Source organism: Bradyrhizobium sp. 44 (assembly GCF_023073095.1).
GTDB lineage: Bacteria > Pseudomonadota > Alphaproteobacteria > Rhizobiales > Xanthobacteraceae > Bradyrhizobium.
In genome coordinates this window covers 788,328-845,998 of sequence record NZ_JADPIY010000014.1, presented here as the reverse complement: position 1 = coordinate 845,998, position 57,671 = coordinate 788,328, and the positions used below count along the sequence as shown (strand labels likewise).

The window sequence follows — 57,671 nt, the reverse complement described above, 5'->3', positions numbered from 1 at the left end:
GGCCTCAGCGGCTTCTCCGACGACATGGTGATGTCGCTCGACGAGTTCCGCGCGCTCGGGCGCAACCACATGGCCGGCCGTGACGCGCTATGGCAGGAAATGGTCGACAGTCGCAGTGCGAGCGATCTCGCGGTCCTCGTCTATACATCCGGCACCACGGGCCCTCCCAAGGGCGCCATGCATGCCAACCGCAGCGTCACGCACCAGATGCGGCACGCTAACGATTTCATTCCGGCGCGCGAGAACGAGGACCGGCTGATCTTCCTGCCGCTCTGCCACGTCGCCGAACGGATTGGCGGCTATTACATCTCGGTCGCGCTCGGCTCGGTGATGAATTTTGCCGAGAGTCCGGAGACCGTGCCGGACAATCTGCGCGAGGTGCAGCCGACCATCTTCCTCGCGGTGCCGCGGATCTGGGAGAAATTCTATTCCGCGATCACTATCGCCCTAAAGGACGCGACGCCGCTGCAGCAATGGGTCTACCGCCGCGCCATCGATATCGGCTATCGCATGGTCGATTGCAGGATCGAAGGGAAACCGCCGCCGCTGTCGTTGCGTATCGCGAACGGCATCGCTTATCGGCTCGCATTCCGCAACATTCGCCGCATGATCGGGCTCGACCGTTGCCGCATCGCCTTCACCGGCGCGGCGCCGATCGCGCCGGAGCTGATCCGCTGGTATCTCGCGCTCGGCATCGACATTCATGAGGTCTACGGCCAGACCGAGAATTGCGGGGTCGCCACCATGATGCCGGCGGAGCGGATCAAGCTCGGCTCGGTCGGCAAGGCGGTGTCGTGGGGTGAAGTGGCGCTGTCGCCCGACGGGGAGATCCTGATCAGGGGCGACTTCCTGTTCATGGGCTATCTGAACCAGCCGGAGAGGACAGCAGAGACCATCGACCATCGCGGCTGGTTGCATACCGGTGACGTCGGCACCATCGACAATGAGGGCTTCGTCCGCATCACCGACCGGATGAAGGACATCATCATCACCTCGGGCGGCAAGAACATCACGCCGTCCGAGATCGAGAATCAGCTGAAATTCTCGCCCTACATCTCGGATTCCGTGGTGATTGGCGACAAGCGGCCATACCTCACCTGCCTCGTGATGATCGACCAGGAGAATGTCGAGAAGTTCGCGCAGGACCACGACATCCCCTTCACCAATTATGCCAGCCTGTGCCGCGCGGCGGAGATCCAGGACCTGATCTGGCGCGAGATCGAAGCGGTCAATGCCAATTTCGCCCGCGTCGAGACCATCAAGAGATTCTATCTGATCGAACGGCAACTCACTCCGGAGGACGAGGAGCTGACGCCGACCATGAAGCTGAAGCGCGGCTTCGTGAACAAGCGCTATGCCGCCGAGATCGACGCAATGTATCCGACGCGGGCGGTGGCTTGAACAATCCTGTTTGAATAACAGCGAAGGAGTGATGGCCCCACCCTTCGCATCATAAGGGCCCCAAGGAGAGGAGACGTCAATGTCGAGATCGTTGAGAACGTTCGGCTTTGCGGCAGGCGCGGTGGTGCTCACCTGTTTGCCTGCCGCGGCGCAGACCAAGGTCACCAATGAAGGCATCTCGGCCTCCGAGATCGTCATCGGCACCCATCAGGATCTGTCGGGGCCGATCAAGGTCTGGGGCGTGCCGGTCTCCAACGGCATGAAGATGGCGGTCGAGGAAATCAACGCGGCCGGCGGCATCAATGGCCGCAAGATCAGGATGATCCTCGAGGACAACGGCTACGATCCGAAGAAGGGCGTGCTGGCGTCCCAGAAGATGGTCGAGCGCGACAAGATATTTGCAATGATCGGCTCGATGGGATCGGCGCCGACGCTCGCCGCGCAGGACATCCTGTTCGATGCCGGCGTGCTCCAGCTCTTCCCGCTGACCGCCGCCGAGTTCACCTTCAAATTCGACCCGGCCAAGCCGCAGGAGCGGCTGAAGTTCAACAACCTCTTGCCCTATGTCGAGAGCACACGCGCCGCGCTGAAATACATGGTGGAGTGGAAGAACTTCCAGAAGCCCTGCATCATGCATCAGGATGACGAGTATGGAAAGAACGTGCTCGACGGCTTCACCCAGCAATTGACGGCCATGAAGCTGCAGCCGGCGTCGGTGACGAGCTACAAGCGCGGCGCCTCCGATTTCAGCGCGCAGATCGCCAAGATGAAGTCCGACGGCTGCGACCTCGTCGTGCTCGGCACCGTGATCCGCGAGACCATCGGCGCGATGACGGAGGCGAAGAAGCTCGGCTGGGACGTCACCTTCCTGGGGGCGACGCCGACCAACGTGCTGGAAGTGCCGGCACTCGGCAAGGACGCCGTCGAGGGCCTCTATGCGGCGAGCGGCTTCGAGATCCCCTACGAGGACACCGCCAAGGGCAAGGTCCACGACTGGCTCATCAACTACAAGAAGATGTTCAACACCGATGCCAACACCCAGGCGATCATCGGCTACAATGCGGTGACGACGTTTGCGTTCTACGCCAACAAGGCGGGCAAGGATCTGACCGGCCAGAAGATGCTGGACGCGCTGGAATCGGGCGACAAATTCCTCGACATCTTCAACTCGCCGCCGACCAAATTCTCCAAGACCGACCACCTCGCCAACACCATCACCCAGGTGCAGCAGGTCAAGGGCGGCCGCTGGGTTCTGGTGAAGGACAATCTGATGTTTTGATTTCTTCGCCTCTCCCCGCATGCGGGGAGAGGCCGGAATTTACGCAGCAAATTCCAGGTGAGGGGGCTCTCCGCGCGTCCAACTGTCACCGGATTCGCTGAAGCAGCCCCTCACCCCAACCCTCTCAGCGCGAGCGAAGCTCGTCGCGACCCCGTAAGAACCGGGAGAGGGAGAGCACACAGCCCCTACGATCCCCCACCCGCGGTGCCTGAATTCACCGGGGCCAGTTCGTCTTCCCGGCAGCGCCAGCCGTCGGCGGCTTTGACAAACGCAAAAGTGCGCTGGATCCGCAGGCGGCGTGTGACGTTGAAGGCGTCTGCGGAGCGCTCCTTGTTGCCGACGCCAGGCTGCGGACGACCCGTTGTGGCGTTCCAGCAGGTGCCAGTGCACGTCGTGGCGATCTTGCTGCAGGTGGCGAAGGGGGCCAGCACGGCCATCTCGATTTCGCCCGTGACCTGCGCCTCCTGCTCGCCCACCTGGCTGTCGAGCGCGTAGACGCGGTTGATGCGGAGGAAGTTGCCGCAGGAATTGGCCGCGTGGATTCGCGCGGCGCAGAAATCGATGGCATCGGTGTCGGGCGCGCGGGCTGCGACCTGCTGGCCAAACACCTTCTTCGGATCGCCTTTCGCCGCGCCAATCTCGTCGGCCTTGTGCTTCAGATAGCCGGCGAGACAGTCCTCCGCGGACTCGAGCTCCCCGAGCGGCACGTTCTCCTTGCCGACCAGATTGCATTTGCGATCGCGCTCCCGCGTCCACCGGCCATATTCGGCGAAGGCAAAGCGGGCCGCGGTCGGATCGAGCTTGCCGATCAGGCCGAGAACCTGGCTGTTCAGCTCGGTCTCGGCAAGCGCCAGCGAAGGGTCCGCGCAGATCAGCGCGCCCGCGGCGGTGTTGGCGGCGAGACAGTCGAAATCCGGATCGCGTACGATCGCGGCGCGCTCATCGGTCACCTTGAGAAGACATGCCTTCACCCGGTCGAAATCGTCGGTGCGGATCGCGGTCTGGCCGACGATGCCGCAACCGAGGTTGCGCTGGCGAACCCAGATCGCGTTCTCCTCGATCCCAGGCAGGCGATCGGGCAGGCGGGCAAGCCGCGCCTCGATTCCGGTACTCAGCTTCTCGGCGGCGGCGGCAAGCTCGGCATCACCGCAGAACAATTGATTGCCGGGATCTCGGATCTGCTGGCAGTTGTTCCTGGCGAACAGCGGCAGCCTGTCGGCGACGGAGCGGGCGGACGGGCTGGATTGCGCGAAGCCTGGAGCCGCCGGCAAGGCCAGCAGCGCAAGCACAGTCAGCACGATGAACCGCATTCCAGTCGCCCCCGCATAGCCGCGGCCATGCTAGCGTCCTGGATCGCGCTGTGGAATGGGTTTGTGGGTAAGCGTACTTTGTGCTGGTAGCCCGGATGGAGCGCAGCGCAATCCGGGATTCGTGCGACAGGCGGCAGCGGCCCCGGATTTCGCGGAGCCCGTCGTCGGGCGGCGCTGTGCGCCGACCCGGCGGCTCCACCCCGGCCTATAAGAAAATCAACGCGCCTCGGCGGCGACCATCGAGAACCGCACGGGTTCGTCGACATATTTCAGCACGGCCGACTGGTAGAGGACGAACAACGGCTGATAGCTCCGCGCAGCGTCGTCCTCGACCATTGCCATGCGGCGGTTGTCGAGCATCAGCCAGTGGCCGTCGAGCCGTGCAGCGGCAACCGCATGCTCTTCGCCGGCGCGGATGTCGCGCACGACGACGATGCGGAGATCTTCGGCGGCGACGCCCGCGAGCTTAAGGGCGGCGAGCTTGGCAATGGCATAGTCCTCGCAGTCCCCAGCGCCACGCGCGAAAGTCGCGAGCGGCGAGCTCCAGACGTCCTCAGAACCGTCATCGGCGGCACGGATGGCGAGGTTGATGGCGCGATTAGTTTCGCCCAGCAGAGCGCGGCCGTCACGGCTGCGGGCCTGGTCGACGATGGCGAGCAGTTTCAGCGCAGCGGGCGACGCGCAATTGTCCCGGTCGCCGTCGCACAGCGCGAGCTGCACCATGTCATCGTCGAGCCTGGAGCTCAGCGCGAGCCATTTCTGTTGCAGACTGCCGGCCGAGATGGCGAAGGCGAACACGCCGAACGGCTCGGCGGATTTGCGCACGAGGACACCGGCTCCCGGCGACAGTAGCGTTCCAGCGCGAAGCTCGGCGGCCGATCCGAGCAGGATCAATCCGCACAACACAACGATTGCGCGCCAAGCGCGCGAGCGAGCAGCGGTCTCCATTTGACATCCCCTTCCGGCTTCGCCAGGTCCCCCTCGACCTGCACGTGCCGGGCTTTGTTGCTTTCGCGGAGATAGTGCGAGGCGGCCGGTTTTGTTCTGCTTAACGCGCCCGGCTGGGGTCCCAAAACCGGGCAACAGGCTGAAACGGGCCTGCTCAAATTGCGTAAAATTTTACGATTCGCCGGCTAGGAGGGCGGCAGTTGCCGCGAAGAAGGACCAATTGCAGGCACAAGTTGTCGTGGAACTAATTCTGCGCCTTATGGCTAACGGCTCGCTATTTCACGGCTTCTGTTAATTGGATCACAGATTTGGCCCCGTATTTGCCGCAGGGTGCTGCGGGGATCCACGAACAAAAGATGACAGAAGTATCTATTGTAGGATTTCTACAATAGAATACATGGGGTTACTGGAAATGAGCGAAAATAAGCGCTACTTTACTTATGAGTATTTCAAAAATTACTTTGGCTTCTCTGCGGGCGCCCAGCCGCCTGAGAGCATCGACCGCTTGGTGATGCCAAATCACACAAGCAATAGGTGGTTTCACTAAGGACTTGGTAATGATATGCAAGTTTAGGCGAGCGATACTTACTTAGATTTTAACTCCTTTTTTGGTGCCCGGATTGAATTACGCTGGCAAATTTGACGCCGCGATTTCCTTGGACGGCTTGGGTTCCCGATCGCCCGCCGATGGCCACGTCGATTCCTTTACCGCCAAGGCGCACGGTCACGTGCCTGATGGCGCGTTCGTCGTTCCCGACCCGAACCTGATCTTCAACGGCGATTTCAAGCGCGCCGGCCTCGACCTCGTGCTGTCCCATGATGGGCACGATTTCGTCGTTCACGATTATTTCAGGGGCGACAAGCGCGCGGCGATCGCCTCGCCCGACGGCGCGCACCTCACTGGCGACGTCGTCAACGCACTCACCGGCCATGTGCAATATGCGCAGGCCGCCTCCGGAATTGCCGCCGCGCAGGTTATCGGCCACGTCACCAAGCTCTCCGGCAGCGCGACCGCGGTCCGTAACGGCGTCTCCGTCATCTTGAACAACGGCGACAACGTCGAGAAGGGCGACGTGGTCTCGACCGGTGGCGACTCGACGCTCGGCATCACGTTCATCGACGGCACGGTGTTCGGCCTGTCCTCCAATGCGCGGATGGTGCTGAACGAGATGGTCTACGACCCCAACGGGTCGAACAATTCCTCGCTGCTCAGTCTGGTCGCGGGCACCATCACCTTCGTTGCCGGCGAGACCGCCAAGCACGGCGACATGAAGGTCGACACGCCGGTCGCCACCATGGGCATCCGTGGCACGGCGGTGCTGAGCCAGATCAACTTCGTCGTTCCCGCCGGCGGCGGCGATCCGCAGCCGCAGGCGAGCTTCCAGGTGCTGGTCGAGCCGAACGGCACGACGGGCTCCTACATCCTGTTCGACAAGGTCACGCTGCTGCCGATCGCGACGGTCAACCAGGCCGGCCAGATGATCCAGATCAGCGGCGGCAACGTCTCGATCTCCAATGCGCTGATGTCGCCGGACATCCAGAAGCTGATCACGGACGTGTTCACGCTGAAGTTCACGGACAACAACAGCAACACCAAGCTGACCCAGAACTTCACCGACTCGATCACGCAGACCGGCAACGTTGTCTTCATCAAGACGGATACCGGTGCCACCGCGACCGCGACCTTCACGCATCTCCCTGAGCCGACATCGCAGGGGCCCGGCCATGATCCGGCGACCAGCACCCGCATTCCCGGCCCGCCCCTTGCGCGCAGCCTCGATCTCAATGGCAATGTGCAGAAGGCGTTCCCGCTGACCGAGCGCGCGGACACGACCGGCGACACAACCCATTACGATACCATCTCCGGCCTGATCACCTTCGACGACCAGAACCTGGGCGACCGGCCGACTGTGAGCATGAGCGTCGCCGACGCGCCCAACTACGTCTACAAGGACGCCGGGCTGCACGATGTCACCGGATCGCTCACCGCGCTCCAGAAGCAGGACATTGCTGCGACGCTGATCAACATCGACGTGGTCGCCAATGGCGGCAACACCAACCACGGCTCGGCGGTCTGGACCTACACGATTCCCGACCACGTCTTCGACTTTCTCGCGGCGGGTGAGACGCTGACGCTGACCTACAAGGTCCGCGTCAACAATAATTTCTCGGTCAATCCCGAAGCGTCGACCATCGACATCACCATCACGATCACCGGCACCAACGACAAGCCGGTGATCACCACCAGCGTTCCGGTCATCATCTTCGAAGGCGGCACCAGCGTGCCGGGTGGCCCGCTCACCAGCGAGGTGCCGACTTCGGGCACGCTGACCTTCAAGGATGTCGACCTCACCGACACCCACACGGTAGCGGTCAAGCTGACCAGCGCGACCCTGCCTGACGGTAGCGTTCCGCCGGGCCCGCTCGCGGCGTTCCAGAGCGCGATGTCGGTCGCGATCGCGGCGGGCGCCGACAGCAAGGGCAGCGGCACCGGCACCATCAATTGGTCGCTGGCTGACCTGCCGGTCTATCTCGCCGACTTCATCCCCAAGGGTGAAGTGCTGACGCTGGTCTACACCGTGACGCTCAAGGACGCGCAAGGCGCCACTTCGCAGCAGACCATCACCGTCACGATCACCGGCACCGACGCTCCCGCCGTGGTGTGGATCGCCACCGACCATGCCGGCGCTCCCTCCGGCGGCTTCTGGAAGGACGCGGCCAACTGGGAAACCGGCACGGTCCCCACCATCAATGACGACGTCATCGTCATCACGGATCAATTGCACGGGCTGACGCCGTCCTATCCGGTGACGATCGACGCGGCTGCCTATGCCAAGTCGATCACGATGAACGACTACGACACCACGGTCGGCCACACGGCACCGGAAGTCATCAACAAGAGTGCGTTGACGATTGCGGGCGAGGTCAGCCTCAAGGCCGATTCGAAGCTCACCAATTTCACGGCAAGCACGATCTCGGTTGGTGGCAAGGCCGAGTTCCTGGACAGAAGCGTGCTCACCAACGCCGGCGATCTGACGCTCAAGGGCGGCGGCGATTTCGCCGAGGGCACCACGATCACCAATTCCGGCACGATCGAGCTGTTCGGCGGCACGCTGAAGACGCTCGCCGGAATTAACAATGCCGGCGGCACGCTGAAGGCGGATGCCGGCACGACGCTGATCGTCGACACCGCCACCATCAGCGGCGGCACGGTCACCATCGCCGGCACGCTGGAACTCGACGGCAGCAGCGTCCTCAAGGACGGCACGCTGAACAATTCAGGAGCCGTCAACGTCAAGGGCACCGCGGATTTCGCCCATGAGACCGTCTCCAACACCTCCGGCGGCACGATCAAGGTGCTGGCGAATGGCTGGCTGACGATCGACCAGGGCTCGACGGTTGCGAATGCCGGCAACGTCACGGTCGATGCCAACGGCAAGCTGACGGTGAACGGGGCCACGATCAGCGGCACCGGTACGGCTACAGGCAACGGTGAGATCGATCTGACCGGCGCTGCGGTGCTAAGCGGCGGCATCCTGAACAACAACGCGGCCTTCAAGGTCAGCGGCTCCGGCAATGCGCTGGACCACGAGACGATCACGAATGTGACAACCGGCACGATCGAAGTGCTGGCGAACGGCGCGCTGACGATCGACCAGGGTTCGACGGTTGCGAATGCCGGCAACGTCACGGTCGATGCCAACGGCAAGCTGACGGTGAACGGGGCCACGATCAGCGGCCCCGGCACGGTGACGGTCACGGGCAACGGCGAGATTGATCTGACCGGCGCTGCGGTGCTGAGCGGCGGCATCCTGAACAACAATGCGGCCTTTAAGGTCAGCGGCACCGGCAACGCGCTGGACCATGAGACGATCACGAATGCGGCCACTGGCACGATCGAAGTGCTGGCGAACGGCGCGCTGACGATCGACCAGGGTTCAACGGTTGCGAATGCCGGCAACGTCACGGTCGATGCCAACGGCAAGCTGACGGTGAACGGGGCCACGATCAGCGGCCCCGGCACGGTGACGGTCACGGGCAACGGCGAGATTGATCTGACCGGCGCTGCGGTGCTGAGCGGCGGCATCCTGAACAACAATGCGGCCTTTAAGGTCAGCGGCACCGGCAACGCGCTGGACCATGAGACGATCACGAATGCGGCCACTGCCACGATCGAAGTGCTGGCGAACGGCGCGCTGACGATCGACCAGAGTTCAACTGTCGCCAACACCGGCAACATCACGGTCGATGCCAACGGCAAGCTGACGGTCAACGGCGCGACGATCAACGGCACCGGCACGGTCACGGGTAACGGCGAGATCGATCTGACCGGCGCTGCGGTGCTGAGTGGCGGCATCCTGAACAACAATGCAGTGTTCAAGGTCAGCGGTGCCGGCAATGCGCTCGACCACGAGACGATCACGAATTCGACCACCGGCACGATCGAAGTGCTGGCGAACGGCGCGCTGACGATCGACCAGAGTTCAACTGTCGCCAACACCGGCAACATCACGGTCGATGCCAACGGCAAGCTGACGGTCAACGGCGCGACGATCAACGGCACCGGCACGGTCACGGGTAACGGCGAGATCGATCTGACCGGCGCTGCGGTGCTGAGTGGCGGCATCCTGAACAACAATGCGGCCTTCAAGGTCAGCGGCACCGGCAACGCGCTCGACCACGAGACGGCCACGAATGCGACCACCGGCACGATCGAAGTGCTGGCGAACGGTGCGCTGGCCGTTGACCAGAGTTCAACTGTCGCCAACACCGGCAACATCACGGTCGATGCCAACGGCAAGCTGACGGTGAACGGCGCCACGATCAGCGGCACCGGCACGGTCACCGGCAACGGCGAGATCGATCTGACCGGCGCTGCGGTGCTGAGCGGCGGCATCCTGAACAACAATGCGGCCTTCAAGGTCAGCGGCACCGGCAACGCGCTGGACCATGAGACAATCACGAATGCGACGACGGGCACCATCGAGGTGCTGGCGAATGGCGCGCTGACTGTCGATCAGGGCTCGACGGTTGCGAATGCCGGCAACGTCACGGTCGATGCCAACGGCAAGCTGACGGTCAACGGCGCGACGATCAGCGGCGGTACGATCGACGGTCTCGGCACGATCGACGTCACTGGTGCCAGCAAGATCGACGGCGGCGCGACGCTGAGCACGGCCACAGTTAGCGCCAATGCCCAGTTGACGCTGGACGGCATCACGGTGTCGGGCTCGGCGATCACGGACAATGGCGGCATCGAGCTCGACAACACCGTCAAGCTCAAGGACGGCGCCAGCATCCAGGGTGGCGCGGTCGCCAATACCGGCCTGCTGGAGATCGCCGGCGCTGCGACGCTGCTCAACGACGTCGTGACCAATACCGGCACGGTGACGGTTGACGGCGGCCAGACGCTGACACTGTCCGGCACGGAGATTTCGGGCGGGGCCGTCAACGGCACCGGCACGATCGATGTCATTGGCAGCAGCAAGATCGATAAATCAGCGACGCTGAGCACCACTGCCGTGACGGTTGAGAGCGGCGTCATCCTGACGCTGGATGACGTGACAGTTGCGGGCACCGCAATCGCCAATCACGGCACGGTCAAGGTCGATGCAAGCAGCAAGCTGACATTGAACGGTGCGAGCCTGACAGGTGGCGCGCTCACCGTTTCGGGCACGCTGAATTCGACCGGCACAACTGCGATTACCGACGCCAATATCTCGAACAACTATCTGATCGAGGCAACCCTGGGCGCCTTGACGCTGCTGGCGACGACCTCCGCAAGCTCGATCGCGAATGACGGCATCCTCCGGGCCAATGGCGCCGAGCTCGACATCAACGGCGAAGCCGTCGCAAACACCGGCACGTTGGCGGCGATCAATCACGGGACACTGAAGCTGATCGGGGTGACGGTGACCGACACCGGCAGCGGTCATGTCTCGGTCGAGTCCGGCTCGATACTCGATCTCCAGGGCGCGACCATTGACGGCGGTACGGTGACGATTGCCGGTACGCTGGAATCGACCGGCACGAGCGCGATCAACAACGCCGACATCACCAACACCGGCACGATCACGGTGACCAGCGGCACGCTGACGATTGATCCCGCCATCCTCCACACCATCACCAACCACGGTCTGATCCAGGCGAATGGTGGTGAACTCGATATTTCCGGTGAGCTGATCGTCAACTCCGCCGATATCATGGCGGTCCATGGCGGCACGCTGAAGCTTGCGAGCGTCATCGTCACCAATTCCGCCGGGACGATCACGGTCGACGGTACCTCGAAGCTCTATCTGACCGACGTCTCGATCAATGGCGGCAGCCTGAGCAATGCCGGGAATCTCTACGGCGTATCCGGCTCCAATACCGTTTCGGCGATGGTCACGAACACCGGCACCATCGAGGTGCAGGCCGGCACGCTCAACCTCGCCGGCGGCCTCAGCGGTGTCGGCTCGGTGACCATCGATAACGGCGCGACACTCGAGCTCGCGGGGGCGACGGCGCAGACCATTGCCTTCGCCGGTGGCGTCGACACGCTGCAACTCGACAAGGTGGCGGGCCAGAGCTTCACCGGCACCATTACCGGTCAGTCGACAAATGCCGGCAGGTTCACGATCAAGGGCGCGGCCGATATCACGACATCGAGCGGCGATGCACTCGACTTCACCGCATCGGGCGGCACATCTGCAGCGCCCGCCGACATCGTGCTCGCGCTCACCGGTGCACTGACGGGCGCGGCCAATGGCGTCGCAATCACCCAGAACGGTACCGGCGATATCTCGTTCACGGCGACCGGCGACATCAAGGGCCTCGCCGGCCACGGCATCTGGCTGCGCGACAGCGCGACCGGCGCTGGCGATATCACTGTCAACAATCTCACCGGCAAGGCGACGGGCACCGGCGCGAATTCGGTCGGCGTTCTCGTCGAGAATTTGAACAGCGCCAGCGCCGGCGGCATTTCGATCACCCAGCTCGGCGGCGCTGTCGGCGGCGCATACGGCGTCGACGCGACCACGCAGGGCAACGGCGACATCGCCATTGACGCCGGCGGTACCATCACCGGCAGCTCCGTCTACGGTATCCGCGCGCGGAGCTATGGCAGTGGCAGCGAGACCGTCACGACCGAGGCCGGCAGCGCCGTCACGTCGGGCAGTTCTGCCATCATCGCGGTCAATCGGGCAAACTCGATCGACGCGTCGGACGGCAGCACCATCACCGTCACGACCTACGGCACGATCAATTCCGGCAGCAGCCTGAACCAGAGCGGCAACACGCCGGCGGGCATCCAGGCCGGCTACACCGGTGGCACGACCGGATCCAGCGCCAATACCAACGTCAACGGCACCGTCACCATCAGCAATCACGCCAACATCACCGCCGCGGCGGGCTATGGCATCGACGCCTACAATTACGGCAATGGCGACGTCAGGGTGACCAGCTTCGCAGGGACCACGATTTCGGTCAGCGGTACCCAAAGCGTCGGCATCAACGCCTCGGCATTGAGCGGCGGCACTGGCGACGTGACGGTCACGCTTGGCGAAAATGTTACGATCTCGGGTGCGACGAGCTACGGCATCAGGGCTTACAGCATCGCTGCGGGCGACGTCAGCGTTACCATGGCGAACGGCGACAGCATCACGTCCGGCAGCACCGGCATCGTGGCGGTCAACTACGCCACTGCGATCGCTGGCGGCCTCGGCAGCACGATCTCCGTCGAGGCCCATGGCACGATCCACTCCGGCTCGACCTCGAATAACGACGGCACCACTCCCGGCGGGATCATCGCCGGCTACAAGCCCGGCGGGACCGGCACGTTCTCGAATGCGGTCAAGGGCGACGTCACCGTCACGAGCGATGCAACGATTATCGCCGATGCGGGCTACGGCATTGAGGCGTTTACCTGGGGTGCCGGCAACCTCACGGTCACGACCGGCGCGGCCTCCTCGATTACGGCCGCCGGTACCGCGATCGGCGCCTTCGATCACGGTGGCGGCGCCGTCAGCGTCACCAATAATGGCTCCGCCATCGGTGCGGTCGGCGTGTCTGCCATCGCCAATGGCAGCGGCGACGTCACCATCGTCAATCACGGCGGTATCACCAGCACGAGCCTCGCCGGCATCAGCGTGACGCAGAACGAAGTGGGCGCGACCGGCTCGACCCATATCACCAATACCGGATCGATCGTGGCCCCGAGCGCCCATGCGGCGATCTTCATCCAGGAGAACGCGACCGGCACCGCGCAGATCGACAATTCCGCCACCGGAACGATCGGACCAGCCGTTGCCTCGACCGTGACCGCCGCGACTTACGCCATCGTCGAGACCGGCGGCCACATCACGATCAACAATGCCGGCCACATCAACGGCAATATCTCGGTCGCCAGCGCGACCTTCAACAACGAGCTGGGCGGCACCTGGACGGTCGCCGGCAGCGGCATCTTCGGCAACGCGTCGTCGATCGTGAACCACGGCGCCATCGATCTGCATGGCGCGTCGATCTCCGGGACCGGGCTGAGCGTCGAGAATTACGCGACCATCGACAGCTGGGGCACGGCGTCGATCACGGGCACCGTCGCCAATACCGGCAGCATCGAGGTCCACGCTGGGACCCTGACGCTGTTCGGCTCGCTGTCGGGCGCAGGCTCGGTCACCGTCGATGTCGGCGCGTGGCTGAAGCTCGAGGGCACGGTCACGGCCACGCAAACGATCACGCTCGACGGCGACGGCGCCCATCTTCAGATCGATGCGTCGACCTTCGGCGGCTCTATCGCGGCGCTGTCCACGAACGACACGATTGACCTGTCGACCATCAAGTACGGGCTCGGTACCAGCGCAGTCTATGTCGCCAACAGCAATCCCTCCACCGGCGGCGTGCTGACGGTGACCGATGCGGACGGCAATCACATCAGCCTGGACCTGGCCGGCGCCGACTACAGCAATGCCCATTTCGCCGGTAGTGACGACGGCACCGGCCACACGCTGATCACGATGACCGATGACCACGCGCCGGCCTTCACCGCCGGCGGCGTGCTGGCGGGGAGCGTCTCCGAGCAGGCGGACACCACCGGCGACTTCGCCACGTCCGTTACGTCGACGCCCGTGACCGGCGCGATCGACTTCACCGACATCGACTTGACCGACCTGCCGACGGCACAGATCACCGGCCAGGTCGCGACCTCGCTTGGCGCCGATCACAGCACTAATCTCACTTCGTCGCTCACGCTTGACGAGATCGCGGCGCTCAAGAGCGGACTGACGCTTCTGCCGCAGGCCGGGCTGAACAATGGCACCGTCACCTGGAGCTATTCGATCGCCGACGGCGCGCTGGATTTCCTCGGCGAGAACCAGAGCGCCAAGGTAGTCTCCACCGTCACCCTTGATGACCACCAGGGCAAGACCGGCACAACCGACGTCACGATCACGATCACCGGCAAGAACGATGCGCCCGCGATCACGGCGGAAACGAACGACCATTCCGGCTCGGATCTGCTCGAGACGAATACGGAACTGGTGAAGCACGGTACGCTGACGGTTTCGGATGCCGATGCCACCGATCACGTGACGGTCGCGGTCGATCATCTCGATATCTATCTGGACGGCGCGCTCCAGACCGACTATGTCGGCGAGCCCTCGAGTGCGACGCTGCTCAACTATCCGGCCGTGCAGCCCGGGGACATTCTCAATGGCTCCCCCACCCACGCCACGTTCACGTGGGACTTCAATTCAGGCAGCGAGACCTTCGACTTTCTTGCCGCCGGCCACACGCTGTCGCTGCAGTACACGATCACGCCCGACGACAGCCACACGCCAACCGGCATCGGCAACGGCGTCCTCACTTTCAACATCGCCGGCAGCAACGATGCACCGACTCTGGGTGACGCGACGCTGGCCCCGGTCAGTGGAGATAACAGAGATCCGGCTGGCTCCGCAGTCGGCGATCTCTTTGCGGGCAAGTTCCACGACGCTGACGACGGCGCGAGCTTCCAGGCCGTCGCGGTCAGCGCAGACAACGCCAATTCGGATCAGGGAGTCTGGCAGTACGAAATCGCCGGCTCCGACCAGTGGGTCGACATTGCCGGCGTCAGCGACGCGCATGCGCTCGTGCTGAGCACCGATACGCTGGTCCGCTTTGTCCCGGCCGACGGCTTCACCGGGACGCCAGCCTCGTTGGGCGTACATGCGATCGACAACACCTACACCGGCGATGTCACGACTGACGTGTTGACGCCTGCGACGATCGATCTCACGGCGACGGGCACCGGCGGCGCCACGCCGATCTCGCACGAGCTCACCGCCATCGACACGGAAGTGACGGCGCCTCCCGCCAATGGCCCGCTGATCGACACCGAGCACTTCCAGGTCGAGCATCTCCGCGAGAACAGCAACGAGATCATCACCGATCTTCAGGTCATCGATACCGATTCAGGTGCGGCGACGGATACATTCACCGTTACGCTGTCGACCGCGCATCCCGATGTCAGCAGCACCGATCTTTCCCCGACAGCCGGCTCGCTCGACAATATCAACGCGGGCCTCGCGAACGGCGCCGGCATCACCTACGATCCGACCGGCGCCAGCACCGATGAATCCCCGCAGCCGCCCGCGACCGACCAGATCACGCTGACGGTTGCGGATTCCGCCGGCCGCTACGACAGCGTCAACTTCATCTTCAACGAGGCTGGCGACACCAGCCAGGGCATCTCGCTGCAGGGCACCAGCGGCAAGGACGTCATCTTCGCGACTGATACCAACGACACGCTGACCGGCGGCGACGCCAAGGATCAGTTCGTGTTCGCGCCGGGTGCGATCGGGTATGACGATAACGGCCATCCCGTCACTGATTTCTCGCACAGCATCACCGATTTTACCGAGGGCCTCGACAAGATCGACCTGCGGCAGTTCTCGGATATCAGCTCCATCGGCAGTCTCACGATTGCCCAGCAGCAGGGCACCGACGACACGCTGGTCACCTGGCAGCAGCAGGTAAACGCTCTGGAGGGGGCGCCGATCACCGAGCACGAGTCGCTGCTGCTGAAGAACGTGATTGCCGCCAACCTCAAGGGCAGCGATTTCATCTTCCATATCACCTGATCTCGGCCGGGCCTTGCCTGCGGCCCGCGCCCGGCTTGACCGCGGCAAAAAATCCATAATCCTCCGGCCTGAGGAATGGCCAATCGCGTTCCGGCGCTGCATGATCGGCGCGCATGGCGTGATGCAAGGCAGGAAGCCCTACTGACATGAAACGTCTCAAGATCCTGCGGCGGTGGTTTGCGCGGAAGTTGGGATTTGCGCGGCTGATGTGCCTTGCGCTGCTCGTCGTGTTTGCCGGCGCTCGCCTCTGGGATCCGCCGCCGATCCAGGAACTGCGGCTGCGCACCTTCGACATGTTTCAGTTGATCGATCCGCGTCACAAGACGGTGCGGCCGGTCACCATCGTCGACATCGACGACAAGAGCCTCGCCAAGCTCGGCCAGTGGCCGTGGCCGCGGACGCGGATCGCCGACCTGATCCAGAACCTCACCAATAACGGTGCGGTGGCAATCGGCTTCGACGTGGTGTTCTCGGAGGCTGATCGGCTCAATCCGGATCTGGTCGCGAGCCAGATGCGGTACCTGGACGACGCCACCCGCGCCAAGCTGCGCGAGCTGCCGAGCAACGACCAGATCCTCGCCGACGCGATCAAGCGCTCGCGCGTGATCCTGGGCGAGACTGGGCAGCGGGCGATTTCGTCCGAGGTCGACAAGACGCTGCCCTTTACCGGCGTCGCAACGGTCGGCGAGGAGGGCGCCGAGCGCTTCCTGTTCGAATTTCCCGGGCTGTTGCGCAACGTGCCCGAGATCGAGAAGGTCGCGGCCGGCCGCGGCCTGTTCTCGATCAAGACCGAGCGCGACGGCCTGATCCGGCGCGTGCCGATGATCATGCGCGCCCAGGGCATGGTCATGCCCTCGCTCAGCCTCGAGATTTTGCGCGTCGTCACGGGCACGCCGACGCTGCTGGTTCGGACCGACAAGACCGGCGTGCGGGCCGTGCGTCTCAAGGGCGTGGAGATCCCAACCGACAGGAACGGTCAGCTGTGGGTGCATTATGCGCGCCAGGATCCCTCGATTTACGTCTCGGCTGCCGACGTGCTCGACAATACCGTGCCGCCGAACAAGATCGCCGGCAAGCTGGTGCTGATCGGCACCTCCGCGGTTGGGCTCAACGACATCAAGACCACGCCGGTGTCCTCGACCATGCCGGGCGTCGAGATCCATGCGCAGGTGCTGGAGAGCGTGCTGAGCGGCGCGGTAATATCCCAGCCGAACTACGCGCTCGGCGTCGAGCTGCTCGCCGCGCTCATCATCGGCTTGCTCGTCATCATCTTCACGCCGAACCTCGGACCGGTCCGCCTCGTGCTTGCCGGCGCGACCTTCGCCGCGATCCTGATCGGAGTGTCCTGGTTCTTTTACGTGCAATACCGCTATCTGATCGATTTCACCTATCCGCTGCTCTCGACCACGGCGATCTATCTGACGCTGATCTTTGCCAGCTTCGTGCGCGAGCAGCGGCAGCGCGTGCAGATTCGCGGCATGTTCGCGCAATACATGTCGCCGGTGCTGGTCGAGCAACTCGCGCAGTCACCGGAAAAGCTCGTCCTCGGCGGCGAGGAGCGCGAAATGACGATCATGTTCTCCGACGTGCGCGGCTTCACCACCATCTCGGAAACCTACAAGCACGATCCGCAGGGCCTGATCGCGCTGATGAACCGCTTCCTGACTCCGCTGACCGACGTGATCATCGATCAGAAGGGCTATATCGACAAATATATGGGCGACGCCATCATGGCGTTCTGGAACGCGCCGCTCGACGATGCCGAGCACGAGGTCAACGCCTGCGAGGCCGCGATCCAGATGCTGGAGAAGATCGACGCGGTGAACAAGGACCGCGAGCAGGAAGCCGTCGATGGCGGCCACGTCTACATCCCGCTCAATGTCGGTATCGGTCTCAACACCGGCATCGGCGTGGTCGGCAACATGGGCTCCGACCTGAAGAAGAACTATTCGGTGCTCGGCGACAGCGTCAACCTGGCCTCGCGCCTGGAAGGCCAGTCGAAAGAATACGGCTTTCCGATCATCGTTGGCTCCCGCACCGCGCTCGCCGCCAAGGACAAGTTCGCGATTCTCGAGCTCGACTTCATCATGGTCAAGGGCAAGACCGAGCCGGAAGTGATCTACGCCATCGCCGGCCGCGCGGACGTGATGCATTCGGGCGCCTTCCAGCGCCTGCGCAACGTCACCATCGAAATGCTCGCCTGCTATCGCAGCCGCGACTGGCAGGGCGCGCTGGACGCGATCGAGCGCGGCCGCAGGAGCGAGGATGCCGACACTCTGGAAAAGCTGTTCAAGCTCTACGAAGTGCGCATCAAGGAATTCCAGGTCAACCCACCGCCGGAGGGCTGGACCGGGGCCTATGCGCTGCTGACGAAGTAGGGGCAGATGTGCGGTTTGAAGCTAACCACACACTCGCTGTCGTCCTGGCGAACGCCAGGACCCATTGCCCCAGGGAGAAGTTGTTACGGCGAGCGGCCAACCACCAATCTTCGCCAAACGAATTCGGTGGTTACGGGTCCTGGCTTTCGCCAGGACGACGGTGTGTTTGCGGAAGCTGAGTGCCGCCGGCCTTGAGCCTCACTCCGCCCCGATCGTCGTGAGGTCCTGGAACCAGTGCTGCGCCTGCACGAACTGCTTGACCTTGGGCGACAGCGCATGCGGGTTGGTGTCGTGCACCACCCACACCAGCGTGGCATCGTCGACGATCAGCGCGTGCGCCTGCGCCAGCAGCTCGTCCTGCTTGGTGCTGTCGAAGGTCTGCTTGGCCTCGTCGATCAGCGCGTCGACCTTCGGATTCTTGTAGCCACCCCAGTTGACGCCGACCGGCGCGATCTGGCTCGAATGAAAGAAGCGGACGATGGCGTAGAGCGGGTCCGAGGTGACATAGGCGATGTTGTTGGCGGTGATGCCGGCGTTCATCTCGTCGGCGGCGCCCTTGCGCCAGTGCGTGTATAACGTCTCGAGCTCGACCACCTTGAAATCGATGTCGATGCCGATCTCCTTGAAGCTCTGCTGCAAAAATTCGTTCATTGGCAGCGACAGCATCTGGCCGGTGCCGCCCTGTGCGATAATGAAGGTCGCCTTCAGCGGCTTCGCCTTGGAGTAGCCGGCTTCCTCGACCAGCTTCTTCGCCGCGGCGACATCGTATTTCAGCTCGAAGCTCGGCTTGCCGAACCAGGGGCTCGACGGATCGACCTGTCCCTTGGCGGGTTTTGCGAGGCCGTTCATCAGGCCCACCACGGCTTCACGATCGATCGCGAGGTTCAGCGCCTTGCGCAGGCGGATGTCGGTCCAGGGCGAACCCGGCAGCACGCTCAGATGATAATTCCAGACATGCGGCGTGACGTTGTCGACGAGCTTCATGCCGGCAGCCTTGAGCTGCGGCACGGCATCCGGCGCCGGCGTCTCGATCAGATCGACTTGCCCGGCGAGCAGCGCATTGGTGCGCGTCAGCGCTTCCGGCATCGGCACCAGCACGAGCTTGTCGACCTTGGGAATGCGCTTCTTGTTCCAATAATCCGGATTCTTGGTCAGCTCGGCGAGCTCGCGCCGCACCAGTTTTGTCAATTTGAACGGGCCCGTTCCCGAAGGCTGGCTCGCGAACTTGTCCCAATCCTTGCCGAGCTTTTCGTATTGCGTCGGGCTCGAGACCAGGAACCACAGCATCTGATAGGGGAAGAACGAGTCGACCGTCTTGGTGGTGATCTCCACCGTGGAGTCGTCGATCTTGGCGTAGCTCGCGACCGAAGGCAGGCGGGTCTTGACCTGCGCGCTCTGACGCTTGTCGAATTGTGGCGCCTTGTCGTTGAGCACCTTGTCCAGATTCCAGATCACGGCATCGGCGTCGAACTCGCTGCCGTCGTGAAACTTGACGCCCTTGCGCAGGGTGAAGCGCCATTTCGTCTTGTTCTCGTCATCGACTTTCCACTCGGTGGCCAGTCCCGGCACCAGCTTTCCCGGGCGGTCGGCGACGTCCATCTCCCACGCCACGAGCGGATCGTAGATGGTGTAGGCCGTGAACTGATAGGCGCCGGCGCCGCGATCGGGCTGACCGGTCGTCAGCGGGATGTCCGCCATCGAGATGCCGTAGCGCAGCACCGTCTCGGCGCCCGCGGGAATCGCGGACAACGCCAGTGCAAGCACGGCGAAACAGGTCGATAGTCGGATACGCATGGGCCAAAGCTCCAGGGAAGGCTTCAAGGACAATCGGAGCCAAACCTGCAATCTTGATGCCAGAATAGGCAGCAAGATGCTTTCACCGAGGCGTCATCACAAGGACTTGTCGTCGCAGGGGCAATTTGCAGAATAAGTTTCCCCATTGGCATAGGCATTGCATACGATTGCATCAAAATTAGTCATCGAAGCCGGAAAAGGATTGAGTCAATGCTTATCAATAAGAACAAGACCCGCGCGGCGCTGATCGCGTTGCTGGCGCTCAGTAGCGCGGCTGCGTGGCCGCGCTCCGCAAGTGCCGAAACCGTGCTGCGCATCGCCATGACGGCTGCCGATATTCCGCGCACGCTGGGCCAGCCCGATCAGGGTTTTGAAGGCAACCGCTTCACCGGCCTCACCATGTATGACGCGCTCACCGGCTGGGACCTGTCCTCGGCCGACAAGGCGAGCGTGGTGATCCCCGGCCTTGCCACCGAGTGGAAGGTCGACGATGCCGACAAGACCAAATGGACTTTCAAGCTGCGGCCGGGCGTCACCTTCCATGACGGCTCGCCGTTCAATGCGGACGCCGTGGTGTGGAATGTCGAGAAGGTGCTGAAGCAGGACGCGCCGCAATTCGACGCCAGCCAGGTCGGCGTCACGGCCTCGCGCATGCCGACGCTGGCATCCGCGAAGAAGGTCGACGACATGACGGTCGAGCTCACCACCAAGGAGCCCGACAGCTTTTTGCCGATCAACCTCACCAACCTCTTCATGGCGAGCCCGGCGAAGTGGCAGCATTTCTTCGACAAGGCGGAAGGTGCTGACGCCAAGGCCAAGTCGCAGGCCGCATGGACCGCGTTCGCCAAGGACGCCGCGGGCACCGGCCCGTGGAAGATGGCCGCGTTCACGCCGCGCGAGCGGCTGGAGCTGGTCAAGAATGCGGGCTACTGGAACAAGGACCGCGTGCCAAAAGTCGACAAGATGGTGCTCTTGCCGATGCCGGAAGCGAATGCGCGCACTGCGGCGCTGCTTTCCGGGCAGGTCGATTGGGTCGAGGCGCCGGCGCCGGACGCTTTGCCCGAATTGAAGCAGCGCGGCTTCAAGCTCTACGCCAACGAGCAGCCGCACGTCTGGCCGTGGCAGTTCTCGCGCGTGGAGGGCTCGCCCTGGAACGATATCCGCGTGCGCAAGGCCGCGAACCTCTGCGTCGATCGGGAAGGCCTCAAGGACGGCCTGCTCGCGGGGTTGATGGTGCCCGCGACCGGCACCTTCGAGGCCGGCCATCCCTGGCGCGGCAAGCCGACCTTCGAGATCAAGTACGACAAGGTGGCTGCGCAGAAGCTGATGCAGGAGGCAGGATTCGGCCCGACCAAGAAGCTGACGGTGAAGACCCAGACCTCGGCGTCCGGCTCGGGCCAGATGCAGCCGCTGCCGATGAACGAATATCTGCAGCAGGCGCTGGCCGAATGCTATTTTGACGTGCAGCTGGACGTGATCGAGTGGAATACGCTGTTCACCAATTGGCGCCGCGGCGCCAAGGATCCCAGCGCCAACGGCTCGAACGCAACCAACGTCACCTACGCGGCGATGGATCCGTTCTTCGCGCTGGTGCGCTTCCTGCAATCGGGCATGGCTCCGCCGGTCTCGAACAATTGGGGTTTCATCAACAATCCCAAATTCGACGAGCTGGTGAAGAAGGCGCGGCAGACCTTCGATCCCGCCGCGCGTGACGCCGCGCTCGCCGAACTGCACGCGGCCTCCGTCGACGACGCAGCCTTCCTTTACGTCGCCCACGACGTTGGCCCGCGCGCCATCAGCCCGAAGGTGACAGGCGTCGTGCAGCCGAAGAGCTGGTTCATCGACTTCTCGCTGGTGTCGTTGCAGTAATTCTCTCGGCTTGCTCAGTGCACCCTCTCCCTTTGCGGGAGAGGGTGGCTTCGCGAAGCGAAGCCGGGTGAGGGGTCTCTCTCCGCGAGAGACGCTCTCTTATTCGTTAACACTGCATCCGAGGATACAACCCCTCATCCGGCGCTTCGCGCCACCTTCTCCCACAAGGGGAGAAGGGAAGAAAAGAAACAACGTGCTCGCCTATATCGCCAGACGCATCGTCTACGTCGTCCCGATCGTCATCAGCGTCGCGCTGGTGTGTTTTCTGCTCGTGCACATCACGCCGGGCGATCCGCTCGTCGCAGTGCTCCCCGCCGACGCTTCGCAGGAGCTCGCCGCGCAGCTCCGCACCGCTTACGGTTTCGACCGCCCGCTGCCGGTGCAGTTCGGGCTTTGGCTGCTCCGCGCGCTTCACGGCGATCTCGGCAATTCCATCGCCACGGGCCGCCCGGTGCTCGCCGAGGTCATGCGCGCGGTCAGCAACACCGTCACGCTGGCGATCGCGGCGGCGATCATCGGCTTCACGATGGGCGTCCTGCTCGGCCTGATCGCCGGCTATTTCCGCGAGACCTGGATCGACAAGCTGGCGACGTCGTTTGCCATCGCTGGCGTTTCGGTGCCGCATTATTGGCTCGGCATGGTGCTCGTCATCATCTTCTCGGTCCAGCTGAACTGGCTGCCCGCCGTCGGCGCCGGACCCGGCGGCTCGGCCGCCTGGGCCTGGGACTGGGCGCATTTGCAATATCTCGTGCTGCCGGCGATCACGACCTCCGTGATCCCGATGGGCATCGTCACCCGCACGGTGCGCGCGCTGACCGGCGACATCCTCAGCCAGGACTTCGTCGAGGCGCTGCGTGCAAAAGGCCTGCATGAGCGCGGCGTGTTCCGCCACGTCATCAAGAACGCCGCGCCCACCGCGCTCGCGGTGATGGGACTTCAGCTCGGTTACATGCTCGGCGGCTCGATCCTGATCGAGACGGTGTTCTCCTGGCCGGGCTCGGGCTTCCTGCTCAACTCGGCGATCTTCCAGCGCGACCTGCCGCTGCTCCAGGGCACGATCCTGATCCTGGCGCTGTTCTTCGTCTTCCTCAATCTGCTGGTCGACATCGCGCAAGCCGCGATCGACCCGCGCATCAAGCGGGGCTAGCGATGAGCGAGCTTCCGTTGTCCGTCACAAGCGACGCGGCGCTTCAGTCCGCGCCCGCGACCAAGGCGCGCGGCTATTGGGCGACCGTCGGCCGTCGTATCCGGCGCGACAAGGTCAGCATGGTCTGTGCGCTGGTGCTGCTGCTGATCTTCCTGTCCGCGATCGTTGCGCCGTGGCTCGGTCTGGAAGATCCCTACAAGGGCTCGATGATCCGCCGCCTGCGCCACATCGGCACATCAGGCTACCCGCTCGGCACCGACGAGCTCGGTCGCGACATGCTGGCGCGCCTGATCTATGGCGGCCGGCTGTCGCTTCTCATCGGCATTTTGCCTGTGATCCTCGCCTTCTGCATCGGCACCTCGCTCGGCCTCGTTGCCGGCTATGTCGGCGGCAAGCTCAACACCGCGATCATGCGCACGATCGACGTGTTCTACGCGTTTCCGTCCGTGCTGCTGGCGATCGCGATCTCGGGCGCGCTGGGCGCGGGCATCCTCAATTCCATCGTGTCGTTGACCGTCGTGTTCGTGCCACAGATCACCCGCGTCGCCGAAAGCGTCACCACCGGCGTGCGCAACATGGACTTCGTCGATGCCGCGCGCGCCTCGGGCGCGGGACCGTTCACCATCATGCGCGTTCATATCCTCGGCAATGTGCTCGGTTCGATCTTCGTCTACGCGACCAGCCTGATCTCGGTCTCGATGATCCTCGCGGCTGGCCTGTCCTTCCTTGGCCTCGGCACCAAACCGCCCGAGCCGGAATGGGGCCTGATGTTGAATACCTTGCGGACCGCGATCTATGTCAACCCTTGGGTCGCCGCACTCCCCGGTGCGATGATCTTCGCGGTCTCGATCTGCTTCAACCTGCTCTCGGACGGCCTGCGCAGCGCCATGGACATCAGGAACTAGCCATGAGCGAAGTCAGCACGTCAGTCGTAATGCTGGAGCCGATCGAAGACCTCGGCGGCGTCGCCCAACCGCTGCTCCAGGTCAACGGCCTGACCAAGCATTTCCCGGTGCGTGGCGGCCTGTTCGCCGCAAAGCGCACCGTGCGGGCGGTTGATAATGTCTCGTTCACCGTTGCCAAGGGCGAGACCGTCGGCATCGTTGGCGAGTCCGGTTGCGGCAAGTCGACCACCGCGCGGCTGCTGATGCATCTGATGCCGCGCGACACCGGTGACATCATCTATGACGGTATGAGCGTCGGCCAATCGCTCTCCCTGCGCGAGCTGCGCCGCGGCATGCAGATGGTGTTCCAGGATTCCTACGCCTCGCTCAATCCGCGCCTGACCATCGAGGAATCGATCGCCTTCGGCCCCAAGGTGCACGGCATGGCGGACGGCGCTGCGCGGGCGCTGGCGCGCGAGCTGCTGGGCAAAGTGGGCCTGGTTCCTGCGAATTTCGCCAACCGCTACCCCCACGAGATCTCCGGCGGCCAGCGCCAGCGCGTCAACATCGCGCGTGCGCTGGCACTCTCGCCGCGGCTGGTGATCCTCGACGAAGCCGTCTCCGCGCTCGACAAATCGGTCGAGGCGCAAGTGCTCAATTTGCTTGCCGACCTCAAGAGCGAGTTCGGCCTGACTTATCTCTTCATCAGCCACGATCTCAACGTCGTGCGCTATATCAGCGATCGCGTGCTGGTGATGTATCTCGGCGAGGTCGTCGAGCTCGGCCCGGTCGACCAGGTCTGGGACCAGCCGGCGCATCCCTATACGCGCGCACTTCTTGCCGCGATGCCGTCCTCGGATCCGGATCGCCGCACCGAGACGCCGCCGATCACGGGCGACCCGCCCAATCCGATCGATCCACCTTCGGGCTGCCGCTTCCACACCCGTTGCCCGTTTGCGGAGCCGCTCTGCGCAAATGCGACACCAAAACTCACCGCGCTCGATAGAATGGGCCACGAGGCCGCGTGCTACATGGCGATCCCGGGTTCAGGCCATAGCCGCGCGCCCAAGGAGGAAACCGTATGACGAGACCGACGACGAAAGAGATCAAGGCGACGGCACAGGTCGCCGGCGTTCCCGTCGACGACGAGATTGCGACGCGCATCTCCAATTCCATCGGACCGGCCTTCGAGGGCTTTGCGGCCATTGCCGGCACGCTGCCGTTCGATCTCGAGCCCGCGCTCTATCCGATCGCGCAGACTGCGAAGGTCTCGAAATGAGCACCGAGCCCGCATTGATGACGCTTACCGAGGTCGCGCGCGCGATTGCGATGAAGCAAGTGTCCTCACACGAGGTGACGCGCGCGCTGCTGCATCGTATCGCGCACTGGCAGCCGCATCTCAACGCCTTCATGTCGATCGAATCGGAGGCGGCGCTGAAGGCCGCCGATGCCGCCGACGCCGAACTCGCCAAGGGCGAAGTCCGCGGTCCGCTGCATGGCGTGCCGCTCGCGCACAAGGACATGTATTACGATGCCGGTCACGTCGCGACCTGCGGCTCGCTGATCCGCCGCGATTTCGTTCCGACCGTCACCTCCACTGCCTTGCAGCGGCTGAAGGACGCCGGCCAGGTTCGGCTCGGCACGCTGCATCTGGCGGAGTTCGCCTATGGCCCGACCGGTCATAACGCCCATTATGGTCCGGTTCGCAATCCCTGGAATGTCGCGCACATCACCGGCGGCTCGTCGTCAGGCTCGGGCTCTGCGGTCGCGGCGCGATTGACCTATGCCGCGCTCGGCTCCGACACCGGCGGCTCGATCCGCATGCCCGCGCATTTCTGCGGCGTCACGGGATTGAAGACTACGGTCGGCCGGGTCAGCCGCGCCGGTGCGATGCCGCTGTCGCAGTCGCTCGACACGGTCGGCCCGCTCGCCCGCACCGCCGAGGATTGCGCGCTGCTGCTGGCGCTGATGGCCGGCCCTGATCCCGAGGATTCGACCTGCAGTCATGAGCCGCTGTCTGACTATGTCGGCGCGACCAAGGGCTCGCTGAAGGGCCTCAAAGTCGGCGTCCCCTCGTCCTTCTATGTCGACGATCTCGACGGCGAGGTCGCGCGCGTGCTGGACGAGACCATTGCGGTGCTCAAGCGTGAGGGCGCCGACATCGTCACGGTTGAGCTGCCCGACCAGCGGCAATTGTCCTCGGCAAGCCAGCTCGTGCTTGCAGCCGAAGCCGCCGCTTTCCACAAGCGCTGGATGATCGAGCGGCCGCAGGATTATGGTCCGCAGGTGTTGATGCGGCTTCAGAACGGGCTCGCCGTCCCCGCCATCACCTATCTCGAGGCGATGCGCTGGCGCGGACCGGCGCTCGCTGCGCACAACGCTGCGACATCAGGTGTCGATGCGATCATCGCGCCGGCGTCCCCGGTGCCGGCGCCGACGATCGAGGAGAGCGACGTCGGCGGTGGGCCGAACGCGCCGGCGCTGTTGCAGCGGCTGACGCTGTTCACCCGTCCGGTGAATTACCTCGGCCTGCCCTCGCTCACGGTGCCCTCTGGCTTCACCAAGAGCGGTCTCCCGGTCGGCATGCAGCTGATCGGCCGCTCGTTCGATGAAGCGACGCTGCTCACCATCGGCGCCGCATTCCAGCGCGCCACCGACTACCACGACAGGCTGCCGAAACTTCCGTCATGACAAAGCTCGTCGAGATCTCAGGCCTCAATATCCGCTTCACCGGTGAGCGCACGGTCTATGCCGTGAACGATCTCAGTCTCTCGCTCGGCGACGGCGAGGTGCTGGGCCTGCTCGGAGAGTCCGGTTCGGGCAAGAGCGTGACCTTGCGTGCACTGATGCGGCTGTTGCCGAAGAAGCGCACGCAGATCACGGGCAAGGTCAACGTGATGGGCCGCGACGTGCTCGCCATGAACGACGAGCAGCTGTCGTCGTTCCGTGGGCAGACCGTGTCGATGATCTTTCAGGAGCCGGCGCTCGCGCTCGACCCGGTCTATACCATCGGCGCGCAGATCGCCGAAAGCGTGGTGCGTCACGAAGGCAAGTCTTACGCGGAGGGCAGGGCGAGGGCGCTCGAAATGCTCGAGGTCGTGCGCATTCCCTCGGCCAAGCGGCGGTTGGATGCCTATCCGCACGAGATGTCCGGCGGCATGCGTCAGCGCGCCATGATCGCGCTGGCGCTCGCGTGTCGTCCCAAGATATTGCTCGCGGACGAGCCGACCACCGCGCTCGATGCCACCGTGCAGATCCAGATCCTGCTGCTGTTGCGCGAATTGCAGCGCGAGTTCGGCATGTCCGTCATCTTCGTCACCCATGACATCGGGGTCGCCATCGAGATCTGCGACCGGGTCGCGGTGATGTATGCCGGCCAGATCGTGGAGCAGGGCACGCTTCGCGACATCGTCCGCTCGCCGGTGCATCCCTACGCCAAGGGCCTGCTCGCCTCGACCGTCCACGGGGCCAAGCGGGGACAGCGGCTCGAGACCATCCCCGGCACCCCGCCGTCGCTCGGCGAGAGGCCGCACAACTGCTCCTTTGCGCCCCGCTGCGCCGTAGCCCAGCCGCGCTGCCTGGAACAACTGCCAGGGACTGTGGAAGTCGGCCCGGGCCGGGCGGCACGGTGCGTGCTGGCGGAGCCGGTCACCGCACTGTCCTGATATTTGACCGCGACCGGGAAGCGGGGAACAGCATTCACACCTCGTTCATCCCGGTTCCGCTTCCATGGAACCGTTCACGGAGAGGGACCTCACTTATGTACATTTCCAATGAAGGCCTGCTTGTCATCCTGTTCGTCGGCCTGGTGGCGGGTTGGCTGGCCGGCAAGGTGGTGCGCGGAACCGGTTTCGGCATTATCGGCGATATCGTCGTCGGCATCGCCGGCGCGCTGGTGGCAAGCTTCCTGTTTCCGAAGCTTGGCATTCACATCGGCACCGGACTGATATCGGAGATCATCTATTCCGCGATCGGCGCGGTCATCCTGCTGCTGGTGGTGCGGTTGGTCCGCGGCGGTGGCCGGTTCTAATGGCGCCCGAGTTCAATTGATCGAACTTTTGACCTCTCCCCGCCCGGGGAGAGGTGACATGTCTGCAAGAAAAAGCCGCAAGATCGTGAGATTCCGGACTTGCGTGCAGGGCCGGTCGGGGGTGATGTGGGCCATAGGGGTCCCGGGTATTCGACTGCGTTGGGCGATGAGCGCAAACGCGATGTTAATCCGGGTCAATTACTCCTGAATTTGCCTTTGAAATCAGGGACTTTGGCCCCTACCCGAAAGAGATCAGACTGATGGCAGCCGTTCCCGGCGTCCGCCGCTCAGAGCTCGGTGATGCGCTGCGCGCCTGTCGCACGGCGTTTGTCGGCGTCGGCTTGATGAGCTGCATGATCAACCTGCTCTATCTGACCGGGTCGATCTTCATGCTGGAGGTCTACGACCGGGTGCTGCCGAGCCGCAGCATTCCGACCCTGGTCGGCCTGATCGTCCTCGCCAGTTTCCTCTACATGGCGCAGGGCGTGCTGGACATGATCCGTAACCGGATCCTGGGCCGGGTCGGCACTGCGCTGGACGAAGCCCTGAACAAGCGGGTGTTCGACACCATCGTGCGCCTGCCGCTGCTGGTCGGCAGCCGCAACGAGGGGCTTCAGCCGCTGCGCGATCTCGACAATGTCCGCTCCTTCCTCGGGGGCATGGGACCGAGCGCGTTCTTCGACCTGCCCTGGCTGCCGCTCTATCTCGCCATCTGCTTCGCCTTCCACGTCATGATCGGCGTCACCGCGCTGGTCGGCGCCGTCATCCTGGTCGGGTTGACGCTGGTCACCGAGTTCATGTCGCGCCAGCCGGCGAAGGACGCGATGGGCCTTGCCGCCCAGCGCAACGATCTCGCCCAGGCCAGCCGCCGCAATGCCGAAGTCATGGTGTCGATGGGTATGGCCGGCCGGATGAACGCGCGCTGGAGCGAGGCCAACGAAAAATATCTCGACGGCAACCAGCGTGCGAGCGACGTCGCCGGCGGTCTCGGCGCGGTCGCAAAAGTGCTACGCATGATGCTGCAATCGGCCGTGCTCGCCGTCGGCGCCTATCTCGTCATCCATCAGGAGGCGACCGCCGGCATCATCATCGCCGGCTCGATCCTCTCGGCCCGTGCGCTCGCGCCGGTCGACCTCGCGATCGCGCACTGGAAATCCTTTGTCGCGGCACGCCAGAGCTGGCACCGCCTGACCCGACTTCTGGAGCAGATGCCGGCGCAGACGATGCCGACCCAGCTGCAGGCGCCGACCAGCCGCCTCTCGGTCGAAGGCATCGCCATGGTGCCGCCGGGCGACCAGCGCCTCATCGTGCAGGACGTCACCTTTGCGCTCGAAGCCGGCAACGGCCTCGGCGTGATCGGACCGAGCGGCTCCGGCAAGTCGTCGCTGATCCGCGCGCTGGTCGGCGTCTGGCAACCGGTCCGCGGCAAGGTGCGGCTCGACGGCGCGGCGCTCGACCAATGGTCGTCGGACATGCTTGGCCGCCATATCGGCTATCTGCCGCAGGACGTCGAATTGTTCGGCGGCACCATCGCGCAGAACATCAGCCGCTTCGATCCCGAGGCCACGTCCGACGGCATCATCGCCGCCGCCAAGGAAGCCGGCGTGCACGAGATGATCATCAAGATGCGCGAGGGCTACAACACCCAGGTCGGCGAGCAGGGCACGGCGCTCTCCGCGGGCCAGGCGCAGCGCGTGGCACTGGCGCGCGCGCTCTATGGCAACCCGTTCCTGATCGTGCTCGACGAACCCAATTCCAATCTCGATACCGAAGGCGACGAAGCGCTGACCCGCGCCATCCGCGCGGCGCGCGAGCGCGGCGCCATCGTCGTCGTGGTGGCACATCGCCCGATCGGCGTGGAAGCGGTCGATCAGATCCTGGTGCTGCGCGACGGCCGCATGCAGGCCTTCGGGCCGAAGGAGCAGGTGCTCGCCCAAGTGCTCCAGCCGCGTGTGACGCCGCCGGCGCCGATCAAGATCGTCAGCGAAGGCGGAGCCAAGGCATGAGCACGATGGCGCTCGGCGGGGCGAAGCCCGCCGCGAAGCGGACCGTACGGCAGTCGATCCGGTTTCACCTGATGCTCGGGCTTGGGATCGTGTTGGTCCTCCTGGTCGGGCTCGGCGGCTGGGGGTCGACCGTGCAGATCTCGGGCGCGCTGATCGCGCCCGGCCAGATCGTGGTCGAATCCAATGTCAAGAAGGTGCAGCATCCCACCGGCGGCGTGGTCGGCGAGCTGCGCGCCCGCGATGGCGACGTGGTCAAGGCCGGTGACATCGTGGTGCGGCTCGACGACACCGTCACCAAGGCCAACCTCGCCATCGTCACCAAGAATCTCGACGCGGCGCAGGCGCGTGCCGCGCGGCTCCAGGCCGAGCAGCGCGGGATCGACAGGATCGACTACCCGCAAGCGCTGCTCGATCGCGGCAACGATCCCGACGTCAAGGCGCTGCTCTCCGCCGAAACCAAGCTGTTCGACGTTCGCGTCAACGGACGCGCCGGCCAGAAGGCGCAGCTGCGCGAGCGCATCCAGCAGCTCAACGAGGAGATCGAGGGCCTCTCCGCACAGGAGCGGGCCAAGGACAGGGAAATCTCGCTGGTGCAGCAGGAGCTCGTCGGTGTCCGCGATCTCTATGACAAGCACCTGGTGCAGATCTCCCGCCTGACCACGCTCGAACGCGACAGCGCCCGCCTCAACGGCGAGCGCGCGCAGTACATCGCCTCGCGCGCGCAGGCCAAAGGCAAGATCACCGAGACCGAGCTCCAGATCATCCAGGTCGACAAGGACATGGTCAGCGAGGTCTCCAAGGATCTGCGCGAGACCAACGACAAGATCGGCGAAATGATCGAGCGCAAGGTCGCCGCCGAGGACCAGCTGCGCCGCGTCGACATCCGCGCGCCGCAGGACGGCATGGTGCTGCAATCGACCGTGCATACGGTTGGTGGCGTCATCACCGCCGGCGACGCCCTCATGCTGATCGTGCCGCAGGCCGACGATCTCCAGGTCGAGGCCAAGGTCAATCCGGTCGATATCGACAAGCTCCAGATCGGTCAGAAGACGCTGCTGCGCCTGTCCGCTTTCAACCAGCGCACCACGCCGGAGCTCAACGGCGTCGTCAGCCGCGTCTCGCCCGACGTCACCACCGACCAGCGCACCGGCCAGAGCTACTACACCATCCGCGTCTCGCTGTCCGCGGAAGAGGTCGCCAAGCTCGGTGAGTCCAGGCTGATCCCCGGCATGCCGGCGGAAGCCTTCGTCCAGACCGGTGACCGCACCATGCTGTCCTATCTGATGAAGCCGCTGCACGACCAGTTCATGCGCGCGTTCCGGGAGAAGTGACGCGCGGAAGCGCGTCATCGCCTCCTTTCGTCATTGCGAGCGCAGCGAAGCAATCCAGGTTGCCTCCGCGGCGAGATTTCTGGATTGCTTCGCTACGCTCGCAATGACGGGCGGTTTCTTTCTTGCTTTAGTTTTCTTGCTATAGTTCGATTCAGTCCCAGCAACCTGGCGTCGAACAATGCAATCCATCCAATCTCCACCCTCCGTCGCCACCGAATCCTTTTCCGACGCCGGCCTCGCCGTCGCCCGCCTCGAAGAGATCTACGAGCGCAACACGAAGTTCCTGCGAGACCGGTTCGAAGCTTACGTCAACGGCGAGGCAATCACGACGCGGGTGCGGGCCTTCTATCCCTTCGTCCGTGTCACCACCGCGACGCATGCGCGGCTGGATTCGCGTCTCGCCTACGGCTTCGTCGCCCGGCCCGGCGTGCACGAGACCAGCGTCACGCGTCCGGATCTGTTCCGGACTTATCTGACCGAGCAGATCGGATTGTTGATCCAGAACCACGGCGTTCCGGTCGAAATCGGCGAGTCCGACGAACCGATCCCCGTTCACTTTGCCTACCGCCGCGACATCAACATCGAAGCCGCCATCACCACCAGCGAGAATTCGCCCGTGACGCGGTCGCTGCGCGATGCGTTCGACGTGCCTGATCTTGCCACCATGGACGATGCCATCGCCGACGGCACTTTCGAGCTCCAGCCTGGCGCGCCCGAGCCGCTGTCCCTGTTTCGGGCGGCCCGCGTCGACTACTCGCTACGCCGGCTCTACCATTACACAGGCACGGACCCCGAATATTTCCAGAACTTCGTGATCTTCACCAACTATCAGTTCTACGTCGACGCCTTCGCGCAACTCTGCCAGCAGCGGCTTCAGGCTGGCGAGGCCGGCCTTGATGCCTTCGTCGCTCCAGGCAATGTGATCACGCGCAGCGGCGGCGCGACGACGGGCGTTGCGCCCGCGCGCGGGCCGCAGATGCCAGCCTTCCATCTGGTCGCGCCCGGCTATCGCGGCATCACCCTGATCAACATCGGCACCGGTCCGTCCAACGCGCGCAACGTCACCGACCATGTTGCCGTGCTGCGGCCCCATGCCTGGCTGATGCTCGGCCATTGCGCGGGCCTGCGCAACACGCAGCGGCTCGGCGACTACGTGCTCGCCCATGGCTATGTCCGCGAGGACCATGTGCTCGATCGTGAGTTGCCGCTGTGGGTGCCGATCCCGGCTCTCGCGGAGATGCAGGTGGCGCTCGAGGAGGCAGTCGAGGACGTCACCGGGCTCGAAGGATTCGAGCTCAAGCGCCTGATGCGGACCGGCACCGTCGCGAGCGTCGACAACCGCAATTGGGAGATCAGCGGGCCCGATGTCATTCGCCGCTTGTCGCAGTCGCGCGCGGTTGCGCTCGACATGGAATCGGCCGCGATTGCCGCCAACGGTTACCGCTTTCGCGTCCCCTACGGCACGCTGCTGTGCGTCTCCGACAAGCCTCTGCACGGTGAGATCAAGCTCGCAGGCATGGCCAGCGAATTCTACCGCCGCCGCGTCGGCCAGCATCTCGAGATCGGCTTGAAGGCGCTGGAACGGCTCAAGCAGCAGGAATCCGAGCGGCTGCATTCGCGAAAGCTCCGCAGTTTCGCCGAAGTTGCGTTCCAGTAGGCGATGGATTGCCTTTGCTGCTGACAAGCAGCGGGATTTTCGGCATTTTCGGCGCGGGGGTCGACCGGGACGATTTGATGCCACTCATGCGCGACAGGATCATTGGCCATGATCTCGAACGGCTCGCCTTTCGCTTCACCATGCTGAACGACGACGAGGTCGTGCAGTGCCAGATCAGCGACGCCGCGATGGACGAGCTTGCGGGCATGCAGGGCACCGAAAGCAGCGCGCGGCAGGCCCAGTTCCTGTCGCTGCGCGAGACCATCGAGCGGCTCGCCTCAGACCTCTACGATGAGGCGCCGCGGGTCAGGGGTCACGTGGTGCGGATCTTTACGCGACATTTGCAGCGGTAGTTCCGCTCGATCCTCCGCATCATGCCCCGGAGCAGTTCATAAAGTATTCGCTAACCAAGCAACCGGTTCGCCGCAATCTTAGGACCTGCGCAACCAGACGTTATGCAGCTGTGAATTGATGGCCCGTAGAGGTTAGGTCACGAAAATGGAGCCTCACGAGTGATCGCGTGACAAACGACATTGTTGGAAGCGACGCGATCCGCGGGGCTGGTCATGACGTCAAGGCGGACAAGACGCCACCAAACCATTGGCCGCTTGCAATTGCCGTAGCGATCGGATGCGGACTCGTGGGCCTTGCGCTCCGCTACTTCGCCCGGAAGCACGCGACCGACGACGCCATTCAGCATCTGATCCCCTGGTATGTCTTCGCTCGCGATCACGGTGTCGCTGGACTGGCCGAAGCCTTTACCAACTATACGCCGTTCTACAGCTATCTCCTGCTGATTGCCGCCCGATTTGATTGGCTAGGCGAGCCACTTTCCCATGTGAAAGCGATCTCGGCAGTATTCGAGTTGGGCTGCGCGATCACTGTGGCCCAGATCGTCTGGCGAGCGACAAAGTTGCCATTACGCGCTTCCCTGGCCTTCTGCGCGGTTTGGCTTGCACCGACGGTGATCTTCAATGGCGCAGTGTGGGCGGAGAGTGATTCGATCTGGACCTTCTTCACGCTGGTTTCCGTGGCGCTGTTCATGCAGGACCGAAATGGCGTTGCGTCATTTGCGGCGGCCTTCTCGGTGAAGGCTCAGGGCGTGTTCCTGGGCCCCTTCGTGCTCGGCATGATTCTGCGCCGCAGGATCCACCTGGCATGGCTCGCCACCGTTCCCGGAATCTATGTGGTGCTCGCCATTCCGGTTCTCGTCGCCGGCAGATCCTTGGCGTCTGTGCTCGCGGTCTATTTGGACCAGGCTCACACCTTCGATCGCCTCACCATGAACGCAGCGAACATCTGGGTACTGGCTGGCGGAATGCCGTACGCGATTGGAGTCGCCGTCGGCATGGTGCTCGCGGCGGCAAGCGGGCTCGCCTTGTCGATCTTCATCGCGCGCTCTCGACGGACGGGGCCGGAATTTATTCTGCTCGCCGCGTGTGTATCGCTCATGCTCATGCCGTATCTGCTCCCGAAGATGCACGAGCGGTATTTCTACGCGTTCGAGCTTGCGTCGATCGCCCTGGCCTGCCTCAATCCGCGCTATGTCCCCTTCGCGGTGATTGCCCAGGTCAACGGCGTGTTATCCTATCTGGCGTTCGAAAGTGGAATCGTGCTGGGCGTGCTGCCGGCGGCACTCTGCAACACCATTCTCGTGTACTACCTCGTGCTTGATCTTTGGCGCGGCGAACGTGGATTTCGTTTTCCGAGCCTTGCCTGGCTCGGCTTCATCGTGTCGACTGCGGGACTGTTCTCTTATCTGGTCTTCGAAGGGCCCGGTTTGAACATATCGCCCGTGTACCTGCTCACCACGGGTCTCGTCACAGCTGCGGCGCTGCAGCTCCTGAAAGAGTCGCGTTGCGACCTGGCCGGCCCGGACCAGTTGCCTCAATCCTGAGCGTCCCGCCTCATCCAGCCATCAGCTGTCGAACATGATCACGCTACGCAGCGTCTTGCCGGCTTTCATGTTTGCAAAGCCTTCGTTGATCTCGGAGAGCTTCAGCTTGGCCGAGATCCAGTCTTCCAGGTGCAGCCGGCCGCGCAGGTAGAAATCCACCAGCCGCGGCATGTCGACGCGAAAATGGTTCGAGCCCATCGAGGAGCCCTGGATCCTGCGCTCGCGCAGGAAGTCGAAGCCATGCAGCTCGATCTTCTGGCCGAACGGAATCATGCCGACGATGGTGGCCGTGCCGCCCGAGGCGAGCATGCCGAAGGCCTGCTCGGCGGTCTCCTTGCGGCCGAGCACCTCGAAGGAATGATGCACGCCGCCATTGGTGAGATCGCGCACCTGCTTCACGACGTCGCCGTCTGCCGGGTTGATGATGTCGGTGGCGCCAAGCTTGGTCGCAAGCTGGAGCTTGGCCGGATTGGTGTCGATGGCGATGATGCGGCCGGCGCCTGCGATCTGCGCGCCGTTGATCGCAGCCATGCCGACACCGCCGCAGCCGATCACGGCCACGGTCTCGCCGGCCGTCACCTTCGCCGTGTTCACGACCGCGCCGTAGCCGGTAATGACGCCGCAGCCGATCAGCGCGGCGAGATCGAGCGGCATCTCCTTGCGGATTTTGACGATCGCGTTCTCGTGCACCAGCATCTGCTCGGCGAAAGAAGAGAGGTTGAGAAACTGATGCAGCTTCTCGGAGCGGGCCCATTGCATCCGATTAGAGGCGCCCGGCAGCAGTTTTACGGTGGTGTCGGTGCAGAGTACGGTGCGGCCCGTGGTGCAATTGTCGCAGGTGCCGCAGAACACCGAAAGGCAGGTCACGACATGATCACCGGGCTTCACATAAGTCACATCGGAGCCGACCTGCTCGACGACGCCGGCGGACTCGTGCCCGAGCACCGCAGGCAGCGGATGCGGATACAGGCCTTCCATGAAGTGCAGATCGGAGTGGCAGAGACCTGCGACCGAGGTCCGGATCAGGACCTCGCGCGGGCCTGGCTTCGGCAGACTGACATCCTCGATGACCAGAGGCTTGTTGACTTCATGGAGGACGGCGGCCTTCATCGAGCACTCCCTATCGCTTTTTTTGCTTTGAACGTGGGTGCAGCCTACGCCGCCAAGACCAGTTCGCCAACCTCGCTCATATCAGCTGCGCGGTCGCCGAGCAGCAGCGTAGCGATCTTCTGCTGCACGGCATTTTCCGTCAGCCGGAACGGATCGCTCGGCGACACCCGGTGATCGATCACCAGCCGCGACAACAACAGCCTTCGCGCATCGCCCCGCATGGCGTGAATACGATGGGCCTCCCAGGCGAGCGCCACGGCACTGGCGACATGATAGAGCAGGCTGGTGGCGCGGCGCGCATCGGCTTCGTTGTCGGACTTCGCCGCGACCTCGCGCGCAAAACCGACCGCGCGATCGGTGAGGCCGCGGAGCCGGTCGCGCCAGGCCTGTGGCACCGAGGGGCTGTCATCGAGGCGAGCATGCAGGTCGGCGGCGAGCGCGGATTCGGCGCCGTGGCGACCGACCGCACGCCGGAGCGCATCGATCGCGACGATGTTGCCGGTGCCTTCCCAGACCGAGCCGAGATGCGCGTCGCGGAGCAGGCGGGCGGTCGCGAATTCCTCGATATAACCGATGCCGCCGCGCATCTCGAGCGCGTCGCCACAGACCTTTCGCGCATCGCGGGTCGCGCGGAATTTCAAGGTCGGCGTCAGGATGCGCAGCAGTGCGGCTGCATCCTGGCTGCCGGCCTCGGCGCGGTCGAGCGCGTCCGCGGTGAGAAAGCTCATCGACAACGCCTGCTCGACCGGCAGCATGATCTTCAGCATCTGGCGCCGGCCCAGCGGCAGGTCGATGATGCGGTTGCCGAACACCACTCGGTTCTTGGCGACCGTCATCGAGTCATGGTAGGCCCGCCGCATCAGCGCGGTGGATTTGACGCCGTTTGAAAGCCGCGACGAGTTCACCATCTCGGCCATCTGCACGAAGCCGCGATCGAGCTTTCCGACCGCGTAGGCGATCGCGCCTTCGAGCTTGATCTCACCCGAAGCCATCGAGCGCGTGCCGAGCTTGTCCTTCAGACGCACGATCCGGTAGTGGTTCTGCGAACCGTCGTCCAGGAAGCGCGGCATCAGGAACAGGCCGACTCCGCGCGTGCCGGGGCCGGCGCCTTCGGGGCGCGCCAGCAGCATCACGACTTTTGCGTCGGCGTTCGAGCAGAACCATTTTTCGCCGGTGAGGCGCCAATGGTCGCCTTCCTGCACCGCCGTCGTGGTCAGCGTCCCGACGTCGGAGCCGCCTTCCTTCTCGGTCATGAACTGGCCGCCCTGGGTCAGCTTGCTCATGTCGGTCTGGGTCAGACCGTCGAGATATTTCGCCTTCAGCGCGTCGCTGCCGAAGTTCGCGAGCAGCTTGGCGCAGCCGTCGGTGACGTTGATCGGGCAGCCCATGCCGAATTCGGTCTGGTTGAACAGGAAGGTGAAGGCGTGCTTGGCGACGACGGGATATTTGTCCGGCCAGCCCATGATGCCCTTGCGGATCGAGAGCGCGTGGATGCCGAACTCGCCGAAGGCTGCCTTCTCCAGCTCGCGATAGGCCGGGTGGTATTCGATCCACTGCACGTCGCGGCCGAACTTGTCGCGCTGGTGCAGCACCGGCGTGTGCCGGTCGGCGAGCCGCGCGCATTCATCGAGCACGCCGCCGGCGAGTTCACCCAGGCGATCGAGATGCGGCTCGATGTGACGGAATAGCGTGTCCGGCAGATGAATGCGCAGGAGATCGGTGAGCGCCTGATCGGCGCGGTAGAAATTCATGCCGGTGGTATCGGGAGCCAGCAGTCCGGATGGCGCGGCCGCGACCTGTTTTGCCTGCGCGGGAGCCGGCTTGTGCATGATCGTCCTCTTCGTTTCCGCCTTGCGGTCATTTTGCGCTGATTTGGCGCTTGCCGCTTGGGATGATGTCGATCATGCTCCAGTCGCGAAAGCGGATAAAGCCGCAAATTGTCAGGGAGGCATGATCGCCGCGTGGGAGCAATTCGCTCTGCGGAATTGTGATCGTCCTGGCTGGTTGTCCGCGCGGGCCGTGCATAGATCAGCGGCTTCCCGTCTTCGAGAGATCACGTCATGGAACACCCCAAATACAAGATCGCCCTCATCGTCGGCGCCGGCGAAGGCCTGAGCGCATCGCTGGCGCGGCTGCTGTCCGCCCAGGGCATCCGCGTCGCACTGGCCGCTCGAAAAATCGAGAAGCTCGGCGCGCTCTGCAGCGAGACTGGCGCCAAGGCCTATGCCTGCAACGCCACAGACCCTGATGAGGTCGAGCGCCTGTTCGGCCTGGTCGAACGCGAGATCGGCACGCCTGATTTGGTCGTCTACAACGCCAGCGGCCGGGCGCGCGGGCCGTTTGTCGATCTCGTTCCGGCCGACGTGGCGAACGCCATTGCGGTCAGTGCCTATGGCGGCTTCCTGGTGGCGCAGCAGGCGGCCAGGCGCATGCTGCCGAACCAGCACGGTGCGATCCTGTTCACCGGCGCCTCGGCCAGCGTCAAGGGCTATGCGCAGTCCGCACCGTTCGCGATGGGCAAATTCGCACTGCGCGGGCTGGCGCAGAGCATGGCGCGCGAATTGTCGCCGCAAGGCATCCATGTCGCGCATTTCGTGATCGATGGCGGCATCAGGAGCGCAGCGCGCGCGGAAGCGCCGGAGAAGCCGGATTCGATGCTCGATCCCGATGCCATCGCGGAGAGCTACTGGAACGTGTTGCAGCAGCCGCGCAGCGCCTGGAGCTGGGAGCTGGAGCTGCGGCCCTGGGTGGAGAAGTTTTGAGGCGATAAATTCACAACGACCGTCATTGCGAGCGAAGCGAAGCAATCCAGAAATGCCTCCACTGAAAAAGGCTGGATTGCTTCGTCGCTTCGCTCCTCGCAATGGCGAAACAGAGGGAGCGGCATGACCACGGAAACCACCATCGATACCGGCACCAGTGAACTCCTCTGCGTGATCCGCGATCGCGTCGCCGTCATCACGCTGAACCGGCCCGAGGCGCGCAACTCGCTGTCGGACGCACTGACTCCGGCGCTGCGCACGATGATCCGCTCCTGCGGCGAGAACCCCGATGTCGGCGCGCTGCTGCTCACCGGCGCGGGCGAAGCGTTCTGCGCGGGCGGCAACGTCAAGGGCATGGGCGCGCATCGCGACCCGAAGAAGCTGGAAATGTCCTTTGACGACAAGGTCGCCGATCTCCAGGAGCGGCAGCGCCTGCTCACCGGCGCGCTGGTGTCGGTGCGCAAGCCGACGATCGCGGCGCTGCCGGGGCCGGCGGTCGGCGCGGGGCTCGCCATCGCCATGGCCTGCGACATCCGCATTGCCGCGCAATCGGCCTTCGTGGCCACCGGCTATGCGCGCATTGCGCTCAGCGGCGACTATGGCATCGCGTGGCTGTTGACGCGCCTCGTCGGCACCGCGCGGGCGCGCGAGCTGCTGTTCACCGGCGATCGGGTCGATGCCGTCAGGTGCGAGGCCATCGGTCTCGTCAACCGCGTGGTGCCCGACGATAAATTGCAGGCGGAGGCCTTTGCGTTGGCGAAATCCCTTGCCGGAGGTCCGCGCCTCGCGTTGCGCTACATGAAGGACAATCTCGACGAGGCCCTGCTGTTCGACTTCGAGACCGCGCGCGACCACGAAGCCGAGCGTCTGGTCCGCCTGACCACGACCGCCGACCACAAGGAGGCGGTGCAGGCCTTCATCGACAAACGCAAGGCGGTGTTCACGGGGAAGTAGGGGCGAAAAAAATGCCCGGCACTGGTTTCGCCAGGCCGGGCACGAGTGGAGTCAGGCCGAGGCTGAGGGGCTATCGGCCTGACGGGAAAGGGCGACGAGACGCCAGCTCGCGCAAGGAATGTCTTTCGGTGCGACGGAGATCTCCTTGTCGAAGCGCACCAGCTTCCAGTCGTCAGGATGTTTGACGAAGGCGAAGCTCGATTTGCGTGCGAGCGAGATCATGGCCGCGTTGGAGCGCAACGTGTCGCCGAACATGTGGTCGGCGCCAAGCGCGGCGGCGCGGCATTCAAGATTCTTCATCAGCACGGTGGCGATACCGTGGCCCTGCCAGCGGTCGGCAACCGACAGGCCGAATTCAAGCGTCGCGGTTTCGGCATGCAGCGCATAGCGCGCTTCGGCGACGATGGTCTCGAAGCCGTCGACCATCATGGTCGCCACCACGGTGAAACGTTCGCGTTCGCCGATTTGAAGGAATTCGTGCAGCAGGCCCTGCGGCAGTTCGCTGATCGCGCCGAAGAAGCGGTTGTAGCGGGACCGCGTCGAGAGCGAGCGAAAATAGTGCTGGAGCTCCTCGGTGTCGCGCGGCTCGACGAAGCGAACGCGCAGCGCCTCGCCGTGTCGCGTGCGCAGCGTGTCCGAATATTGCTTCAGATCTTCCAGGCGAAGGGTGCTCATGACACGCGCCCCCAAGGGGACCAAAGGGAAAAGGGACCGCCGGCGCCCCCACAGTCAGGCGGCGCCGGCCTGGCGGCCAATCAGGCCCGCCAGAAGGGTTTGTCGGCCTCGTAGGCCACATCGCTCCAGGACAGCCCGACGTCCTGAAGGTCGCGCGCGGACCAGTTGGTGAGCTCCCGCCGGGTCCGGTAGCGCTCGTGCCAGATGTGAATGGTCTCGCCGATCTGGTGGATCAGCCCTGGCGCATGATGATTTGTCATCGAATTCTCAGTCAAAGTAGACATTGTCAGCTCCTGGAGCTAAGTTGACCGCTAATATCTGCTTGCGGGTGCACTGCGACAAACGACAATTTGTACTCTTTCGCATGAAATAACGTCATGTATCCTGCTGCCATATGACTGCCAGATTGCCCTCCCTGAACGGATTGCGGGCCTTTGAGGCCGCCGCGCGCCATCTCAGCTTCACGCTGGCGGCGTCCGAGCTGAACGTGACCCAGACCGCGATCAGCCATCAGATCCGCAGGCTCGAGGAGGAGCTCGGCATCCGCCTGTTCGTCCGGCAGAACCGCGCGCTGACGCTGACGCCGGAGGCGCGCGACTATCTGCCGGGCGTCCGCGCCGCCTTCAACGACCTACGTCTCGCCACCGACCGGCTGCTGCGCAAGGACGATGACAAGGTGCTGACGGTCTCGACGCTGGCTTCGCTGGCCGCAAAATGGCTGCTGCCGCGGCTGACCGATTTCCAGGAGCACCATCCCGGCATCGACGTCCGCATCACCACCTCCACCAGCCTCGTCGACTTCCAGCGCGACAATGTCGATGCCGCGATCCGTTACGGGCGCGGCCAGTGGGCGGGCTTGCGCGCCGACTGGCTGATGGCGGACGAGCTGTTTCCGGTGTGCAGCCCGTCTCTGCTGCGCGGTGACAAGCCGTTGCGCTGTCCCGAGGACCTCAAGAGCCACATGCTGCTGCACACCTCCAATGCCAACAGCGACGACTGGCGGCTGTGGTTGACGGCGGCGGGTCAGCCGGCCGACATCGCCAGGCAGCCCGGCATCACCTTCGACATGATCTTCATGACCATTCAGGCCGCGATCGACGGCATCGGCGTGGCGATGGGGCGGACCTCCTACGTTCAGGACGACATTGCCAAGGGGCGACTAGTGGTCCCGTTCAAGATCGCGCTGCCGGCCGATGCCGGCTTCTACCTGGTCGCGCCGGAGGGCCGCCGCGAGGCGCCGAAGCTCGCCGCATTCCGCGACTGGATGATCGCGGCAACGCAGAATAAAGCTTGAGATCGCCGGCGCAATTCCGCGCCGTCTGCTTCGCTACAGGTCCACCACGACGTAGTCGCTCTCGACTTTCACCGGTATCGTCTCGGCGACATACGGCCCCTTCACCACGCTCGCACCCGGCTCGACATGGGCCGGGTACGCCTTGACGCGGAAGCGGCGGGGGTCGCAATAGGACTGGCCGGTGCGGATGTCGAACTCCCAGCCGTGCCAGGGGCAGCGGAGGATCTCGCCGAGCTTGGTGTATTCGATCTCGCCCGGATCGGTCGATTGCGCGAGTCCGATCAAGGGTCCCTCGCACAGCGCCGCGCCCTGATGCGGGCAGCGGTTCATCAGGCCGAAATATTCACCCTTGATGTTGAAGATTGCGATCGGCCGTCCGTCGATCTCCAAAAATTTTCGCGTGCCGGGCGGAAGCTCATCGGCCGCGGCAATCACATGCCGCGCCATCAAGCGATCCCGTACAGCTTCTTCGCATTGCCCAGATAGAAGGCCTCGCGATCATCGTCGTTGACGCCTGCGGGCAGCACGCGCGAGGGCTCGTCGTAATCCCAGTGCGGATAGTCGGTGGCGAACAGCAGCCGGTCCCAGCCGATCCACTTGATGACGTCGAACAGATCCTCGCGCCGCTCCGGATCCTCCATCGGCTGCGTCGTCCACCACACCTGCTCGCGGATATATTCGGACGGCGGCCGTTTGACATGCGGCACCTCGCTGCGCAGCCGTTGCCAAACCTTGTCGAGTCGCCACGCCAGCGACGGCGCCCAGCCGAAGCCGGCCTCGATCATCACCATCTTCAATTTCGGGAAACGCTCGAACACGCCCTCCAGCACCAGGCTCGCGAGCGCCGATTGCTGGCACTGGGAGTGGCCGACCATCTCCTCGATGTAATAGGAGGGCCAGCCCGACGGCGTGATCGGGTTGCCGCCGAAGCCGAAGGCGTGGACGCCGACGGGAAGGCCGGCCTCTTCCGCGGCCTGATAGATCGGCCAGTAGCGGCGCTGGCCGAGCGGCTCGACATTGCGGCTGAGCAGCAGCACCTGCACGAAGTTCTTGTCGCCGGCGCGCTCGCGGATTTCGGCTGCGGCCGACAGCCCGTCCTCATTACCGACGACGATGGAGGCCTTCAGCCGCTTGTCCTTGCTGGTCCATTTGTCGATCTGCCAATCGTTGATCGCCGAGCACAAAGCGGCCGAGAGCTCGTGATTGCGGATGCCCTGGCCGGTGTTGAGCGGATTGAGCACGCCGAGCTGCACGTTGTTGGGATCGAGCAACTGCTTCTGCATGAAGGACAGCGAGGAGCCCTGCGGCCCGCCTTCCGGCGGATAGGCGTCGCGGCGCGAGGCGTTGGGCTGGGCCTTCGGATAGGGCGGACCTTCCATCATGCCCTGATAGGCATGGACGCCGTAGACTTCGAGATGATGCTGCCAGCGTTTGGCCAGATAGGGATAGAGCTCGGCGCGGGTCGCGCGTGCCGGATGGATGTCGCAGTCCGCGATCGCGGTTTTGACGGCCAGTGGGGAAGCGGCTTCGGAGCTTTCGCGGAACTGAATATTCATCGCCTTGCCTCCTTTGGCAGCGGCTAAGTCAGGCGGGGATAGGTCGCATGCGGATTATCGATCATGATCTTGCGCACGAGATCGGGGGTGAGACCTGCGGGCAGCGCCTCCTGGCCGTCGAACTGCCAGTGCGGATAGTCGGTGGAGAATAGGACTAATTCGTCCGACTGCATATGATCAAACAGGCGAATTAATGTCGCCTCATCCGGCGGTGCATCGAATGGCTGTAACGAGAAGCGGATGTTGCTGCGCACAATGTCCAGCGGTGCGCGATCGACCCACGGCGTCTCCATCCGCACCCCACGCCAGAACTTGTGCAGGCGCCACAGAAATGGGGAGATCCAGGACACCCCGGATTCCAGCATCACCATCCTCAGGCGTGGATATTTGGCGAACACGCCCTCGACGATCAGGCTGGTGAGCTGGGTCTGGAACGCCTGGGCCTGACCGGCATAATCCTCGATGTGGTAGGACCCCCAGCCCACGGCCGTCGGCGGATTGTGATAGGCGGAACCGGCATGAATGCCGATCGGAAGTTCCAGCCGTTCTGCCGCCTCGTAGATCGGCCAGAGCGCGCGCTTGCCGAGCGGCGTGTCGCCCATCACCAGCATCAGCACCTGCACGAAGCGGCGATCCGTCGCACAGCGCTCGATCTCGGCGACGGCCTTCTCGACGCTTTGGGTGGGAATCACGATCGAGCCGCGCAGCCGCGGATCGCGATCGAGCCATTCCTTCGCGAGCCAGTCGTTCAGTGCGCGGCAGAAGGCGGCCTGCAGATCCTCTGAAAACACCATCTGCACGCCATAAAGCGGATTGCAGATAGCATGCGAGAGCTGGAAGGGATCGAGCACATGGCGCTGCATGTCCGCTAGGCTCTCGCCCGGCTTGCCGCTTTCAGGGCGCCAGTCGGGCCGCGCCGTGATCGGCGAGTTTTGCGGGTAGGATTGCGAGATGAGATCGACCATGCCGCGCGTCGTCACCTGATCGCGCCAATAGTCGTTCAGGTAGGGCAGCAGGCTGGTCAGATGCGGCACGGCCGGATGCACATCGCAATCCACCCCGCCGGCGATCAGGGACGCCATGACGTGTCCTTCACGTTTCCTCGTCGCGTCGTCTCGCGGGCGGCGCTTGGCCGCTCCGCCTTTGGCCGCCATTCAAGCAGGCCTGCCCGTTGGCTGCAACTCGGCCAACGGCGCTGTCATATGCTAGAAAGGCCGAGCTCGGTTGCGAAGGCATAAGGGGTCAGGGAATGAAAGAGCTCGTTAGCATTGCGGAACAGGTCGCCGCAAAACTGATCGCGCGCAAACAGACCATTGCCGTGGCGGAATCCTCGACCGGCGGACTGATCTCGGCCAGCCTTCTCGCGGTCCCCGGCGCGTCCGCCTATTTCCTCGGCGGCGCCGTGGTCTATACCCGCGATGCCCGGCGCGTGCTGATGGATATTTCGGACGAAGGAATGAAGGGCTTTCGTTCCTCGTCGGAGCCCTACGCGCAACTGCTGGCCGAGCGGATGCGCATCCGCTTCAACTGCGACTGGGGCCTGTCCGAAACCGGCGCGTCCGGTCCCACCGGCAATCGCTACGGCGATGCGGCGGGCCACAGCTGCATGGCGGTCGCCGGGCCCGCAGTCGAGGTGATGACGCTGGAGACGGGCGACAATGACCGCTTCGCCAATATGCAGATATTTGCAGCGACAGCGCTGAAATTGCTGCTGAAGAATCTGGGGCGGTGACCTCGCGGCCTCCCGGAGATCTGGCTGTCCCGGAGAATGTGCAGTCTGACGCGCTCCCTACCGCGACACGTGCGCCGACACAGCCCGCCACGTCTCGTCCTTCTTCGCCCAGCAATCGGTATATCGCCCGGTGGCCTGCTGGCCGTCCGCATTGGTGTAGCTGGTTGCCGCATGGATGATGGCGAAATCGCCCATAATACGGATGATGACCTCGTGTGCCCTGAGGTCACGGATCGCAATCGGCCGCGCCGTCTGCTTCAGGAAGGCCTCGCGATCGACCAGCGTCTTGTCGGGATTGGAGCAGTAGAACTCCGGCGCCAATATTTCGTCGAAGCGCTTGACGTCGCAATTCTGCACCGAGGCGACATAGTCGCGGTTGAGCGCGGTGAGCTGTTCGAGGTCGTTGTTCATGAGATTTCTCTCAGTCATTGAACAAGGGCGGCGGCACGAACCCGCCGAACTCGCGTTCGATCAGCTCGGCGAGCTTCAGCGGCGTGCGGTCCTCGAGGAAGGGCCCGATGATCTGCACGCCGACCGGCAGGCCGTCGTTCGACAGGCCGAGCGGAACGGCCGTTGCCGGCAGGCCCGTCAGCGTGGCGATGCCGGGCCACGCAAGCTGGTCCGGATAGGCGTGGTCCTTGCCATCGATATTGATTCGGCGCTTTTCCTGCTCCGGCGAATGATCATGCGGATAGGCCGGGGTCGGCATGATCGGGCAGATCACCGCATCGAATGTCCTGAACAATTGCCGCCATTGCGCGCGCAGGCCGGCGCGAGCGCCCTCGTCGAACACCCAGGCCTGATGTGTGCTGGTCATGCCGCGCAGCCGCTCGGCAGAAAGGCTCTTGTCTTCTGGTGAGAGCTGCGCTGCCCCGGCACGCGCGCCGGCGAGAATGTCCGGCGGAAAGAAGGCGCCGAGAAAACCCATCAGCATGCGCATGTAGAGGCGGGAGGCTTCCGTGAAGTCAGGAAACAGCGGGCTTTCACGTGTGATGCTCGCACCTGCGCCCGCCAATTGTTTCGCCAGCTTCTCGATCGCGGTGCAAATGTCGGCATTCGCAGGCAGCAGCGGGTGGCTGTCGATCACCAGCACACGGAAATCCTTCAACGCACGGTGTCGCGCCTCCGGCAGCGCGAGCTTGTATCCGATGCCCAGGTCCAACGGATCGGGGCCTGCCATCACATCCAGGAGCAGGGGCAGGTCGACGGCGCTGCGCGCCATCGGACCGATCACCGCCATATCGCGCTCCATCGGGATGGCTGGAAACGGCGGCGGCGTGTGGCCACGCGTTGGACAGAGATTGTAGGTCGGCTTGTGCGCATAAACCCCGCAATGGAAGGCGGGCACGCGCAGCGAGCCGCCGATGTCGGACCCGAGCGAGAGTGGTCCGTAGCCTGCCGCCAGCGCCGCAGACGAGCCGCCCGACGAGCCACCCGGCGTGCGGCCGAGATCGAATGGATTGTTCGTCGTGCCGTAGATCTCGTTGTAGCTCTGCCAATCCGCCAATCCCACGGGCACGTTGGTCTTGCCGAGGATGACGCCGCCGGCACCCTTCACCCTGGCGATCGACAGCGCGTCCTCCGCCGGCTTGAAATCTTTCTGCGGCGTCCAGCCCCAGGTCGTGGGCAGGCCGGCGATGTTGAAGGATTCCTTGATCGTCATCGGCAGGCCGAGCAGCGGCTTGCGCTCGCCGCGGGCCAATGCGGCGTCCGCCTCGCGTGCGGCGTCCAACGCACGGTCGAAATCCCGCACGCAGATCGCGTTGACCTTGCCGTCGTGCCGTTCGATGCGGTCGATCGCATCGCGGGTGAGCTCGACCGACGAGACCTTCTTCGCGGTCAACGCGGCCGACAGCGCGACCGCGCTCTTGAAGCTCCATTCGGATTTGGCCATGGCGCATCTCCTGTTCTTATTGTCGAACGATGATGCGCAGTTTGGCCCAGCACCGCAACCGCCGTTTGATCGCGATTGACATGTGAGCAAGACGAAACGCGGTGAGCCGCAACCACTCGCAGTCATCGCCCGGCTTGACCGGGCGATACAGTATTCCACCGGCGCAGATCGGATACGGAGAGGTCGCGGCGTACTGGATGCCCCGGTCAAGCCGGAGCATGACAACGTCCTACGCCGCTCCGATCAAAATCCCCACCGCCAGCACGATCGCGCCGCCGAGCACGATCTGGAACACGGCCTGGAGAAACGGCGTGTCCATGTAGCGCGCGCGGATGAAGGCGATCGCCCACAATTCGAAGAACACGACAATTCCGGCAATTCCGGTCGCGATCCAGAATGCGTTGGACCAGGTATCGGGCACGAGATAGGGCAGGGTGTGCCCAAGCCCGCCGAGCGTCGTCATCAAGCCGCAGGTGAGACCGCGCAGCCAGGGCGAACCACGCCCGGTCAGCGAGCCGTCGTCGGACAGCGCTTCCGCAAAACCCATGCTGATGCCGGCGCCGATCGAGGCGGCGAGGCCGACCAGAAACGTCTGCCAGTTCTGATGCGTGGCGAAGGCAGCCGCGAACAGCGGCGCCAGCGTCGAGACGGAGCCGTCCATCAGGCCGGCGAGACCTGGCTGCACATATTGCAGCACGAACATGCGCCGGTTGGTGCGGTCTTCTTCGGCGCGCACGTCTGAGCTCAGGATCTGGTCCGTCAGCTTGGCGGCCACCTCTTCGTGGCCTTTCTCGGCTTCGGCCAGATCGCCGAGCAGGCGGCGCACGCCGACATCCTGCGCCTGTTCGGCGGCCTTCACGTAAAAGCGCTCGGCCTGCAATTCCATTGTCTCGACTTCCCTGCGGACGGTGTCGAGCGGCAGGTTTTTGGTGAGCCAGACCGGACGACGGCGCAGGAAGCCTTTGACGTCCTCGCGGCGGATCGGGGGCAAATGCGGACCGAAACGCTGCTCGTACATTTCCAGCAGCATGTGACGATGGCCGCGCTCTTCCTCGGCCATCTGCTCGAAGATCTTGGCCGAGTCCGGATAGCGCTCCTTCAGGTCCTCGGCGAAGCTCATATAGATGCGGCTGTCCTCCTCCTCGGAGGAGATCGCGACAGCAAGCACTTCGCGTTCGGTCAGATCGGCAAAATTCTTCACGGCCACCCTGCCTATATAGTTTAGAATAGTTCTAAACTATATAGGACGCCGAAGTTCCCGGGTCAAACCACGCCGCGGCTCTTCGCCAGGAAATCGAGCAGCAGACGGCTCACCTCGGCCGGTTGCTCCTGCTGCACCCAGTGACCGGCGCCGTCGACGAGGTGGCAGCCGAGCAGCTTCGTGCAGGTACGCGCCTGCATGGCCTCGAACACGCCGGGACGCTGGTAGGTGCCCCAATCCTGCTTGCCCGAGATGAAGCAGGAGGGGACGTCGATGTTGCGGCCGGCCAACAATTGGAGCTGGCTGTTGAATGCACCCGATGTGCCGCAGCGATACCATTGCAGGCCGCCCTGGAATCCGGTGCGGCCATATTCGGCGCTGTAGTAAGCGAGCTCGCGGTCGGGCAGCCATTGATTGGCGGCGATTCCGGCCGGCGAGGGCATCTCCTTCGCGACCGTCTCGGCCATGGTCTCGTTCAGGTCCATCACATAATAGGTCGGCAGCTTCGCAAGCTCGTTCGCCGACCAGGATTTCAGCGGATACGGCTTGTTGTCGGTCCAGTCCGCGCTCTTGTGATGATAGTAGGCGCGCAGGAAATCATGCACGCCCTGCGGCGCGCGGTGGATGTCGGCATTGGCCGGACGTGTCGCATAGTACCATTGATAATGCTTGCGCGGACGCGGCAAGGCGGCGAGCTCGCGATGCACGGGGTCTTCGGCCGGTGGCTTTGCCGGCGTGTCGACCGTGTTGAACGGCAGCGGCGGCGCTCCGCCGAACGGCGCGCTCATCATCGCCACCGAACGAAATACGTCAGGCCGCATCAGCGCGCACCAGGCCGCGACCGGACTGCCGAAATCATGTCCGACCAAATCGACCTGCCTGTACCCGAACGCCGACACCAGCCCGAGCGCATCCCGGACCAGGTTGAAGAGCGAAAACGGCGCGAGGTCGCCGTCGTACTCCGCGCTCCATCCCGTCGTCCGGCCATAGCCGCGCTGGTCCGGCGCGATCACGTGATAGCCGGCCGAGCTAAGTGCCGGCATCACCTTGCGCCAGGAGAAGGCGAGCTCGGGAAAGCCGTGCAGCAGCAGGATGCAGGGCCGCCCCTTGGTCTCGAAGCCGGCCTCCAGCACATGCATGCGTAGGCCGTTGATATCGTCGACATAGCGTGAGCGGATGCCGGCGGGCAGCGGGATGTCGGGGAGGTCGGTCATTGCTTTCTCCACACGGGTGGAATGGTAGGGTGGGCAAAGGCGCGCTTCGCGCGCCGTGCCCACCATCATTCTATAACGCGTTTGGCATGGTGGGCACGCTTCGCTTTGCCCACCCTACGGCATCTCGGCTAGATCACACCGCCGCGCAGACGAACCCGCTGCCCTTGCGCCGGATCTTTCCCACCGACGGCGATGGGAAATGCGCGGTGCAGCACAGCGTGTCGGTGTCGCAATAGCGTTCCAGGAAGCTGCGGCGCGTCGTTGCCGCCTTGGCCTGATCGAGGTCGAACTTGACCGACAGCTCCGGATAGAGCGTCTGCAACGGCGAGTGCATGAGGTCGCCGGAGAACACGGCCTCGTCCTTGCCGTGGCCCATCGTGATGGCGATATGGCCCGGCGTGTGGCCCGGCGTCGGCAGGATGCGGACGTGGTCGCCGATCTGGTGATCGTTGCCGACGAGCTCGTGGCGTTTGGCCTCGACCACCGGCAGCACGCTGTCGGCGAAGGGCGGCACCTCCGCCTTCGCGTTCTGCTCGCTCCAGTGATCGAACTCCTGCTTGGCGAAGACGTAGCGCGCTTTCGGGAAGGTCGGCACCCAGCGGCCGTTCTCCAGCCGCGTGTTCCAGCCGACGTGATCGACGTGCAGATGCGTGCACATCACGAAGTCGATGTCGTCAGGCGAGAATCCGGCAGCGTTGAGTCCGCGCAGATAGGTGTCGTCGGTCTTCATGTCCCACTTCGGACGCTGCGGCCGGGGCTTGTCGTTGCCGATGCAGCTGTCGACCAGAATGGTGTGGTGAGGCGTCTTGATCACGTAGGACTGGAAGCACAGCATCAATGTGTCGCTGTCATCCAGGGCTTTCGCCTCCCTCATCCAGGCCCGGTTCTCGGCCAGCAGCTCCGGTGTCAGCCCCGGCAACATCTCCAGTGCCGGAACGAACGAGGTTTCCTGCTCGATGATGCGATGGATGGTGAGATCGCCGATCGCGTATTTCAGGCTCATGCTCGCTTCCTTGCACTCAGCGTGCGTCGCGCACGGACGGAATGACGATGTTGGAGAGGACGTCGATCGCGGCCAGCCCTTCCTTCGGCTGGCTGTATTGGGCAGCGGTGGTCATCATGACGAGATCGAGCTCGGGCACGATGAAAATGCGTTGTCCGCCCCAGCCGAAGGCGCCAACCCATTTGATTTCCCTCCCGCTGGCCAGCGAGCGGCCCATCCACCATTGATAGCCGTAGAACAGCGTGCCGCCGAAATAGCCGATCGCCTGGAAGCGCGGTGCGATCGATTGTGCAATCCAATCGGCCGAGACGATTTGTTGGCCGTTCCACCGGCCGCGATCGAGCACGAGCTGGCCGAGCTTGGCGGCATCTCGCGGACGCAAGCGCAGGCCGGCGGCCGCCGCGATCTTGCCGTTCTTCAAATAGGCCTTCCACTCGAAATCGGTGATTCCGAGCGGCTGGAACAGCACCTCGCGCGCAAACGTCTCCAGCGGCTTGCCGGAGACGCGTTCGAGGATGTTGCCGAGCAGTTCAGTCCCGCCGCCATTATAGGTCCAGAGCACATCCGGCGGCGCAGCGACGGGCCTTGCGAGCACATAGCCGATCGGATCGGCCTCAAAGCCGAGATGCGGCTCGTCGTTGTTCGGATCGGTCCAGGCCCGCGCCTCGTCCCATTTCATTCCCGAGGACATCGTCAGCAGATGGCGCAGCGTAATAGCCTCCCAGCCCGCCTGCTTCACAGCCTGATGGTCGGGGAAGAATCTGAGCACAGGTTCGTCGACGCCTTCGATCAGCTTGCGATCGAGCGCGATGCCGACGAGCAGCGAAACGACACTCTTCGATGCCGAGCGCATGTCGTGCTTTGTCGTCGCGGTGAATTCGCGCTGGCCTTCCGGTTGTCCCCAGGGTTGGTCGTAGCCGGCGAAGTATTGCTCGAAGACGAGCTTGCCGTGGCGCGCGACGACAACCGAATGGACCGAAGTCGCGCGTTGCCCGAGTCGTGCAGCGATGCCACAGAGTTGCGCGCCGTCCATGCCGACGCTGTCGGGCGACGCAGCCGTCCAGCCGTCGTCGGTTGACGATGGCGGTTCGCAGGCGAGGTTTCGCTGTCCAGGCACCATGCCGTCGGCTTGCACGGAAGTGGTTGAGACGGTCAACGCGAGCATAAGGCTCGCGCCGAGAATGCTGAGGCGGGGGAAGCGATCGCGCATCATCCTTCTCCCCGCCGTCGCAATACTACGCCGCGGGCGGCACCGAGATCTTCACGGAGGGCCGCTCCAGCATCTTCTGGTGGAAGGCGTCGAGCTTCGGATAGGCCTTGCGCCAGCCGCATTCGGCGAAGCGGAAGTCGGCATAGCCGAGCACGCAGACGAGGCCGATCTGCGAGATATCGAACGGGCCGTTCAGCACTTCGGGCATGTTCTCGAAGCGCGCCATGCCGGTCCAGGCCCGATTCCAATGGTCGTCCGACCACGCCTGCCATTGCAGGCCCTGCGGCCGCACCATCTTCTCGTAGCGGCACAGCAGCATGGAATCGAGCATGCCGTTGATCAGGGCGTGATTGGTCTTGGCCTTCCAGCGCCGCGGACCGTAGTCCGGGATCAGGCTGCCGCCGGCCATCTCGTTGAGGTATTCGACGATGACGTAGGAGTCCAGGATGACATCGCCGTCATTGGTGATCAGCACCGGCAGCTTCTTCAGCGGCGTGATGCGCGAATAGTCCTCGTTGGCCTGCCCCGGTGCCACCGCTGCCGGCGTGAACTCGATCTTGTCGATCAGCCCGAGCTCGATCGCGGCGATGCGCACCTTGCGGGCAAAGGGCGAGGCGGGGGAGAAGGTGAGCTTCATGGCGAGTATCCAAAAAATAAAAGTTTTGCTTCGTCATTGCGAGGAGCACTTGCGACGAAGCAATCCAGACTGTCTCCGCGGATGGATTACTGGATTGCTTCGCTTCGCTCGCAATGACGGTGTGGCGGCAGTGATGATCGCGGCTTACGCCGCGACGATCTCCTGGCGCTGCTCGCCGAGGCCCTCGATGCCGAGCGTGATGACGTCGCCGACATTGAGGAAGGTCGGCGGCTTCATGCCGAGGCCGACGCCGGGCGGGGTGCCCGTCGTGATGATGTCGCCCGGCAGCAGCGTCATGAACTGCGAGACGTAGGAGATGCACTTGGCCATCGAGAAGATCATGGTCTTGGTCGAGCCGGTCTGGCGGCGCTGACCGTTGACGTCCAGCCACATCGGCAGGTTCTGCACGTCCTTGATTTCGTCCTTGGTGGCGAGCCAGGGGCCGAGCGGGCCGAACGTGTCGTGCGACTTGCCCTTGGTCCACTGACCCAGGCGCTCGATCTGGAAGGCGCGCTCGGAGACGTCGTTGCAGACGCAATAACCGGCGACGTGGTTGAGCGCGTCGGCTTCCGAGACGTATTTTGCGCGCGTGCCGATGATCGCGGCGATCTCGACCTCCCAGTCGAGCTTGGTCGAGCCGCGCGGCTTCTCGACGGGGTCGTTCGGGCCGGACAGCGAGGTGTTGGCCTTCATGAAAATGATCGGCTCGCTCGGGATCTCCGCGCCGGTCTCCTTGGCGTGGTCGCTGTAGTTGAGGCCGATCGCCACGAATTTCGACATGCCGGTGACGGGGGCGCCGAACCGCGGCTTGCCGGAGACGGCGGGCAGCGAGGCGGGATCGAGCGCCGCCAGCTTCTTCAGGCTGTCGGGCGAATAGGCCTCGCCGGTCAGGTCCTTCACATGCGCCGACAGGTCGCGCAACTGGCCGGATTTGTCGATCAGGCCGGGCTTTTCCGCACCCTTCTCGCCATAACGAACAAGCTTCATTCTCGTTTCTCCCTGGACTGGACCGATCGGTTGAACAGCTTCATGGAACAGGGCGGCGGGAAATTCAACCGCTCAAAGAGGGCGCATTGCAGCCCTCTCAATTCGGGAGGTTCGTCCGGGGCACGAGACCTAGGCCAGCGCCTCGAACCTGAACGCGTCCCCGTCCCGGCTGATATGCCCGGCCGAAAAATGCCCGCCGATCACCAGCGTCGGGGTCTCGGCAAACCGGCCGAACAATTCGCGCCGCGTCGCGGCAGATTGGCTCTGATCGGAATCCGCGGTCGAGGACCAGCCGGGATGCGCCATCTGGCAGGGATGATGGGCGACGTCGCCCGTCAGCAGTCCCTGCTCGCCGTCCGACTGGATCAGAATGCTCATATGCCCAGGGCTGTGGCCGGGGGTTGGGATCATGCTGATCTCGTCGCTGAGCCGGTGGTCGCTCGCGATCAACTCGGCCCGCTCGGCATCGACGATCGGCTTCACGGAATCGCCAAACACGGCCTGCTTGTCCGGCTCGGTGGAATGGTCGCGCCAATGCTCATACTCGGTCTTGCCGAAGACATAGCGCGCGTTGGGGAAGGTCGGCACCCATTGGCCGTCGACCCATTTCGTGTTCCAGCCGACATGGTCGACGTGAAGGTGCGTGCACAGCACGGTATCGATACTCTCGGGCGGAAAGCCCGCCGCGATCATCGTCTCCAGGAACGGCGTGGTGCGATTGTTCCAGGTCGGGACGTTGCGGCCCTGCTTGTCGTTGCCAAGCCCGGTATCGACCACCATGCGGCGCGTCGGCGTCTCCACCACCAGCGAATGGATCGACATCTTCAGCCGGCCTTCTTCCGTGGCGAAATGCGGGATCAGCCAAGGCAGCTTCTGGATTTCTGCATTGCTCGCCAAGGGCAGAATGAAGCGGGTCGAGCCGACCGTCTCCAATTCCACGACTTTGGTGATTTTGACCCTGCCGACCTTCCACTGCATCCGGCGCATCCTCATGTTCTTGCTTTGGCGGGGAACATGCGCAGTTTCGCGGGCAGGCGCAATGGATCATCTGACGCGGTGCGGCGTTATCGCGGGAACCCAGGGAAAGACAAAGGGCCAGCCATGCCAGAGCTTGCGATTTCCGCGGAGAAGGTCGCCTTCATCATCGAAAAGGCGCGTGAATTCGACGTCAAGCAGGCGGATTCCGATCCGGATTCCGGCTCGAATGCGACGGATGACGACGCGGTCGACGTCCTCGAGGATGACGGCTCCGATCCGGTGGTCAACGAACTCGGAAGTTTCATCGTGGCCATGAACGAGGACGAGCAGATCGATCTCGTCGCGCTGACCTGGCTCGGCCGCGGCGACGGCACGATCGACGACTGGGACGATCTGCGCGCACGCGCGGTGGAGGCGCGCGCCGAGTATCGCAGTCCCCGGCGCGAGACGGCGCATTATCTCCTCGGTGAGCCGATGCTGGGCGATCTGCTCGCCGACGGGCTCGACGAATTCGGCGTCGACTGGACCGACGGAAACCCAGTCGCCGATTCATCCAGTCCGAGCCAGCGGGACGAAGACGAGCCCACCAAGCAACAGCGGTGATCCTGGCCGATATCAGCGCGCGCAGTCAACGACCACGGTGCCGAGCTTGTCACCTTTCTCGACGGCGACATGGGCTTGCGCCGTCTCCGACAGCGCAAACTGCGCCGCGACATTGTGGATTCGCGGCCCCGCTGCCAGCCATTTCGAGATGTCGGCCTGCGCCGCCGCGAGCAGCGCCGGCGGCAGCGCGAACAAGACGAGCGAGCGGAGCGTGATGCACTTCTCCATCAGATCGCGCATCGGCACGGTCGGCGTGCGGTTGCCGTTGGTGGCGTAGACCGCGATTGTCGAGTTCATTGCCATCAACTTCAGGGTCGTCGCGATGTTGCCGCCGAAATCGACATCGACCAATTGGTCGACCCCGCGTCCGCCGGTGAAGGCCATCGCCTTGGCAACGACGTCTTCGTCCCTGTAATTGACCACGAGATCGGCACCAGCTTGTCGCGCCTGCTCGCCTTTCATCGCCGAGCTGACGGTCGCGATCACCTGCGCGCCGCCCCATTTCGCGAGTTGCACGGCGTAATGCCCGACTGCACCCGCACCGCCGGTAACCAGCACGGTCTTGCCGACGATCGGTCCGTCCGCAAATAGCGAGCACCACGCCGTCATTGCGGGAATGCCCAGCGTCGCGCCTTCCGCAAAAGAGAGGTTGTCCGGCAGCGGCGTCACCAGATGCTCGGCAAGCGCGATATGTTCGGCCGCGGTGCCAAAGGCGCGGCCGTTGCGCTGGCCGTTGAACAGCCAGACCCTGTCGCCGATCTTGAACCGCGTCGCGCCATCGCCGGTCTGGTCGATAAACCCCGCGCCATCGCTGTTCGGAATGACGCGCGAAAATTCCTTCGCGCGATAGCTGCCCCCGCGCCGGCCGACATCGGCCGGATTGACGCCGGAGGCTTCCAGGCGAATACGAACTTCGCCTGGACCTGCGACCGGCGTCGCCATCTCACCATAGGTGAGGACGTCCGCCGCCGGTCCTGTCTCCTCGTACCAGACCGCCGTCACAGCGTTCCCGGGAAGGCACCGCCATCGAGCAGAAGGTTCTGACCGGTGATGAAGCCGGCCCTGCTGCCGCACAGGAAGGCGCAGGCGTAGCCGAACTCGTCGGGATCGCCGAAGCGGCCCGCGGGATTGAGCTTGGCGCGCTCGGCCAGAACCTGGTCCGGCGTGATGCCGCGCTTCTCGGATTCCCCCTTCGCGGTGCTGCGCAGCCGATCGGTCTCGAACGGGCCCGGCAGCAGGCCGTTGATGGTGACGTTGTTGATCACGGTCTTGCGCGACAGGCCGGCGATGAAGCCGGTGAGGCCGGCGCGCGCGCCGTTGGAGAGACCGAGGATGTCGATCGGCGCCTTCACCGCGGCCGAGGTGATGTTGACAATGCGGCCGAACTTGCGCGCCATCATGCCGTCCACGGTCGATTTGATCAGCTCGATCGGGGTCAGCATGTTGGCGTCGATCGCCTTGATCCAGTCGTCGCGGGTCCAGTTGCGGAAATCGCCGGGCGGCGGTCCGCCGGCATTGTTGATCAGGATATCCGGCTCGGGGCAGGCCTTCAGCACGGCCTCGCGGCCCGCCGGCGTCGTGATGTCGCCGACAATCTCGGTGACGGTCACATCAGGATAGGCCTTGCGGATGTCGTCGGCCGTCTTCTTCAGGGCCTCGGCGCCGCGCGCGGTCAGCGTGACGTGAACGCCGGCCTCGGCCAGCGAGACGGCGCAGGCGCGTCCGAGGCCTTTGCTGGATGCGCAGACGATGGCGCGGCGACCTTTGATCCCAAGATCCACTGTTTCACTCCCGTAATGTCATGCAGGTTTTTAGAGCCGCTATTCTAGCCAACCTTGGCGCCGCTGATAAGGGATTGGCTCGCATCAAAATGCATGCGCGCTTGCCCGGCGATGCAAATGCGCCTCATCAGATGCGCCGCTCCTGCTTGAGGCGGTCGATCGCGGAGGCCGCCTCCGGCGGCAGCGACTTGAAGCCCATCCGGCCGGCCGTCGAGAACAGCGGCCGCAGGTGCGAGCCGGCGAGAAACGGCGGCTGGCGGTTGGCCGGCACGATCTGGTCGAACACAAGCACCAAGGTGGTGGCGACGAGGCCGACCCTGATGGCGCCGAGCGCTGCGCCGCCAAGCCGGTCGCCGATGCCGGCCTGCCGTATCGTGTCGCTCAGCGCCAGGCGGCCGAGATATCCAAACAGCATGCCGACCACCACGAAGATGCCGAAGAACCAGATCCAGTTCTGCAGCAGCGGCGCATTCGGATTGCCCGCGACCTGAGGGACGATCAGCGGCATCAGCGCGACGGCGATGGGGGCGGCGAGGAGATAGGCCAGGATCGTCATGGCGCTGCCGAGCAGGCCGGTCCTGAAACCGAAGCCGATCGCGATGGCGAACGCCGCATAGACGGCGAGATCGAAACTGTTCATGCGTGGGAGCCTGCCATGGAACGAGTGAACGCAGAACCGATCATTCCGGTTTCAGATCGTTAAAATCGTCTGTATTGATGGCCCAAGCCCAGGGATCGCGCCCAACTAAAGCGTCAAGGAAAGCGTCATGTCAGACCTGTTCGACGTCAGTCAGGAAACCATCCTCGTCACAGGCGCGAGCCAGGGGCTGGGGCGGCAATTTGCCCGCGTGTTGGGGGCACATGGCGCGGCCGTCGCGCTCGCGGCGCGGCAGACCGACAAGCTGAAAAGCTTGGAAGACGAGATCCGCGGCAAAGGCGGCCGTGCCGCCACCGTCGCACTCGACGTCACCGACACCGCATCGATCGCCAGGGCCGTCGATGCCACGGAAGCCGCGCTCGGCCCGGTCACGGTGCTGATCAACAATGCCGGCATCG

The 57,671-nt window shown here is 64.0% G+C and carries 45 protein-coding genes (2 of these 45 cut by a window edge); 23 read left to right on the top strand and 22 right to left on the bottom strand.

The window, feature by feature from the left end; genetic code table 11:
* Nucleotides 1-1,401: the 3' portion of a long-chain fatty acid--CoA ligase gene (locus IVB41_RS14825; protein ID WP_247432191.1), read on the top strand. Its footprint begins 438 nt before the window's first position; the window shows 1,401 of its 1,839 coding nt (coding positions 439-1,839); its start codon lies off the left edge, out of view; it ends in the stop codon at nucleotides 1,399-1,401.
* A 79-nt stretch (nucleotides 1,402-1,480) separates the two neighbouring features.
* Nucleotides 1,481-2,680, top strand: coding sequence for an ABC transporter substrate-binding protein (locus IVB41_RS14820; protein ID WP_027570084.1), 1,200 nt, complete (start codon nucleotides 1,481-1,483; stop codon nucleotides 2,678-2,680).
* Nucleotides 2,681-2,865: 185 nt separating this feature from the next.
* On the opposite strand, the gene IVB41_RS14815 is transcribed toward IVB41_RS14820, so the two are convergent.
* Together IVB41_RS14815 and IVB41_RS14810 are read right to left on the bottom strand one after the other, a co-directional pair.
* Nucleotides 2,866-3,990, bottom strand: a complete 1,125-nt coding sequence (locus IVB41_RS14815) for a lysozyme inhibitor LprI family protein (RefSeq protein WP_247432188.1) — start codon at nucleotides 3,988-3,990, stop codon at nucleotides 2,866-2,868.
* 216 nt (nucleotides 3,991-4,206) lie between these two features.
* Nucleotides 4,207-4,938 (bottom strand): transglutaminase-like cysteine peptidase, encoded by a 732-nt coding sequence (locus tag IVB41_RS14810; protein WP_247432185.1) that lies wholly within the window; start codon nucleotides 4,936-4,938, stop codon nucleotides 4,207-4,209.
* A gap of 665 nt (nucleotides 4,939-5,603) precedes the next feature.
* Here IVB41_RS14810 and IVB41_RS14805 point away from each other — a divergent pair.
* Both IVB41_RS14805 and IVB41_RS14800 read left to right on the top strand, forming a co-directional pair.
* On the top strand, nucleotides 5,604-16,031 hold the full coding sequence (locus IVB41_RS14805) for a VCBS domain-containing protein (RefSeq protein WP_247432182.1): 10,428 nt from the start codon (nucleotides 5,604-5,606) through the stop codon (nucleotides 16,029-16,031).
* A 146-nt stretch (nucleotides 16,032-16,177) separates the two neighbouring features.
* Nucleotides 16,178-18,409 carry a CHASE2 domain-containing protein gene (locus IVB41_RS14800; protein WP_247432178.1) on the top strand — a complete coding sequence of 744 codons (2,232 nt, stop codon included), beginning with the start codon at nucleotides 16,178-16,180 and terminating at the stop codon, nucleotides 18,407-18,409.
* A 198-nt stretch (nucleotides 18,410-18,607) separates the two neighbouring features.
* On the opposite strand, the gene IVB41_RS14795 is transcribed toward IVB41_RS14800, so the two are convergent.
* A complete protein-coding gene (locus tag IVB41_RS14795) occupies nucleotides 18,608-20,203 on the bottom strand; it encodes an ABC transporter substrate-binding protein (RefSeq protein ID WP_247432175.1) in 1,596 nt (531 codons plus the stop codon).
* Nucleotides 20,204-20,413: 210 nt separating this feature from the next.
* On the opposite strand from IVB41_RS14795, the gene IVB41_RS14790 reads away from it, so the two are divergent.
* The 13 genes from IVB41_RS14790 to IVB41_RS14730 all read left to right on the top strand — a co-directional run bounded on the left by IVB41_RS14790 (nucleotide 20,414) and on the right by IVB41_RS14730 (nucleotide 35,024).
* Nucleotides 20,414-22,072, top strand: a complete 1,659-nt coding sequence (locus IVB41_RS14790) for an ABC transporter substrate-binding protein (RefSeq protein ID WP_247432172.1) — start codon at nucleotides 20,414-20,416, stop codon at nucleotides 22,070-22,072.
* Between the two features lie 193 nt (nucleotides 22,073-22,265).
* Nucleotides 22,266-23,219: an ABC transporter permease gene (locus IVB41_RS14785; protein WP_247362906.1), complete on the top strand. Its 954-nt coding sequence runs from the start codon at nucleotides 22,266-22,268 to the stop codon at nucleotides 23,217-23,219.
* Between the two features lie 2 nt (nucleotides 23,220-23,221).
* Nucleotides 23,222-24,124, top strand: a complete 903-nt coding sequence (locus tag IVB41_RS14780) for an ABC transporter permease (RefSeq protein WP_027570091.1) — start codon at nucleotides 23,222-23,224, stop codon at nucleotides 24,122-24,124.
* 2 nt (nucleotides 24,125-24,126) lie between these two features.
* Nucleotides 24,127-25,188, top strand: coding sequence for an ABC transporter ATP-binding protein (locus tag IVB41_RS14775; RefSeq protein WP_247362905.1), 1,062 nt, complete (start codon nucleotides 24,127-24,129; stop codon nucleotides 25,186-25,188).
* On the top strand, nucleotides 25,185-25,382 hold the full coding sequence (locus IVB41_RS14770) for a hypothetical protein (RefSeq protein ID WP_247362904.1): 198 nt from the start codon (nucleotides 25,185-25,187) through the stop codon (nucleotides 25,380-25,382). Before IVB41_RS14775 ends, IVB41_RS14770 begins: the two co-directional genes overlap by 4 nt.
* A complete protein-coding gene (locus tag IVB41_RS14765; RefSeq protein WP_247432170.1) occupies nucleotides 25,379-26,794 on the top strand; it encodes an amidase in 1,416 nt (471 codons plus the stop codon). Before IVB41_RS14770 ends, IVB41_RS14765 begins: the two co-directional genes overlap by 4 nt.
* Entirely contained in the window at nucleotides 26,791-27,768 is a 978-nt protein-coding gene (locus IVB41_RS14760; RefSeq protein ID WP_027570095.1) for an ABC transporter ATP-binding protein, read from the top strand. Before IVB41_RS14765 ends, IVB41_RS14760 begins: the two co-directional genes overlap by 4 nt.
* 95 nt (nucleotides 27,769-27,863) lie before the next feature.
* Complete coding sequence (locus IVB41_RS14755) at nucleotides 27,864-28,133, top strand: GlsB/YeaQ/YmgE family stress response membrane protein (protein ID WP_007605178.1); 270 nt, start codon at nucleotides 27,864-27,866, stop codon at nucleotides 28,131-28,133.
* 260 nt (nucleotides 28,134-28,393) lie between these two features.
* The gene (locus IVB41_RS14750) at nucleotides 28,394-30,139 is read left to right on the top strand and encodes a type I secretion system permease/ATPase (RefSeq protein WP_247283305.1); all 1,746 of its coding nucleotides are present in this window, start codon (nucleotides 28,394-28,396) and stop codon (nucleotides 30,137-30,139) included.
* Complete coding sequence (locus IVB41_RS14745; RefSeq protein WP_247432165.1) at nucleotides 30,136-31,470, top strand: HlyD family type I secretion periplasmic adaptor subunit; 1,335 nt, start codon at nucleotides 30,136-30,138, stop codon at nucleotides 31,468-31,470. Before IVB41_RS14750 ends, IVB41_RS14745 begins: the two co-directional genes overlap by 4 nt.
* A 178-nt stretch (nucleotides 31,471-31,648) precedes the next feature.
* Nucleotides 31,649-33,127, top strand: coding sequence for an AMP nucleosidase (locus IVB41_RS14740; RefSeq protein ID WP_247432162.1), 1,479 nt, complete (start codon nucleotides 31,649-31,651; stop codon nucleotides 33,125-33,127).
* A 77-nt stretch (nucleotides 33,128-33,204) separates the two neighbouring features.
* On the top strand, nucleotides 33,205-33,480 hold the full coding sequence (locus tag IVB41_RS14735) for a DUF1488 family protein (RefSeq protein ID WP_027570099.1): 276 nt from the start codon (nucleotides 33,205-33,207) through the stop codon (nucleotides 33,478-33,480).
* Nucleotides 33,481-33,647: 167 nt separating this feature from the next.
* Entirely contained in the window at nucleotides 33,648-35,024 is a 1,377-nt protein-coding gene (locus IVB41_RS14730; protein WP_247432159.1) for a hypothetical protein, read from the top strand.
* Nucleotides 35,025-35,045: 21 nt separating this feature from the next.
* Here IVB41_RS14730 and IVB41_RS14725 read toward each other — a convergent pair whose 3' ends face one another.
* Together IVB41_RS14725 and IVB41_RS14720 are read right to left on the bottom strand one after the other, a co-directional pair.
* Entirely contained in the window at nucleotides 35,046-36,134 is a 1,089-nt protein-coding gene (locus tag IVB41_RS14725) for a Zn-dependent alcohol dehydrogenase (RefSeq protein WP_027570101.1), read from the bottom strand.
* A 44-nt stretch (nucleotides 36,135-36,178) separates the two neighbouring features.
* Nucleotides 36,179-37,963 carry an acyl-CoA dehydrogenase family protein gene (locus IVB41_RS14720; protein ID WP_247432156.1) on the bottom strand — a complete coding sequence of 595 codons (1,785 nt, stop codon included), beginning with the start codon at nucleotides 37,961-37,963 and terminating at the stop codon, nucleotides 36,179-36,181.
* Nucleotides 37,964-38,194: 231 nt separating this feature from the next.
* Here IVB41_RS14720 and IVB41_RS14715 point away from each other — a divergent pair, with 231 nt between their 5' ends.
* Together IVB41_RS14715 and IVB41_RS14710 are read left to right on the top strand one after the other, a co-directional pair.
* On the top strand, nucleotides 38,195-38,896 hold the full coding sequence (locus IVB41_RS14715; RefSeq protein ID WP_247406091.1) for an SDR family NAD(P)-dependent oxidoreductase: 702 nt from the start codon (nucleotides 38,195-38,197) through the stop codon (nucleotides 38,894-38,896).
* 123 nt (nucleotides 38,897-39,019) lie between these two features.
* Nucleotides 39,020-39,850: an enoyl-CoA hydratase gene (locus IVB41_RS14710; protein ID WP_247432152.1), complete on the top strand. Its 831-nt coding sequence runs from the start codon at nucleotides 39,020-39,022 to the stop codon at nucleotides 39,848-39,850.
* Between the two features lie 51 nt (nucleotides 39,851-39,901).
* Here the strand turns inward: IVB41_RS14710 and IVB41_RS14705 are convergent, their stop codons facing one another.
* Nucleotides 39,902-40,525, bottom strand: coding sequence for a GNAT family N-acetyltransferase (locus tag IVB41_RS14705; protein ID WP_247283337.1), 624 nt, complete (start codon nucleotides 40,523-40,525; stop codon nucleotides 39,902-39,904).
* Nucleotides 40,526-40,605: 80 nt separating this feature from the next.
* Nucleotides 40,606-40,785, bottom strand: coding sequence for a DUF1127 domain-containing protein (locus IVB41_RS14700; protein ID WP_407062484.1), 180 nt, complete (start codon nucleotides 40,783-40,785; stop codon nucleotides 40,606-40,608).
* 134 nt (nucleotides 40,786-40,919) lie between these two features.
* On the opposite strand from IVB41_RS14700, the gene IVB41_RS14695 reads away from it, so the two are divergent.
* Nucleotides 40,920-41,819 carry a transcriptional regulator GcvA gene (locus IVB41_RS14695; protein WP_027515345.1) on the top strand — a complete coding sequence of 300 codons (900 nt, stop codon included), beginning with the start codon at nucleotides 40,920-40,922 and terminating at the stop codon, nucleotides 41,817-41,819.
* Nucleotides 41,820-41,852: 33 nt separating this feature from the next.
* Here IVB41_RS14695 and IVB41_RS14690 read toward each other — a convergent pair whose 3' ends face one another.
* Genes IVB41_RS14690 through IVB41_RS14680 form a run of 3 tightly spaced genes read right to left on the bottom strand, consistent with a single transcriptional unit; the run spans nucleotide 41,853 to nucleotide 44,457 of the window.
* Nucleotides 41,853-42,266: a Rieske (2Fe-2S) protein gene (locus IVB41_RS14690; RefSeq protein WP_027570108.1), complete on the bottom strand. Its 414-nt coding sequence runs from the start codon at nucleotides 42,264-42,266 to the stop codon at nucleotides 41,853-41,855.
* Complete coding sequence (locus IVB41_RS14685; protein WP_027570109.1) at nucleotides 42,266-43,375, bottom strand: amidohydrolase family protein; 1,110 nt, start codon at nucleotides 43,373-43,375, stop codon at nucleotides 42,266-42,268. Before IVB41_RS14685 ends, IVB41_RS14690 begins: the two co-directional genes overlap by 1 nt.
* A gap of 23 nt (nucleotides 43,376-43,398) precedes the next feature.
* Nucleotides 43,399-44,457 (bottom strand): amidohydrolase family protein, encoded by a 1,059-nt coding sequence (locus IVB41_RS14680; protein ID WP_247432147.1) that lies wholly within the window; start codon nucleotides 44,455-44,457, stop codon nucleotides 43,399-43,401.
* Between the two features lie 167 nt (nucleotides 44,458-44,624).
* Here IVB41_RS14680 and IVB41_RS14675 point away from each other — a divergent pair, with 167 nt between their 5' ends.
* Complete coding sequence (locus tag IVB41_RS14675; protein WP_247432144.1) at nucleotides 44,625-45,107, top strand: CinA family protein; 483 nt, start codon at nucleotides 44,625-44,627, stop codon at nucleotides 45,105-45,107.
* A gap of 57 nt (nucleotides 45,108-45,164) precedes the next feature.
* On the opposite strand, the gene IVB41_RS14670 is transcribed toward IVB41_RS14675, so the two are convergent.
* From IVB41_RS14670 to IVB41_RS14630, 9 genes are all read right to left on the bottom strand, one after another.
* Entirely contained in the window at nucleotides 45,165-45,518 is a 354-nt protein-coding gene (locus tag IVB41_RS14670) for a nuclear transport factor 2 family protein (protein WP_247432142.1), read from the bottom strand.
* Between the two features lie 10 nt (nucleotides 45,519-45,528).
* Complete coding sequence (locus IVB41_RS14665) at nucleotides 45,529-47,001, bottom strand: amidase (RefSeq protein ID WP_247432139.1); 1,473 nt, start codon at nucleotides 46,999-47,001, stop codon at nucleotides 45,529-45,531.
* A gap of 229 nt (nucleotides 47,002-47,230) precedes the next feature.
* On the bottom strand, nucleotides 47,231-48,202 hold the full coding sequence (gene mbfA, locus IVB41_RS14660) for an iron exporter MbfA (protein ID WP_027570114.1): 972 nt from the start codon (nucleotides 48,200-48,202) through the stop codon (nucleotides 47,231-47,233).
* A gap of 62 nt (nucleotides 48,203-48,264) precedes the next feature.
* Nucleotides 48,265-49,416, bottom strand: a complete 1,152-nt coding sequence (locus tag IVB41_RS14655) for an alpha/beta fold hydrolase (RefSeq protein WP_247432135.1) — start codon at nucleotides 49,414-49,416, stop codon at nucleotides 48,265-48,267.
* Between the two features lie 133 nt (nucleotides 49,417-49,549).
* Nucleotides 49,550-50,419: an MBL fold metallo-hydrolase gene (locus IVB41_RS14650; protein ID WP_247432132.1), complete on the bottom strand. Its 870-nt coding sequence runs from the start codon at nucleotides 50,417-50,419 to the stop codon at nucleotides 49,550-49,552.
* A gap of 16 nt (nucleotides 50,420-50,435) precedes the next feature.
* A complete protein-coding gene (locus tag IVB41_RS14645) occupies nucleotides 50,436-51,632 on the bottom strand; it encodes a serine hydrolase (protein ID WP_247432129.1) in 1,197 nt (398 codons plus the stop codon).
* A gap of 22 nt (nucleotides 51,633-51,654) precedes the next feature.
* On the bottom strand, nucleotides 51,655-52,266 hold the full coding sequence (locus tag IVB41_RS14640) for a glutathione S-transferase family protein (protein ID WP_247432126.1): 612 nt from the start codon (nucleotides 52,264-52,266) through the stop codon (nucleotides 51,655-51,657).
* 144 nt (nucleotides 52,267-52,410) lie between these two features.
* The gene (locus IVB41_RS14635; protein WP_247432123.1) at nucleotides 52,411-53,253 is read right to left on the bottom strand and encodes a fumarylacetoacetate hydrolase family protein; all 843 of its coding nucleotides are present in this window, start codon (nucleotides 53,251-53,253) and stop codon (nucleotides 52,411-52,413) included.
* 129 nt (nucleotides 53,254-53,382) lie between these two features.
* Nucleotides 53,383-54,231 (bottom strand): MBL fold metallo-hydrolase, encoded by an 849-nt coding sequence (locus IVB41_RS14630; RefSeq protein WP_247432119.1) that lies wholly within the window; start codon nucleotides 54,229-54,231, stop codon nucleotides 53,383-53,385.
* Between the two features lie 123 nt (nucleotides 54,232-54,354).
* On the opposite strand from IVB41_RS14630, the gene IVB41_RS14625 reads away from it, so the two are divergent.
* A complete protein-coding gene (locus IVB41_RS14625; protein WP_027515358.1) occupies nucleotides 54,355-54,834 on the top strand; it encodes a DUF3775 domain-containing protein in 480 nt (159 codons plus the stop codon).
* A gap of 12 nt (nucleotides 54,835-54,846) precedes the next feature.
* Here IVB41_RS14625 and IVB41_RS14620 read toward each other — a convergent pair whose 3' ends face one another.
* The 3 genes from IVB41_RS14620 to IVB41_RS14610 form a co-directional block, all read right to left on the bottom strand.
* Entirely contained in the window at nucleotides 54,847-55,836 is a 990-nt protein-coding gene (locus tag IVB41_RS14620) for an NADPH:quinone reductase (RefSeq protein ID WP_247432116.1), read from the bottom strand.
* Complete coding sequence (locus IVB41_RS14615) at nucleotides 55,833-56,615, bottom strand: SDR family oxidoreductase (RefSeq protein ID WP_247432113.1); 783 nt, start codon at nucleotides 56,613-56,615, stop codon at nucleotides 55,833-55,835. The genes IVB41_RS14620 and IVB41_RS14615 overlap by 4 nt, the downstream gene beginning before the upstream one ends.
* Before the next feature lie 127 nt (nucleotides 56,616-56,742).
* Nucleotides 56,743-57,255: a CvpA family protein gene (locus tag IVB41_RS14610; protein WP_247406126.1), complete on the bottom strand. Its 513-nt coding sequence runs from the start codon at nucleotides 57,253-57,255 to the stop codon at nucleotides 56,743-56,745.
* Nucleotides 57,256-57,382: 127 nt separating this feature from the next.
* Between IVB41_RS14610 and IVB41_RS14605 the strand changes: the two genes are divergently transcribed.
* On the top strand, nucleotides 57,383-57,671 hold the 5' portion of the coding sequence (locus tag IVB41_RS14605) for an SDR family oxidoreductase (RefSeq protein ID WP_247432110.1). 473 nt of this gene lie beyond the right edge of the window; the window shows 289 of its 762 coding nt (coding positions 1-289); it begins with the start codon at nucleotides 57,383-57,385; the stop codon falls past the right edge of the window.

Excerpts from the sequence above, each read along its gene's own strand:
- IVB41_RS14820 (WP_027570084.1), top strand. The coding sequence starts at position 1,481 with ATGTCGAGATCGTTGAGAACGTTCGGCTTTGCGGCAGGCGCGGTGGTG.
- IVB41_RS14815 (WP_247432188.1), bottom strand. The coding sequence starts at position 3,990 with ATGCGGTTCATCGTGCTGACTGTGCTTGCGCTGCTGGCCTTGCCGGCG.
- IVB41_RS14810 (WP_247432185.1), bottom strand. The coding sequence starts at position 4,938 with ATGGAGACCGCTGCTCGCTCGCGCGCTTGGCGCGCAATCGTTGTGTTG.
- IVB41_RS14800 (WP_247432178.1), top strand. The coding sequence starts at position 16,178 with ATGAAACGTCTCAAGATCCTGCGGCGGTGGTTTGCGCGGAAGTTGGGA.
- IVB41_RS14795 (WP_247432175.1), bottom strand. The coding sequence starts at position 20,203 with ATGCGTATCCGACTATCGACCTGTTTCGCCGTGCTTGCACTGGCGTTG.
- IVB41_RS14790 (WP_247432172.1), top strand. The coding sequence starts at position 20,414 with ATGCTTATCAATAAGAACAAGACCCGCGCGGCGCTGATCGCGTTGCTG.
- IVB41_RS14780 (WP_027570091.1), top strand. The coding sequence starts at position 23,222 with ATGAGCGAGCTTCCGTTGTCCGTCACAAGCGACGCGGCGCTTCAGTCC.
- IVB41_RS14775 (WP_247362905.1), top strand. The coding sequence starts at position 24,127 with ATGAGCGAAGTCAGCACGTCAGTCGTAATGCTGGAGCCGATCGAAGAC.
- IVB41_RS14770 (WP_247362904.1), top strand. The coding sequence starts at position 25,185 with ATGACGAGACCGACGACGAAAGAGATCAAGGCGACGGCACAGGTCGCC.
- IVB41_RS14765 (WP_247432170.1), top strand. The coding sequence starts at position 25,379 with ATGAGCACCGAGCCCGCATTGATGACGCTTACCGAGGTCGCGCGCGCG.
- IVB41_RS14760 (WP_027570095.1), top strand. The coding sequence starts at position 26,791 with ATGACAAAGCTCGTCGAGATCTCAGGCCTCAATATCCGCTTCACCGGT.
- IVB41_RS14755 (WP_007605178.1), top strand. The coding sequence starts at position 27,864 with ATGTACATTTCCAATGAAGGCCTGCTTGTCATCCTGTTCGTCGGCCTG.
- IVB41_RS14750 (WP_247283305.1), top strand. The coding sequence starts at position 28,394 with ATGGCAGCCGTTCCCGGCGTCCGCCGCTCAGAGCTCGGTGATGCGCTG.
- IVB41_RS14745 (WP_247432165.1), top strand. The coding sequence starts at position 30,136 with ATGAGCACGATGGCGCTCGGCGGGGCGAAGCCCGCCGCGAAGCGGACC.
- IVB41_RS14740 (WP_247432162.1), top strand. The coding sequence starts at position 31,649 with ATGCAATCCATCCAATCTCCACCCTCCGTCGCCACCGAATCCTTTTCC.
- IVB41_RS14735 (WP_027570099.1), top strand. The coding sequence starts at position 33,205 with ATGCCACTCATGCGCGACAGGATCATTGGCCATGATCTCGAACGGCTC.
- IVB41_RS14725 (WP_027570101.1), bottom strand. The coding sequence starts at position 36,134 with ATGAAGGCCGCCGTCCTCCATGAAGTCAACAAGCCTCTGGTCATCGAG.
- IVB41_RS14720 (WP_247432156.1), bottom strand. The coding sequence starts at position 37,963 with ATGCACAAGCCGGCTCCCGCGCAGGCAAAACAGGTCGCGGCCGCGCCA.
- IVB41_RS14715 (WP_247406091.1), top strand. The coding sequence starts at position 38,195 with ATGGAACACCCCAAATACAAGATCGCCCTCATCGTCGGCGCCGGCGAA.
- IVB41_RS14710 (WP_247432152.1), top strand. The coding sequence starts at position 39,020 with ATGACCACGGAAACCACCATCGATACCGGCACCAGTGAACTCCTCTGC.
- IVB41_RS14705 (WP_247283337.1), bottom strand. The coding sequence starts at position 40,525 with ATGAGCACCCTTCGCCTGGAAGATCTGAAGCAATATTCGGACACGCTG.
- IVB41_RS14700 (WP_407062484.1), bottom strand. The coding sequence starts at position 40,785 with ATGACAAATCATCATGCGCCAGGGCTGATCCACCAGATCGGCGAGACC.
- IVB41_RS14695 (WP_027515345.1), top strand. The coding sequence starts at position 40,920 with ATGACTGCCAGATTGCCCTCCCTGAACGGATTGCGGGCCTTTGAGGCC.
- IVB41_RS14690 (WP_027570108.1), bottom strand. The coding sequence starts at position 42,266 with ATGGCGCGGCATGTGATTGCCGCGGCCGATGAGCTTCCGCCCGGCACG.
- IVB41_RS14685 (WP_027570109.1), bottom strand. The coding sequence starts at position 43,375 with ATGAATATTCAGTTCCGCGAAAGCTCCGAAGCCGCTTCCCCACTGGCC.
- IVB41_RS14680 (WP_247432147.1), bottom strand. The coding sequence starts at position 44,457 with ATGGCGTCCCTGATCGCCGGCGGGGTGGATTGCGATGTGCATCCGGCC.
- IVB41_RS14675 (WP_247432144.1), top strand. The coding sequence starts at position 44,625 with ATGAAAGAGCTCGTTAGCATTGCGGAACAGGTCGCCGCAAAACTGATC.
- IVB41_RS14670 (WP_247432142.1), bottom strand. The coding sequence starts at position 45,518 with ATGAACAACGACCTCGAACAGCTCACCGCGCTCAACCGCGACTATGTC.
- IVB41_RS14665 (WP_247432139.1), bottom strand. The coding sequence starts at position 47,001 with ATGGCCAAATCCGAATGGAGCTTCAAGAGCGCGGTCGCGCTGTCGGCC.
- IVB41_RS14655 (WP_247432135.1), bottom strand. The coding sequence starts at position 49,416 with ATGACCGACCTCCCCGACATCCCGCTGCCCGCCGGCATCCGCTCACGC.
- IVB41_RS14650 (WP_247432132.1), bottom strand. The coding sequence starts at position 50,419 with ATGAGCCTGAAATACGCGATCGGCGATCTCACCATCCATCGCATCATC.
- IVB41_RS14645 (WP_247432129.1), bottom strand. The coding sequence starts at position 51,632 with ATGATGCGCGATCGCTTCCCCCGCCTCAGCATTCTCGGCGCGAGCCTT.
- IVB41_RS14640 (WP_247432126.1), bottom strand. The coding sequence starts at position 52,266 with ATGAAGCTCACCTTCTCCCCCGCCTCGCCCTTTGCCCGCAAGGTGCGC.
- IVB41_RS14635 (WP_247432123.1), bottom strand. The coding sequence starts at position 53,253 with ATGAAGCTTGTTCGTTATGGCGAGAAGGGTGCGGAAAAGCCCGGCCTG.
- IVB41_RS14630 (WP_247432119.1), bottom strand. The coding sequence starts at position 54,231 with ATGCAGTGGAAGGTCGGCAGGGTCAAAATCACCAAAGTCGTGGAATTG.
- IVB41_RS14625 (WP_027515358.1), top strand. The coding sequence starts at position 54,355 with ATGCCAGAGCTTGCGATTTCCGCGGAGAAGGTCGCCTTCATCATCGAA.
- IVB41_RS14610 (WP_247406126.1), bottom strand. The coding sequence starts at position 57,255 with ATGAACAGTTTCGATCTCGCCGTCTATGCGGCGTTCGCCATCGCGATC.